The 57,671-nt window shown below is 71.0% G+C and carries 46 protein-coding genes and 1 pseudogene (1 of these 47 running past the window's edge); 16 read left to right on the top strand and 31 right to left on the bottom strand.

All coding sequences use genetic code 11. From position 1 onward, the window contains the following. From BMY89_RS22885 to BMY89_RS22875, 3 genes are all read right to left on the bottom strand, one after another. A protein-coding gene (locus BMY89_RS22885; RefSeq protein WP_092382116.1) for a sensor histidine kinase crosses the window boundary here: on the bottom strand, nucleotides 1-927 show its 5' portion. The gene continues 321 nt to the left of window position 1, outside the view; 927 of the gene's 1,248 nt are visible here — the first part of the coding sequence; the start codon lies at nucleotides 925-927; the stop codon falls past the left edge of the window. A gap of 62 nt (nucleotides 928-989) precedes the next feature. Beyond that, the gene (locus BMY89_RS22880; protein WP_092382115.1) at nucleotides 990-1,958 is read right to left on the bottom strand and encodes an aldo/keto reductase; all 969 of its coding nucleotides are present in this window, start codon (nucleotides 1,956-1,958) and stop codon (nucleotides 990-992) included. A 79-nt stretch (nucleotides 1,959-2,037) separates the two neighbouring features. After that, the gene (locus BMY89_RS22875; protein WP_139217997.1) at nucleotides 2,038-2,310 is read right to left on the bottom strand and encodes a hypothetical protein; all 273 of its coding nucleotides are present in this window, start codon (nucleotides 2,308-2,310) and stop codon (nucleotides 2,038-2,040) included. Between the two features lie 229 nt (nucleotides 2,311-2,539). Here BMY89_RS22875 and mgrA point away from each other — a divergent pair, with 229 nt between their 5' ends. Next, nucleotides 2,540-3,535 (top strand): L-glyceraldehyde 3-phosphate reductase, encoded by a 996-nt coding sequence (gene mgrA, locus BMY89_RS22870; RefSeq protein WP_092382113.1) that lies wholly within the window; start codon nucleotides 2,540-2,542, stop codon nucleotides 3,533-3,535. Between the two features lie 9 nt (nucleotides 3,536-3,544). Here the strand turns inward: mgrA and BMY89_RS22865 are convergent, their stop codons facing one another. Beyond that, entirely contained in the window at nucleotides 3,545-4,519 is a 975-nt protein-coding gene (locus tag BMY89_RS22865; RefSeq protein WP_092382112.1) for a lytic polysaccharide monooxygenase auxiliary activity family 9 protein, read from the bottom strand. Between the two features lie 139 nt (nucleotides 4,520-4,658). Here BMY89_RS22865 and BMY89_RS22860 point away from each other — a divergent pair, with 139 nt between their 5' ends. After that, nucleotides 4,659-5,660 (top strand): 2-hydroxyacid dehydrogenase, encoded by a 1,002-nt coding sequence (locus tag BMY89_RS22860; RefSeq protein WP_092382111.1) that lies wholly within the window; start codon nucleotides 4,659-4,661, stop codon nucleotides 5,658-5,660. An 89-nt stretch (nucleotides 5,661-5,749) separates the two neighbouring features. Here the strand turns inward: BMY89_RS22860 and BMY89_RS22855 are convergent, their stop codons facing one another. Next, nucleotides 5,750-6,664 (bottom strand): AraC family transcriptional regulator, encoded by a 915-nt coding sequence (locus tag BMY89_RS22855; protein WP_092382253.1) that lies wholly within the window; start codon nucleotides 6,662-6,664, stop codon nucleotides 5,750-5,752. An 82-nt stretch (nucleotides 6,665-6,746) separates the two neighbouring features. On the opposite strand from BMY89_RS22855, the gene BMY89_RS22850 reads away from it, so the two are divergent. Further along, entirely contained in the window at nucleotides 6,747-7,718 is a 972-nt protein-coding gene (locus BMY89_RS22850; protein ID WP_092382110.1) for an SDR family NAD(P)-dependent oxidoreductase, read from the top strand. Between the two features lie 51 nt (nucleotides 7,719-7,769). Here BMY89_RS22850 and BMY89_RS22845 read toward each other — a convergent pair whose 3' ends face one another. After that, the gene (locus BMY89_RS22845; protein ID WP_092382109.1) at nucleotides 7,770-9,197 is read right to left on the bottom strand and encodes an aldehyde dehydrogenase family protein; all 1,428 of its coding nucleotides are present in this window, start codon (nucleotides 9,195-9,197) and stop codon (nucleotides 7,770-7,772) included. 202 nt (nucleotides 9,198-9,399) lie between these two features. Between BMY89_RS22845 and BMY89_RS22840 the strand changes: the two genes are divergently transcribed. From BMY89_RS22840 to BMY89_RS22825, 4 genes are all read left to right on the top strand, one after another. Then, complete coding sequence (locus BMY89_RS22840; protein WP_092382108.1) at nucleotides 9,400-10,236, top strand: helix-turn-helix transcriptional regulator; 837 nt, start codon at nucleotides 9,400-9,402, stop codon at nucleotides 10,234-10,236. A gap of 154 nt (nucleotides 10,237-10,390) precedes the next feature. Next, complete coding sequence (locus BMY89_RS22835; RefSeq protein WP_092382107.1) at nucleotides 10,391-11,428, top strand: trypsin-like serine peptidase; 1,038 nt, start codon at nucleotides 10,391-10,393, stop codon at nucleotides 11,426-11,428. 120 nt (nucleotides 11,429-11,548) lie between these two features. Continuing rightward, nucleotides 11,549-11,947 (top strand): carboxypeptidase-like regulatory domain-containing protein, encoded by a 399-nt coding sequence (locus BMY89_RS22830; protein WP_092382106.1) that lies wholly within the window; start codon nucleotides 11,549-11,551, stop codon nucleotides 11,945-11,947. A gap of 104 nt (nucleotides 11,948-12,051) precedes the next feature. Next, the gene (locus BMY89_RS22825; RefSeq protein WP_092382252.1) at nucleotides 12,052-12,408 is read left to right on the top strand and encodes a GntR family transcriptional regulator; all 357 of its coding nucleotides are present in this window, start codon (nucleotides 12,052-12,054) and stop codon (nucleotides 12,406-12,408) included. An 18-nt stretch (nucleotides 12,409-12,426) separates the two neighbouring features. Here BMY89_RS22825 and BMY89_RS22820 read toward each other — a convergent pair whose 3' ends face one another. From BMY89_RS22820 to BMY89_RS22805, 4 genes are all read right to left on the bottom strand, one after another. Next, nucleotides 12,427-13,740 carry an aminotransferase class III-fold pyridoxal phosphate-dependent enzyme gene (locus BMY89_RS22820; protein WP_170147769.1) on the bottom strand — a complete coding sequence of 438 codons (1,314 nt, stop codon included), beginning with the start codon at nucleotides 13,738-13,740 and terminating at the stop codon, nucleotides 12,427-12,429. Between the two features lie 2 nt (nucleotides 13,741-13,742). Continuing rightward, nucleotides 13,743-14,708, bottom strand: a complete 966-nt coding sequence (locus tag BMY89_RS22815) for an alpha-ketoacid dehydrogenase subunit beta (protein ID WP_092382104.1) — start codon at nucleotides 14,706-14,708, stop codon at nucleotides 13,743-13,745. Then, on the bottom strand, nucleotides 14,705-15,661 hold the full coding sequence (locus tag BMY89_RS22810; RefSeq protein WP_092382103.1) for a thiamine pyrophosphate-dependent dehydrogenase E1 component subunit alpha: 957 nt from the start codon (nucleotides 15,659-15,661) through the stop codon (nucleotides 14,705-14,707). The genes BMY89_RS22815 and BMY89_RS22810 overlap by 4 nt, the downstream gene beginning before the upstream one ends. 83 nt (nucleotides 15,662-15,744) lie before the next feature. Further along, nucleotides 15,745-17,103 carry an MFS transporter gene (locus tag BMY89_RS22805; protein ID WP_092382102.1) on the bottom strand — a complete coding sequence of 453 codons (1,359 nt, stop codon included), beginning with the start codon at nucleotides 17,101-17,103 and terminating at the stop codon, nucleotides 15,745-15,747. Nucleotides 17,104-17,259: 156 nt separating this feature from the next. Here BMY89_RS22805 and BMY89_RS22800 point away from each other — a divergent pair, with 156 nt between their 5' ends. The 3 genes from BMY89_RS22800 to BMY89_RS22790 all read left to right on the top strand — a co-directional run bounded on the left by BMY89_RS22800 (nucleotide 17,260) and on the right by BMY89_RS22790 (nucleotide 20,602). Continuing rightward, nucleotides 17,260-18,024, top strand: coding sequence for a ferritin-like domain-containing protein (locus tag BMY89_RS22800; RefSeq protein ID WP_139217996.1), 765 nt, complete (start codon nucleotides 17,260-17,262; stop codon nucleotides 18,022-18,024). 179 nt (nucleotides 18,025-18,203) lie between these two features. Further along, the gene (locus tag BMY89_RS22795; RefSeq protein ID WP_092382100.1) at nucleotides 18,204-20,033 is read left to right on the top strand and encodes a RiPP maturation radical SAM C-methyltransferase; all 1,830 of its coding nucleotides are present in this window, start codon (nucleotides 18,204-18,206) and stop codon (nucleotides 20,031-20,033) included. A gap of 5 nt (nucleotides 20,034-20,038) precedes the next feature. Next, nucleotides 20,039-20,602 carry a DUF5825 family protein gene (locus tag BMY89_RS22790; protein WP_092382099.1) on the top strand — a complete coding sequence of 188 codons (564 nt, stop codon included), beginning with the start codon at nucleotides 20,039-20,041 and terminating at the stop codon, nucleotides 20,600-20,602. Here BMY89_RS22790 and BMY89_RS22785 read toward each other — a convergent pair whose 3' ends face one another. The 3 genes from BMY89_RS22785 to BMY89_RS30530 all read right to left on the bottom strand — a co-directional run bounded on the left by BMY89_RS22785 (nucleotide 20,603) and on the right by BMY89_RS30530 (nucleotide 21,939). Then, nucleotides 20,603-21,244, bottom strand: coding sequence for a helix-turn-helix transcriptional regulator (locus BMY89_RS22785; protein WP_092382098.1), 642 nt, complete (start codon nucleotides 21,242-21,244; stop codon nucleotides 20,603-20,605). It abuts the gene before it with no gap. Nucleotides 21,245-21,456: 212 nt separating this feature from the next. Next, nucleotides 21,457-21,696, bottom strand: coding sequence for a hypothetical protein (locus BMY89_RS22780; protein WP_139217995.1), 240 nt, complete (start codon nucleotides 21,694-21,696; stop codon nucleotides 21,457-21,459). An 81-nt stretch (nucleotides 21,697-21,777) separates the two neighbouring features. Continuing rightward, the gene (locus BMY89_RS30530) at nucleotides 21,778-21,939 is read right to left on the bottom strand and encodes a hypothetical protein (RefSeq protein WP_170147770.1); all 162 of its coding nucleotides are present in this window, start codon (nucleotides 21,937-21,939) and stop codon (nucleotides 21,778-21,780) included. Nucleotides 21,940-22,174: 235 nt separating this feature from the next. On the opposite strand from BMY89_RS30530, the gene BMY89_RS22775 reads away from it, so the two are divergent. Then, nucleotides 22,175-23,146, top strand: a complete 972-nt coding sequence (locus BMY89_RS22775; RefSeq protein ID WP_092382096.1) for a helix-turn-helix domain-containing protein — start codon at nucleotides 22,175-22,177, stop codon at nucleotides 23,144-23,146. Nucleotides 23,147-23,212: 66 nt separating this feature from the next. Here the strand turns inward: BMY89_RS22775 and BMY89_RS22770 are convergent, their stop codons facing one another. The 16 genes from BMY89_RS22770 to BMY89_RS22695 all read right to left on the bottom strand — a co-directional run bounded on the left by BMY89_RS22770 (nucleotide 23,213) and on the right by BMY89_RS22695 (nucleotide 51,126). Further along, nucleotides 23,213-23,641 (bottom strand): Rv0361 family membrane protein, encoded by a 429-nt coding sequence (locus BMY89_RS22770; RefSeq protein ID WP_092382095.1) that lies wholly within the window; start codon nucleotides 23,639-23,641, stop codon nucleotides 23,213-23,215. Further along, the gene (locus BMY89_RS22765; protein WP_092382094.1) at nucleotides 23,642-24,394 is read right to left on the bottom strand and encodes an SDR family NAD(P)-dependent oxidoreductase; all 753 of its coding nucleotides are present in this window, start codon (nucleotides 24,392-24,394) and stop codon (nucleotides 23,642-23,644) included. 73 nt (nucleotides 24,395-24,467) lie between these two features. Further along, nucleotides 24,468-25,481, bottom strand: coding sequence for a guanitoxin biosynthesis L-enduracididine beta-hydroxylase GntD (gntD, locus tag BMY89_RS22760; RefSeq protein WP_092382093.1), 1,014 nt, complete (start codon nucleotides 25,479-25,481; stop codon nucleotides 24,468-24,470). After that, nucleotides 25,478-25,705, bottom strand: a complete 228-nt coding sequence (locus tag BMY89_RS22755; protein WP_092382092.1) for an MbtH family protein — start codon at nucleotides 25,703-25,705, stop codon at nucleotides 25,478-25,480. The genes gntD and BMY89_RS22755 overlap by 4 nt, the downstream gene beginning before the upstream one ends. Before the next feature lies 1 nt (nucleotide 25,706). After that, the gene (locus tag BMY89_RS22750) at nucleotides 25,707-26,747 is read right to left on the bottom strand and encodes a class I SAM-dependent methyltransferase (RefSeq protein ID WP_092382091.1); all 1,041 of its coding nucleotides are present in this window, start codon (nucleotides 26,745-26,747) and stop codon (nucleotides 25,707-25,709) included. An 11-nt stretch (nucleotides 26,748-26,758) separates the two neighbouring features. Next, nucleotides 26,759-27,508: a HalD/BesD family halogenase gene (locus BMY89_RS22745; RefSeq protein WP_139217994.1), complete on the bottom strand. Its 750-nt coding sequence runs from the start codon at nucleotides 27,506-27,508 to the stop codon at nucleotides 26,759-26,761. Between the two features lie 25 nt (nucleotides 27,509-27,533). Then, nucleotides 27,534-28,367, bottom strand: a complete 834-nt coding sequence (locus tag BMY89_RS22740; protein WP_092382089.1) for an alpha/beta fold hydrolase — start codon at nucleotides 28,365-28,367, stop codon at nucleotides 27,534-27,536. A 101-nt stretch (nucleotides 28,368-28,468) separates the two neighbouring features. Beyond that, nucleotides 28,469-30,418, bottom strand: a complete 1,950-nt coding sequence (locus BMY89_RS22735) for a RiPP maturation radical SAM C-methyltransferase (RefSeq protein WP_092382088.1) — start codon at nucleotides 30,416-30,418, stop codon at nucleotides 28,469-28,471. Further along, a complete protein-coding gene (locus BMY89_RS22730) occupies nucleotides 30,406-30,948 on the bottom strand; it encodes a flavin reductase family protein (RefSeq protein WP_198414110.1) in 543 nt (180 codons plus the stop codon). The genes BMY89_RS22735 and BMY89_RS22730 overlap by 13 nt, the downstream gene beginning before the upstream one ends. Continuing rightward, complete coding sequence (locus tag BMY89_RS22725) at nucleotides 30,945-32,510, bottom strand: tryptophan halogenase family protein (RefSeq protein ID WP_198414108.1); 1,566 nt, start codon at nucleotides 32,508-32,510, stop codon at nucleotides 30,945-30,947. The genes BMY89_RS22730 and BMY89_RS22725 overlap by 4 nt, the downstream gene beginning before the upstream one ends. Further along, nucleotides 32,507-32,725, bottom strand: a complete 219-nt coding sequence (locus BMY89_RS22720; protein ID WP_092382087.1) for an MbtH family protein — start codon at nucleotides 32,723-32,725, stop codon at nucleotides 32,507-32,509. Before BMY89_RS22720 ends, BMY89_RS22725 begins: the two co-directional genes overlap by 4 nt. A 12-nt stretch (nucleotides 32,726-32,737) precedes the next feature. Then, complete coding sequence (locus BMY89_RS22715; protein WP_232521516.1) at nucleotides 32,738-33,709, bottom strand: thioesterase domain-containing protein; 972 nt, start codon at nucleotides 33,707-33,709, stop codon at nucleotides 32,738-32,740. Further along, nucleotides 33,619-43,191, bottom strand: a complete 9,573-nt coding sequence (locus BMY89_RS31075; RefSeq protein WP_092382085.1) for a non-ribosomal peptide synthetase — start codon at nucleotides 43,189-43,191, stop codon at nucleotides 33,619-33,621. The genes BMY89_RS22715 and BMY89_RS31075 overlap by 91 nt, the downstream gene beginning before the upstream one ends. A 35-nt stretch (nucleotides 43,192-43,226) precedes the next feature. Beyond that, a complete protein-coding gene (locus BMY89_RS22705; protein ID WP_092382084.1) occupies nucleotides 43,227-47,372 on the bottom strand; it encodes a non-ribosomal peptide synthetase in 4,146 nt (1,381 codons plus the stop codon). Further along, entirely contained in the window at nucleotides 47,369-49,150 is a 1,782-nt protein-coding gene (locus tag BMY89_RS22700) for a carbamoyltransferase family protein (protein ID WP_092382083.1), read from the bottom strand. The genes BMY89_RS22705 and BMY89_RS22700 overlap by 4 nt, the downstream gene beginning before the upstream one ends. Then, nucleotides 49,147-51,126 (bottom strand): amino acid adenylation domain-containing protein, encoded by a 1,980-nt coding sequence (locus BMY89_RS22695; protein ID WP_170147772.1) that lies wholly within the window; start codon nucleotides 51,124-51,126, stop codon nucleotides 49,147-49,149. The genes BMY89_RS22700 and BMY89_RS22695 overlap by 4 nt, the downstream gene beginning before the upstream one ends. A 420-nt stretch (nucleotides 51,127-51,546) precedes the next feature. On the opposite strand from BMY89_RS22695, the gene BMY89_RS22690 reads away from it, so the two are divergent. Together BMY89_RS22690 and BMY89_RS22685 are read left to right on the top strand one after the other, a co-directional pair. Continuing rightward, nucleotides 51,547-52,809, top strand: a complete 1,263-nt coding sequence (locus tag BMY89_RS22690; protein WP_092382081.1) for an MFS transporter — start codon at nucleotides 51,547-51,549, stop codon at nucleotides 52,807-52,809. A 17-nt stretch (nucleotides 52,810-52,826) separates the two neighbouring features. Continuing rightward, complete coding sequence (locus BMY89_RS22685) at nucleotides 52,827-54,104, top strand: cation:proton antiporter (RefSeq protein WP_092382080.1); 1,278 nt, start codon at nucleotides 52,827-52,829, stop codon at nucleotides 54,102-54,104. A 92-nt stretch (nucleotides 54,105-54,196) separates the two neighbouring features. Here the strand turns inward: BMY89_RS22685 and BMY89_RS22680 are convergent, their stop codons facing one another. Further along, nucleotides 54,197-54,580: a DoxX family protein gene (locus tag BMY89_RS22680; RefSeq protein ID WP_092382079.1), complete on the bottom strand. Its 384-nt coding sequence runs from the start codon at nucleotides 54,578-54,580 to the stop codon at nucleotides 54,197-54,199. Nucleotides 54,581-54,720: 140 nt separating this feature from the next. Beyond that, entirely contained in the window at nucleotides 54,721-55,140 is a 420-nt protein-coding gene (locus tag BMY89_RS22675; RefSeq protein WP_092382078.1) for a DUF6223 family protein, read from the bottom strand. Between the two features lie 220 nt (nucleotides 55,141-55,360). On the opposite strand from BMY89_RS22675, the gene BMY89_RS22670 reads away from it, so the two are divergent. The 3 genes and pseudogenes from BMY89_RS22670 to BMY89_RS30030 form a co-directional block, all read left to right on the top strand. Further along, the gene (locus BMY89_RS22670; RefSeq protein ID WP_092382077.1) at nucleotides 55,361-56,470 is read left to right on the top strand and encodes a sensor histidine kinase; all 1,110 of its coding nucleotides are present in this window, start codon (nucleotides 55,361-55,363) and stop codon (nucleotides 56,468-56,470) included. Next, nucleotides 56,467-57,129: a response regulator gene (locus BMY89_RS22665; protein WP_092382076.1), complete on the top strand. Its 663-nt coding sequence runs from the start codon at nucleotides 56,467-56,469 to the stop codon at nucleotides 57,127-57,129. The genes BMY89_RS22670 and BMY89_RS22665 overlap by 4 nt, the downstream gene beginning before the upstream one ends. Before the next feature lie 334 nt (nucleotides 57,130-57,463). Continuing rightward, nucleotides 57,464-57,671 (top strand): annotated as a pseudogene (locus BMY89_RS30030) (hypothetical protein); the annotation flags it as partial.

The raw sequence follows: 57,671 nt of genomic DNA, 5'->3' as shown, positions 1-57,671 counted from the left end.
CTGGCTGTGTACCGGCTGGCCGGTCGCCCGGGTGTCGGCGACCAGTTGGGGCAGGTCGACCAGGGTCCGCTGCGGACCGGCGGCCGAGGGTTCGTCGGTCTCCCGCAGCAGCCCGAGCACGTGGTCTAGGTCGTCCATCGCGCGCCGGCCGGTCTCCTCGATGGCGGACAGTGCCCGGCGGACGAACTCCGGATCACGGTCGAGCACCTCACGGGCGGCACCGGCCTGGAGGGTGGCGACGGTCAGCGCGTGGCCCACCGAGTCATGCAGTTCCCGGGCGAGCCGGTTGCGTTCCGCCAGCCCCGCGGCCCGGACTTCCAGCGCGGCGATCCGCTCGGCAGGCGCCGGCCCGAGCAGGGTCGGTGCCATCGACGCGGCCAGCGCACCCAGCCCGGCGACCGCGTAGCCGAGTCCGATCAGGACGAGTACACCGGCCACGCTCAGCCAGCCGGTGTCCCGCCCGTCGAGGGGGCCGAACCCGTCCTGTTCGGTGATCCCGACGTCGACGCCGGTCTGCGCGAGGATGAACCCCAGCGCCAACGGCACCGCGCTGAACAGGGCGGCCACCACCAGCCCGCCGCTGAGCAGGTGCAGCCCGATCCAGAGCGCGGCGCGCAGCCGGGTCTCCCGATCGAGCCGGCGACCGGGTACCGGCTCGGGCAGGTCGACACCGAGCAGCCCGCGTACCGCCGCGATCTCCAGCGCCCGACTGCCGCGGAGAAAGACCGGCACGACGGCGATCACGGTCGCCGGCACCAGCAGCACGAACACCAGGGGCCAGGGCACCTCGGGACTGCCGAACAACTGCGCGAAGGTCACCGCGAGCACCCCGTACGGCACGGCGAGCACCCCGCCGAGCAGCAGGAACACGCCTCGCTGCCAGGTGGTGCCGGCGATCAGCGGACGCAGCGCCGCACGCGGATTCATCGCACCATGATGCCGCCGGTGCGCCGCCCGACGACTCCCCCACCGAGGGGAGATGAGATGGTTCAGCGACCGGCGCGGGCCTTCAGCATGCGGGGCAGCGCGGCCAGTCCGGTGATCGGTCGGAACGCCCGCGCCGCGTTGACCAGTGCGGCGTACTCGTCCTCGGTCAGGTCGATCTCGGCGGCGGCGGCGTTGCGTTCCAGCTGTTCCACGGTGGACGCGCCGGGGATGGCCACCACGTTCGGGTGGCGCAGCACGTACGCCAGGGCGATCTGGCTCGGCGTGGCATCGTGGGCGGCGGCCACCTGGCGCAGCGTCTCGATCAGCGCGGTGCCGCGTTCCAGGTTCTCCGGCAGGAAGTACGGGTTGGCCCGGCGGACCGTGCCGGTCGGCGGATGGTTCGCATCGTACCGTCCGGAGAGGAACCCCTGGGCCAGTGGGCTGTACGCGATGACCAGCCGACCGGCCTGCTCCGCGTAGGGCAGCAGATCCGCCTCCGGTTTGCGGTCGAGCATGCTGTAGCGGACCTGGTTGCTCAGCACCCGCCGGCCCAACGCGGCCTCGGCCACCTGCCAGCGGCGCAGGCTGTAGTTGCTCACCCCGACCTCGCCGACCAGGCCGACGTCCTGCAACCCACGCATGCCCAGCATGGTCCGGTGGTCGTTGACCACCGGGTTGGGTTGGTGCACCTGGTAGAGGTCGATGCTGGTGACACCGAGCCGGGCCGCCGAGGCGACCGCCCGTTGCTGCACCACGGACGCGACCGGCAACACTGGGAAGATCTTGGTGGCCACGACCACCTTGTCCCGGTCGGCGGCCAGAGCCGCGCCGAGGATCCGTTCGCTGCGGCCGAAGCCGTAGAGCTCGGCAGTGTCGAAGACGGTGACGCCCAACTCGACGGCGCGCCGGACGATCTGGGCCGCCAGCCGTTCGTAGTCAGGGCCGTAACCCCACTCCCGCGAGCCGAACTGCCAGGTACCGAGGCCGATCTTGGACAGGGGTTTCGGGGTGTCGAGCCGCACGTAGCGCATGGCTCCGACCGTACCCGCAGCAGAGCGTGACAGCCGCCGATCCGCCGGGCGCGCCTGCGTGCCGGCGCGGCGACACGGGTCAGTCGGCCGGGGTGTCCGGACGTGCCGGGCGGCTCGCCCGCCTGACCCAACCAAGAAACCGGCCGTACAGCTCGAAGCCGTCCGGGTTGCCGCCGATCCGTTCGAGGTCGGCGGTCGCCTCCCACAGCAGCTCGGCCATCTCGACGGCGAAGGTCCGGCCCTTGCCGACGTACTCGGCGGCCAGGTGCAACCGGGCCACCCCGCAGGGCCAGGGGTGGGCGCATGCCGCGCAGAACCACATCGGCTTGACGGGCGCTGACGACGGCTGCACCGGCTGCCCGCAGTCTCCGGTCCGGCTGTCCGACCGGCCCGTACACCTTCCTCTTCCGATGCTGTCGAGCTGAACCGCTCGTGCTGTCAGGCACCCCCTCGACAGGCGCGGTGGCGAGCCACGGCCACTCGCCCGCCGGGATGCCAGCCGCCGCTCCGCCACGACCTCCTACGACGAGCAGGGTTCGCAGGCTGTCCGGATGTCGCGCGTCCGACCTCGGGCTAGGGTCATGATCGTGACTTACCTCGCCGACGACACGCGCTATGACCAGATGACCTATCGGCGCAGCGGAGCCAGCGGGCTGCGGCTGCCGGCGATCTCGCTCGGCCTGTGGCACAACTTCGGGCCGGACCGCCCCTTCGAGCGTCAGCGGGACATCGTCCGGCGCGCCTTCGACCTCGGCGTCACCCACTTCGACCTGGCCAACAACTACGGGCCACCGCCCGGTGCCGCCGAGGAGAACTTCGGCCGGATGCTCGCCGGCGACCTCAAGCCGTACCGGGACGAGTTGGTGATCTCCAGCAAGGCCGGCTACCTGATGTGGCCCGGCCCGTACGGCGAATGGGGTTCCCGTAAGAACCTTGTTTCCTCGTGCGACCAGTCGCTGCGTCGCCTCGGGCTGGAGTACGTCGACATCTTCTACAGCCACCGGTACGACCCGGACACGCCGCTGGAGGAGACGATGGGCGCCCTGGACGCCATCGTCCGCTCCGGCAAGGCCCTCTACGTCGGCATCTCCAACTACAACTCCGAGCAGACCCAGCGGGCCGCGGCGATCCTGCGCGACCTGGGTACGCCGTTGCTGATCAACCAGCCGGCGTACTCGATGTTCAACCGCTGGACCGAGGAGGACGGCCTGCTCGACACGCTGGAGCGGGTCGGGGCGGGGTGCATCGCGTACAGCCCGCTTGCCCAGGGTCTGCTCACCGACCGCTACCTCGACGGCATCCCGGCCGACTCCCGGGCCCGTACCAGTGTCTTTCTCTCCGAGAACGACGTGAGCGAGCAGCGACTGGCGACGATCCGCGCCCTGGCTGCGGTCGCCGAGCGACGCGGGCAGTCCCTCGCGCAGCTCGCGCTCGCCTGGGCGCTCCGCGACCGCCGAATGACCAGCCTCATCATCGGCGCCAGCAGCGTGTCCCAACTGGAGACGAACGTCGCGGCCGTGCACAACCTCGACCTGACCCCCGAGGAGCTGACCGAGATCGAGTCCCAGCTGACCTGAGGGCCTCGGTCACCACACCCGGGGGTTGGCCCGGTGGTTGCGCACCGTGCAGGCCCGGCCCGGCACCGGCCCAGTACGGGAGCCGCGGAGCCGCATGCCGAGCGACACGAGCAGCAGCAACAGGAGCGCTCCGCCGGCGACCAGGGGCCAGCGGTGGCCATCCAGGTAGGTCACCGAGGAGACCGGCACGTTGCCCGGTGCGGCCACCGAAGCGCCACCACCGATGGTCCCGGCGACCTGCGTCGGGTCCTCCCCGGCGCCGACTCCGTCGTCGGCGGCGGGCGTGGTCGCCACCGCCCCGGTGGCCGGGTCCACACCGGTGGCCGGGTCGGCTCCGGTCGTCGGGGCGACCGTGGCGGTGCCGGCCGGCTGGATCTCCACGTCGGAGCAGGAGTAGTAGGTGTCCTGGCTGTCGGAGTTCTGCCAGATCGTGTAGATGACGTGGCGGCCGGTCCGGTCGGCGGGCAGCCGCGCGGGCATCTGGTACGCCCCGTCGCGCAGTGGCGGGTCGGTCAGCCGCAGGAAGGGCAACGTATCGAGGTCCGCCCAGGTCAACTTCCCTGTCGGGGGGTGGCCGGCGCGGGTCAGGTAGAGCCGGAAGGTGCCCTCGTGCGGGATCGTGGTCCGGTACTGGAACACGAACTCCGCGCCGGCCGTCAACGGCGTCGACGGCCAGTCGGTACGCGCGAGGTCCAAGCCCCGGTACGCCGAGAGCCCGCCGCTGCACAGCTCCCCGTCGGGGATCCGCTGCCGGTCCCTCCCGTCGACCCCGAACACCCGGACGTTGTCCCACTCGCGCAGCGCCGCGCCCGCCCCGATCGCCGCCCGACAGGCCGGCGTGTCCACGTACTCCCCATCCGGGGCGCAGCCGGCGGATCGGCTGACCGGGTACGTCGGAGCGCCCTGTGCGATGGCGGGCGCCGCGCCGGCCGTCGCCGCGCCGATGCCGGCCAACGCGGCCACGATGATTCGACGTACGGTCATGGCTTTGTGACCTCCTGCGCACTGGTACGTGTGAAAGATGCCAACAGTTCGACGCGGGCCGGGTCAGGCGGATCGGCGGGCCGCAAGACCCTGCCCCGGGCCGCCGCCCGGCCGTAGCGTGGGAGGCGGAGGTGGTTTGATGCGAGTGGCGGTGTTCAGCACGAAGCCGTACGACCGGGATTTCCTCACCGTGGCCAACGCCACGGCCGGTCACGATCTGACCTTTCTGGAGGCCCGGCTCACCGCGCAGACCGCCCGGCTGGCCGAGGGGGCCGACGCCGTGTGCGCCTTCGTCAACGACGACCTGTGCGCCGAGGCGCTCGACCAACTCGCCGAGGCCGGGGTCAAGGTGGTGGCGCTGCGCTCGGCCGGGTTCAACAACGTCGACGTGGCCGCCGCCCGCAAGCTGGGCCTGACCGTCTTACGGGTGCCCGAGTACTCCCCGCACGCCGTGGCCGAGCACACCGCGGGCCTGGTCCTCGCGCTCAATCGCAAGATCCATCGCGCCTACAACCGGGTACGCGAACACAACTTCGCCCTCACCGGCCTGCTCGGTTTCGACCTGCACGGCCGTACGGTCGGCATTGTCGGCACCGGCCGGATCGGCGTCTGCGTGGCCCAGATCATGGTCGGCTTCGGGTGCCGGGTGCTGGCCAGCGACCCCTACCCGAACGACGCGGCGATCGCCGCCGGTGTCGAGTACGTGCCGCTGGAGCGGCTGCTCGCCGAGTCGCACATCGTCACCCTGCACTGCCCGCTCACTCCGGACACCTGGCACCTGATCAACGCCGAGCGGATCGCGCTGTTCCGCGAGGGCGTCATGCTGATCAACACCGGCCGGGGCGCACTGGTGGACACCCGGGCGGTGATCGAGGGGCTCAAGAGCGGCCAGATCGGTTACCTCGGCCTCGACGTCTACGAGGAGGAGGGCGAGCTGTTCTTCGAGGACCGCTCCGAGCGGGTCCTCGGCGACGACGACTTCGCCCGGCTCACCACCTTCCCCAACGTGCTGATCACCGGGCACCAGGCGTTCTTCACCGAGGACGGCCTGCACAACATCGCCGCCACCACCATCGCGAACCTCACCGCCGTGGCGCACGACGGTCCCGACGCCGTAACCGGCCCACCCCGCGTCTGCTGACTCCACCCCTCGCCGATCTTGCACTTGTGGTCGTCGAAATGTCGCGCGGGTGGCGACATGTACCGACAGAAGGTGCAAGATCGCGGGGGTTATCGGGTACGGGCGAGGTGGCGGTAGGCGCGGGGGGTGTGGCCGGTGACGCGTTTGAAGGCGACGCTGAGGGCGCTTTCGGAGCCGTAGCCGACGTGCTGCGCGATGCTGGCCAGGGTCTCGTCGCCACTGCGCAGGCGGTTGGCGGCAAGCTCGACCCGCCAGCCGGTGAGGTACTCCAGCGGGCCCCTGCCGACCAGGTCCTTGAAGCGTGCCGCCAGGGTCGAGCGGGAGACCGACGCGGCCCGGGCCAGTTCGGCCACCTGCCAACCGTGCGCCGGCTGTCGGTGCATCTCCCGCAGCGCCACGGCCACCACCGGGTCGCCGAGGCCGGCCAGCAGGCCGGTGGTCGGCGCCGGTTCGCTGGCGAGGCGGTGACGGAGGATCTGGATGAGCATGACGACAGCGAGGTGCTCGGCGACCAGCGTGGCCCCGACCCGCCGCTGTCGCAGCTCGACGTCGATCTGGTCGATGGCCCACTGCAGGGCGGCGGCCTCGGCGGTCGCGGCGGGTACGTGGATCACCGTCGGCAGGCCGTCGAGCAGCAGCTCGCGGGCGCGCTCACCGAAGCGAAACGCTCCGCCGATGGCGGCGAATTCGTCACCGACGCCGGCCCGCGCCACGCCGTCCGTCGCCGCGAGGAAGATCGGCCCCGCCGGCATCGCGGCCGCCTCGGGGTCACTGAACAGGGTGTACGGCCGAGAGTGGGTCAGCAGGTAGCAGTCGCCCGCCGCGAGCGGAATCGCCTCGACACTGCCGTCGAGGCGTAGGTAGCAGCGCCCACGCCGGACCGCGTTGAACTTGATCCCGTCCGGTGCGTCGAACCCGACCGCCCAGCTGCCGCCGGCAGTCATACTGGCGGAAACGTGGCTGGTCGTGCCGAGCAGTCGCAGCACGTCATCCAGCGGGTCCACCACGCGCCTCCTTGGACGATCACTAAAGTAGTCTGGATTGAAAACCATACAGAGTCCACAACTGTCGACCTAGGGTTGCCGTATGGATGAGACAACCAGCACCCGTCCGCGCGTGGTCACCCCGTTCGGGCCACGAACCACCGCTGCGGAGATCCTCGACGGAGTCGACCTCACCGGCCGCCGGATCATCGTCACCGGTGGCGCATCCGGCATCGGCACCGAGACCGTCCGCGCACTCGCCCACGCCGGTGCGGAGGTCACCGTCGCCGTCCGCCGCCCAGACGCGGCGGCCGACCTGGTCGAGGAGTTGGCGGGCACCGCCGGCAGTGCCCGCGCCGCCCAACTCGACCTGGCCGACCTGTCCTCGGTGGCCGCCTTCCTGGCCGGTTGGCAGGGGCCGGTGGACGCCGTCGTGGCCAATGCCGGGATCATGGCGGTTGCGAACCGGCAGCTCAACGCGCAGGGCTGGGAGTCCCAGCTGGCAACCAACCACCTCGGGCACTTCGCGCTGGTCACCGGCCTGCGGGACAACCTCTCGGCCAGCGGCTCGGCCCGGGTCGTGCTGGTCAGCTCCGGGGCCCACCTGCGTGCGCCGTTCGACTTCGCCGACCCGCACTTCGCGCAGCGGCCGTACGACCGCTGGTCGGCCTACGGCCAATCGAAGACCGCCACGGTGCTGTTCGCCACCGGTATCGCCAACCGCTGGGCCGACGAGGGCATCACCGGCAACGCGGTCAATCCCGGCTACATCCTGACCAACCTGCAACGGCATCTCGACGACGAGACGATGCGGGCCTTCGGCGTGCTTGACGAGGCCGGCAACCGCGTCCCGCTGGACTACTACAAGACACCAGCCCAGGGCGCCTCGACGTCGGTCCTGCTCGCAGCATCGCCGCTGGTGGAGGGTGTCACCGGGCGATACTTCGAGGACAACCAGGAGGCGGAGGTCGTCTCAGGGCCCCAGGAGGCCGAGGCTGGCGTCGCGCCACACGCCCTCGACTCGGCGGCCGCGGAGCGTCTCTGGACGTACTCGGAGCAGGCCGTCCCCCGCTGAGGCGAACTCCCGAGGCCGTCCGATCCCCGCGGCCAGCGGCCCGGCCGGCCGTCAGCGCTGGATGGACTTGGTCTCCAGGAACTCCTCAAGGCCCGGGCGGCCGAACTCGCGGCCGTTGCCGGACTGCTTGTAGCCGCCGAACGGGGCGTACGGGTTCCACTGGCCGCCGTTGACGTCGACCTGGCCGGCGCGCAGCCGCCTCGCCACGGCGAGGGCGTGCTCGGGCTCGCCGAAGACACCGCTGGTGAGGCCGTACGGGGTGCCGTTGGCGATCTCGACCGCTTCGTCCTCGTCGGCGTAGGTGATGATCGTCAGCACCGGGCCGAAGATCTCCTCCTGGGCGATGACCGAGGTGGGGTCGACGTCGGCGAAGACGGTGGGGCGGACATAGGCGCCCTTCTCCAGCCCTTCCGGCCGGCCGGGACCGCCGAAGACCAACTTCGCCCCGTCGGCGATGCCGCGCCGGATGTAGCCGTCGACCTTCTCCCGGTGGGCCTCGGAGGCCATCGGGCCGATCCGGGTGGCCTCGTCGGTCGGCTCGCCGACCGGGTACCGCTCGGAGGCGGCCACCACCAGCGCCACGATCTCGTCCAGCCGCGACGCCGGCACCAGCATCCGGGGCCAGGCGCCGCAGACCTGACCACCGTTCGAGAACGCCATCATCACGCCGGTCTCGACCGCCGTGGGCAGGTCCGCGTCGTCGAGGATCACGTTGGCGCCCTTGCCACCGAGTTCGAGTGCGACCCGCTTGACCGTCTCGGCGGCGACGGCGGAGATACGCCGGCCGGCCCGGGTGGAGCCGGTGAAGGAGATCATGTCGATGTCCGGGTGCGCGGAGATCGCCTCGCCGACCACCGCTCCGGTGCCGTACACCACGTTGAAGACCCCGGCCGGCAGGCCCGCCTCGGCGGTGACCTCGGCGAGGATCCGGGCGGTCAGCGGCGCGACCTCGGACGGCTTGAAGACCATCGTGTCGCCGGCGACCAGCGCGGGGGCCAGCTTCGACACGACCTGCTGCAACGGGAAGTTCCACGGCGTGATCGCGCCGACCACGCCGATCGGTTCGCGGACGACCAGCGAGGTGCCGATCTCCTCGGTCCAGGCGAAGTCATCGGCCAACGTGGCGAACGACTCGGCGACCGCGACCGGAAAGCCGACCTGGGCGGTCCGCGACATGGTCAGCGGGGAGCCCATCTCGGCGGTGATCGCGGTGGCGATCTCCTCGCCCCGGGCCAGCAGGCCCGCACCGATGCGTCGCAGCAGGGCGGCCCGCTCGGCGGGCGGGGTGGCGGCCCAACCCGGAAACGCGGCGCGGGCGGCGGCGACGGCCCGGTCCACGTCGGCGGGGCTGCCGGCGGGCACCTCGGCGACGATCTCCCCGGTCGCGGGGTTGACGACGGTGGTGGTGTCGGTGGATCCGGCCGGTACCGCCTCGCCGTTGATCCAGTGTCCGGTGGGTGTGTGCGTGTTGGTAGTCATGCAGCCGAGTCTTGACTGGTCACGACGGGCTAACCAGGTACAGCCGATCCCTGGATAACCGGGCGCCGACCTGCTGTCCTGGTCCCCGGAAACAGTCCCGGTGGGGCGGTTGTTGACCAGTTGGTGGCCGTCCGCCAGGTGACCGTCCGCGACGGCGCGGGCGGCGGGCACGGCCGGGACCAGCAAGACGGGAGGAACCGACGTGGATCGCGCTCGGCTGGCCGAGTTCCTGCGGAGCCGGCGCGAGGCGCTACAGCCGGAGGACGTCGGGTTGCCCCGCGGGCTGCGCCGGCGGCGTACCGGCGGGCTTCGCCGCGAGGAGGTCGCCGCCCTCAGCGACATGTCGACCGACTACTACAGCCGGATCGAGCAGCAGCGCGGTCCGCACCCTTCCGAGCAGATGCTCGCCTCGATCGCGCGTGGGCTGCGGCTCTCCGTGGCGGAACGGGATCACCTGTTCCGGCTCGGCGGATATCCCGTACCGCAGCGGGTCCGACGCAACGACCACATCAACCCCGGCATGATGCGCGTCTTCGACGGCCTCGGCGATGTCGCCGCCCAGGTGGTGAGCGACCTCGGTGAGACGCTGACCCAGACCCGGCTGGCCACCGCACTGCTCGGCGACGAGACCGGCTACAGCGGCCTGGCCCGTAGCCTGCACTACCGCTGGTTCGCCGATCCGGACAGTCGGCGCAGCTATCCCGAACAGGAGCATTCCCGGCACGGCCGGCTCATCGCCGCGGACCTGCACCGGGCGTACACCCGGGACGGGAGGGGCTCCCGGGCGGCGGAGATCGTCGAGGCGCTGCTGGCCAGCAGCGCCGAGTTCGCCGAGCTGTGGCGGGAGCACCCGGTGACCGGCCCGTACTGCGCGCCGAAACGCATCCAGCACCCACAGCTCGGGCTCCTCGAACTGCACTGCCAGGTCCTCGTCGACCCCGACCAGTCGCAGTTGTTGCAGGTCTTCACCGCCACCCCGGGCACCGAGAGCCACGAGAAGCTCCAACTCCTCGCGGTGCTCGCCGGTCAGCGGCTCTGACCAGAAGCTCCGACGGGCCCGCACGCCAACGCGTTACGTGATCTGTCCGAAACCGAACGTAGCGGTGTCCAGGGAAAGACAGAGACGAGTCTGGATCTACCAGATCGATATAGCTTCCCCATCGACAGCGTCATCGCTCGATGAGGAGGACTACGTGGCTCCCACACCGCCCATCTCCACCCGACTGCGGATCATGTTCGTGGTCGGGCTGACCACCGCGCTGGTATCAACCGCCGCCGCACCGGCCACCGCCGCACCGGCCACCGACGCCCGGGCCGGCGGGCACGGCGCCGTCGCCGACTCCGGCGCCGTACCGGCCTCCGTCGCACCCACCGCACTGAGCGCCACCAGCGACGCCAAGGGCGCCGGCAGCCTCGGCCGCGCCGGAACCGGCAGGGCCGGCCCGGGCGGCACCCGCTTCGACGTCGGTGGCCGCGCCCTGGCACCGGATGCCGAGCCCTCGGTCGGTATCCAGAGCGTCATCGGCACCGACAACCGGGTGCGCGTCGACCCGACCACCGTCTTCCCCGCTCGGGCGATCGTCCAGGTCGTCCGGACCACCGGCGGCTCCACCTGGGGCTGCACCGGCTGGCTGTACGGGCCGAGCATCGTGGCCACCGCCGGGCACTGCGTACACCCCGGTGGCGGCGCCAACGGCGGCGGCGGCAACGGCTTCTACCCGCGCGGTGACTTCCAGATCATCCCGGGCCGCAACGGGGCGTCGACGCCGTACGGCACCTGCACCGCGACCCAACTGCTCTCGGTGACCGGCTGGACCCAGAGCGGCAACGAGACGAACGACTACGGGGCGATCCGGCTCAACTGCACCGCCGGCAACACCACCGGCTGGTTCGGCCTCTGGTGGCAGAGCGCCACGCTCAACGGCACCGCCACCACGGTGAGCGGCTACCCGTGCGACAAGACCTTCGGTCAGCAGTGGCGGCACGCCGGGCAGACCGTCCAGGCCACCCATGCCCAGCAGGTGTTCTACCAGAACGACACCTTCGGCTGCCAGAGCGGCAGCCCGGTCTACCAGACCCGGGCGACCGGCAGCTCCTTCTGCTCCGGACAGTGCGTGATGGCGATCCACGCGTACGGGCTGCACGGCTCCGCCCCACACTCCACCAACAACCACGGCACCCGCATCACGGAGTCCGTCTTCAACAACCTGATCACCTGGCGAGACAGCTGAGTTGAGCAGCCCGTGGGGTGGGTGCGAACAGCGCCCACCCCACGTCGCCCACCCCACGGAACCGAAGGCCACCACGACACGTCCCAGTAACTGTCCGTCACCACACATGAGGGAGCAGTTATGAGCAAGGGACGTCTCGGCGTACTCGCCCTGCTGATCGCCGCGCCGTTGCTGATCGGGGCCAGCCTTCTGGTGATCGGCGGCGACCGGCCGGTCTCGGACGACGGGCCGGCACCGCCACCGTCGAGCACCGATTCGATGGGCACCGTGACCGGCGCCGCCACCACCGCCGCCGGCGACCCGGTCCGTGGTGCCTCGGTACGGGTCAGCTCGCTGGACGAGCCGGCGCCGGCGATCCCCGAGATCGGTGTGCTCACCGGAGACACCGGGCGGTACGAGTGGCGGCTCCCACCGGGCCGGTACGAGATCGTGGTCAGCACCAGCGAGCGGGACAGCGCCCCACAGACCGCGACCGTGGCCGCCGGTGTGGTCACCCAACTCGACTTCACCCTGCCCTGAGCGTCGCCCCGCCCCAGGCCGGCCGGTATGCCGGCACGCCCCTTCCCGATCAGGACATGCCGGCCCGTACCCGTGGCGACGGCCCGGTAGGCGATGATCGCCAGGTGATCGCCATCGACGCTGACTCCCCCGTACCGCCGTTCGAGCAGCTACGCGCCCAGCTCGCCCGGCAGATCCAGGACCGGACGCTGGCGGTCGGTACCCGACTGCCGACCATCCGCCAACTCGCCGCCGAGTTGGGCCTCGCCGTCAACACCGTCGCCCGGGCGTACCGGGAGTTGGAGGAGGCCGGGCTGATCGAGACCCGTGGACGGGCGGGCTCGTTCGTGACCGCGGCCGGCGGCCAGGGCCGCGAGCAGGCCCGCCGGGCCGCCGCCGAGTACGCCGCCGTCATCGCCAGCACCGGCATCGACCGCGACGAGGCGATCCGGATCATCGAGGCGGCCCTGGCCAACCAGTGATCGAGGAGGCGGTAGCCGCTACGGCTGGTACGCCGCCACGGCCTTGGCGAACCGCTCCACCAGCTCCCGACAGTCGTCGGTGGAGATCGTCAGGTGCGGCAGCAGCGGCAGCACGCCGATCGAGTAGCTGGTGAGCAGCCCGTGCTCGCGGCACACCCCACGCAGGGCGCTGACGTCCCGCAGGGACCAGAGTTCGCCGTCGGAGTCGCGCAGCTCGACGCCGAGCATCATCCCCGCACCCCGGACCGTCCCGATGCGCGGATCCGACTTCGACGCGGTGGCCAGCATCTCGATCAGCTCGGCGCTGCGTCGACGCACCCCGGGCAGGAAGTCGTCCGCGGTGAGGATGTCGAGCACCGCCAGGCCCGACGCCGCCCCGACCGGGTGGCCGTCGGTGGTCGAGCCGTTGGGAAAGCCCAGCCGTACCGGCGGGTCGGCGAGGGTCTCGTAGATGTCGCTCGCCACGACCAGCGCGGCGAGCGGAAAGTAGCCGGCGCTGAGGCCCTTACCGAGGACCAGCATGTCGGGGACCTCGGTGAGCCGCTCGACGTAGGTCATCGCACCGACCCGGCCCGCGCCGGTGGTCACCTCGTCGGCGATCGAGTGGATGCCCCGGCGTCGACACTCGACGATCAGCGTCTCCAGGTAGTGCGTCGGAGCGGGCCGGAACGAGGTGCCGGAGACCGGTTCGAACATCACCGCGGTCACCCGCTCGGCGCCGACCGCGTCGATGGCCTCGATGACCGGGCGTACGCATTCGCCCGTGCACGCGGCCGGGTCGCAGGTCTCCGGCGGTGGGGTGGAGACGTGCACCACGTGCGCGTCGACCGGGGCGGAGTAGTCGTGCAGGATCGGTTCGTCGGTCAACGCCGTGGCCAGCGGCCCGGTCCCGTGGTACGCCTCGTGCAGGGCGATGACGGTATGCCGATCCGTCTCACCGGTCATCCGCCGGTAGAACCGGGACAACATGGCCGCCGACTCGGTCATCTGGCTGCCGGTGTTGCCGAAGCGCACGTGTCGCAGTGGCGCCGGTAGGACCGCCACCAGCGCGGCGGCGTAGTCGACGGTGACCTGTGGTGGATGCTCGTAGCGCATGACGGTGCCGGAGGGCAGCACGTCGAGTTGCCGGGCCATCGCCTGCTTCACCGGCTCACACGAATAGCCCAGCGTGACGTTCCACATCGAGGAGCGGGCGTCCAGGTAGCGACGTCCGGCGGCATCCACCAGGTGGCTGCCGGAGCCGCCGACCAGGAACAGGTCGGGCCCGTTCTCCCGCAGGTGCGGTCCCATCGGCGTGAGGCCGTGCCATACCGCGTACTCGCTGTTCGTCATGGTCATCTCCGCTGGGTGAGTGGGGCCGGGGTGTCGATCACCGCGCGGACGATGCGCTCCGCGTCGGGCAGCAGGCCGTCGAGCAGCGCCGCGCTCACCGGCGCGGGAACGGGGGCACCGGTGAGCAGCTCGACGTGCTCGGGGCGGACCGCGCCCGTACGGACCAGGTGGTAGGCCAGGTCGGTCAGCACGGACCCGGACCGGGACTGCTCGTCGACCAGGATCACCGGCCGGTCGGGTACCACCATCGCGGCGACTCCGTCCCGGTCCAGCGGCGCGGCGGTACGCAGGTCGACCACCCGTGCCTGGATGCCGTGCTCCGCCAACCGACGCGCGGCCAGCAGGCTCTCGATGACCGTGTTGCCGATCGCGACCAGCGTCAGGTCCGTACCGGGACGGGCCAGCCCGGCGACGCCGAACGGCAGCGCGGCGGCCGACGGCTCGGGCTCCGGCAGCTCGGCCCAGGTCGGGGCGAACAGCCGCGGTGACTCCAGCACGACGACCGGGTCGGGGTGACCCAGTGCGGTCCTCAGCAGCCCGCCCACGGCGTTGGGCGAGCCGGGTACGGCGACGACGAGACCGGGGATCTGGCTCAGCAGGCCGTACGGCACGTGCTCGTGCTGCGCGCCGAGGTGTTCACCGCCCCGGGTCAGTCCCCGGATCACCAGCGGCACGGAGAACTGGCCGTCACTCATGTAGCGCCAGGTGGCGACCTGGTTGACCAGCTGGTCGAAGGCGCTGAACAGGAACGCCACCCGGTTGACGCTGAACAGCACCCGCCGGCCCACCAGCGCCATCCCCAGGGCCATGCCCAGCATCGCGTTCTCCGCGATCGGCATCCGCACCATCCGGTCGGCGCCGTACTGCGCGACCAGGTCCTCCTGCTGGTAGGTGCTGAAGTGGCTCAGTGTCGGCTGCTCGGTGAACGCCTCGCGGATCGCCTCACCGGCGGGGTGGCGGCGGCTCACCGGCCCGCCCCGATCAGGTCAGCGGTGACGCTCACCCCGGTCGTCGCGGTCGCCGGGTCCGGCTCGCCCGCGGCCAGCGCCGCCAGCAGCAGCGCGTCGATCTCGGCGGCGACCTCGGCGTGCAGGCTGGTCAGGTCGGTCGGGATCCGCCCGGCGGCGACGGTCAACGGGTCGCGCGCCGCCCACCGTCGACGTTCCTGCTCCGGCCGGTACGGCGGCGGCGGATGTTCACCGAGCTGGGCGTGGAAGTCGCGCAGGTACGTGCGGGCGACGATGACCTGCGGTCCCGCGCCGGCCCGGCAGGCCGCCAACGCGTCCGTGGCCGCGTCGCGTACCGCCTCGACGTCGTTGCCGTCGACCTGCACGTGCGGCAGGTTCAGTCCGCCGACGAGTTCGGTGGGGCTCAGGTGGCGCACCCACTCGCTGGCCGTCTGGTCCTGCCAGCCGTTGTCCTCGCAGACCACGAGCAGCGGGAGCCGCTGCGCGGCGGCGATGCTCAGGGTCTCGTACGCACCGCCGGCACCGAGCGCACCGTCACCGCAGAAGACCAGCGCGGCGTGCCCGGCACCGTCGAGTCGGGCGGCCATCGCGGCGCCGGCCGCGACGGGGAGTTGGGCGGCGACGATGGACGTCGAGCCGAGCAGCCGGTTCGCCCGGTCGGCGAGATGCATCGAGCCGGACTTGCCGCCGCACAGGCCGCCGCGGCGGCCGAGGATCTCGCGCATCACCCGCTCGGGCGAGCAGCCGGCGGCGAGGGCGTGACCGTGACAGCGGTAGAAGCTGACCACCCACTCGGCGGGATGCCGGGCGCCCAGGACACCGACGGCGACCGCCTCCTGGCCGGTGTACGGGTGGATCGTGCCGGGCACCAGGCCCTGATCCGCGCAGCGCAGCAGGCTTTCCTCGAAGAGTCGGATGGTGAGCATGTCGCGGTAGGCGGACAACAGGTCCATGGCGCTTCCCGTCGTTGGCTTCTCGGCGAGTGCGGTCCCGGGCGGAGATCGCAGATACGCGGGGCGCCGTACGTGATGCCGATTCAACTTTCGGGTCGGCGGGGTACCGCGTCAACGGCTGCTCCCGAGGATGGCGCGATGCTGCCAACCTGGTCGCCGCCGTCGGGCCCGCCGATTGGCGAGTTGGTGCCATGTTCCGGGGTCGGCATCGCCATGCCGGTGCCGCGCAGACTGCTCACGCAGCCGCCGAGCAGCGCGGCGGAGGCGAAGAGGACCAGGGTCGGCACCAGGCCCCACCACTGGGCCAGTGCCCCGCCGAGCAGCGCGCCGACCGGGATCGCGAGGGTGGTCGCGGCCCGCCCGAGTGCGATCACGCGACCCAGTTGGTGGGTTGGTACGAGCGACTGCTGGAGGGTGGTGGTCGCGATGAACCAGATGGTGGCGCAGAAGGAGAAGATCGCCTCGTAGACCACCAGCGTGACGAAGGGTGGCGCGACGACGGCCGCCGGGATCAGGAACAGCGCGGCACCGGCCAGCGGGGCGAACACCGGCACGACCCGCGCCATCCCGATCGTCCGGATGACCCGGCTGGCCACCGCGACGGCCAGCATCGACACGACGCTGCTGACCACGTAGGTGATCCCGATGAGGCCGGGTGAGAGGTGCAGGTGCTGGTAGGCGAAGACGAGGTAGAGGGCGCCGAGGGCCGATCCGCCGAAGTTGAGCGCCGCCGCTGTCACCGCCACCCGCACCAGGACGGGGCGTTGCCGCATCGCCGCCACCCCCTCGCGCAGCTGGTCGAGCATCCTGCCCGTCGGACCGGCGGTGGTGGCGGCGGGACCGGTGCCGGCGACGGCGCGCAGCCGGGCGTACGCGAGCACACCGAGCAGCCGGGTCACCGCGTCCACGCCGATGGCGGTGGCGGCTCCCGCCACCTGCACCAGCCAGCCCGCGAGGGCGGGACCGGCCACCTGCCCCACCGATCGCGCCCCGGCCATCGCCGAGTTCGCCTCGACCAGCCGCTGCGGCGGCACCAGGGTCGGCACGGCGGCCTGCAGGCCGATCGTGACGAGGGCGCCGAGTCCGCCGGCGACGACCGCGACCACGGCGAGCAACGGGATCGTGAGCAGGTCGAGTACGGCGGCGACCGGCACCGTCGAGACCACCGCCGCGTAGCCGAGGCTCGCACCGACGAGCAGGCGGCGTGGCGTACGGGCACGGTCGACGAGTACGCCGAGCACCGGCGAGGCGAGGGCGTGGGTGCCGAACTCGATCGCGAACAACGCGCTGGCGACCAGCGGTGACGCCCCCAGGGTCAGGATCGCCAGCGTGGGCAGCGCCAAGGCGGTGATCTCCGTGCCGACGACACCGATCCCGTGCGCCGCGACCAGCGGTCCCAGCCCTTCGATCCGGCGCCGCAGCCGTCCCAGTCCCGCAGTCATCAGCGCAGGGTATGCGCCGGTGCTGGCACGTCTGTGCCAGCACCGACGGACGTCTTGACCATGGTGGATGGCACCGTTTACCGTGGCCCAAGCTCCGGGCGGAGAAGTGGCAGACGTGGTGCTGAGATCCCTTCTCCTCCAGTAGTGGAGCTGGTCATGGCACTCATTCGTCACGATGAACTCGACAGCGACGCCGTCGCTTACCGTGTCTTCGGTGTGACCCGGGACAAGAAGGCCTGGCGGGCGGCCGACATCATCGGCGACGGACTGCGCCGCAAGGACTGGGACCGCACCGAGATCGCCTGGCGAGCCGCCTCCCGCGGGTACTACGCCGAGCAGGCCGGGCTGGTCGCCGCCGCCACGCTGGCGGCGCACACCGAGGACGCGCCGTTCCGCTTCAGCCTGGCCCTGGCCACGGCCGACGAGGCGCGGCACGCCGACGCCTTCTACCAGTACGCCCGCGCGATCGGCGGCGACGTCGAGCCGGACGCGCAGGAGACGATGGAGCCGCTGGACGAGATGCTGTTGAGCCTGCCGCACATGGGCCGGGCGCTCGTCCACACCATCCTCGAAGGACTCGCGGCCGACGAGTTCATTCTCTTCGGCGAGATCTTCGCCGGTGATCCGCTCGGCCGGCTGTACGAGGCGGTGCGGACCGACGAGATCCAGCACATCGCCATCGGGCTCAACTACCTCTCCCGGGTTTCCGCCACCCCGGCCGGTGCCGAACTCTGGCGCGAACACGGCCAGCAGTGGCACGACCTGGGCTTCGATGTCACGGCGCTGGACAGCATCGCGAAGTCCTGTGGCCGTCTGACCGGCCGCGACCCCGAAAAGGTGCGGGCCTGGTTCGTCCGGCGGCACCGGGCCCGACTGCGGGCCGCCGGTCTGTCGTTCCTGGAGGGAGGTGAGGGCAAATGAAGATCAAGAAGGTGGCGATCAAGAAGGTCACGCACGGCTCGTGCAAGTACCACGTCGTGCTCAAGCAGCAGGGCAAGTGACCCGGTGGTCCGGGCGGGACTACCCCCGCCCGGACCAGCGGCCCCTCGCGGTGCCCACCAGCTTTCTCCTCACCCGCGCCGGATCCCGGAGACGAGACGATGACCATCTGCCTCGCGGCCATGCCGTGGCAGTCCCTGGACTGCCCGTCGCTGCCCATCGGACTACTCAAGGCCGTCACCGTCGCCACCGGCCGGCCGGAGCCGCTGACCTATCACGGTGGCATCCGGTGGGCCGAGTACCTGCTCGACGCCACCGACGGCGAGCTGGGGCCACCGGAGTACACCGAGGTCGCCGAGGAGGGGCTGTTCCACGGGCTCGGTGACTGGGTGTTCGCCGGTGTGCTGCACGACGACGACTCCTTCGGTGTCACGCAGCTGCGCCGGTACGCCGACGAGCGCGGTCTGGACATCGACCGGGTCACCCGGATGCGCGCACACGCCGCCGACTTCGTCGAGGTCGCGGCCCGGGAGATCCTCGCCACCGAGCCGACCCTCATCGGGTTCACCACGACCTTCATGCAGAACGCGCCGAGCCTCGCCACGGCCCGGCGGATCAAGGAACTGGACCCGCGGGTACCCATCGTCTTCGGTGGCGGCAACTGCGACGGGGCGATGGGGTCCGCCCTGCACGAGAACTTCCCATTCGTCGACTACGTCGTACGCGGCGAGGGCGAGATCGCCTTTCCCGCCCTGCTCGACGCGCTGGACGGCCGGACCGACCTCGCCGCCGTACCGGGGCTGTCCTGGCGTGACGCGCAGGGGCGGCACGACAACCGGCAGGGCACGCTGGTCCCGCCGGCACTGATGCCGGTGCCGGACTACGACGACTGGTTCCTGCTCATCGCCGAGTCACCGGTCGGCGAGTACGTGGAGCCGAAGCTGGTGTTGGAGAGCGCCCGGGGCTGCTGGTGGGGCGAGAAGCACCACTGCACCTTCTGCGGTCTCAACGGAACCGGGATGCAGTTCCGCGCCAAGGCGCCGGAGACGGTCATCGCGGAGCTGACCTCGCTGGTACGCCGCCACCAGACGCTGGACGCCATCATGGTCGACAACATCATCGACAACCGCTACTTCCGGGACCTGCTGCCGAGCGTGGCCGCGCTCGACTGGGACCTGCGGATCCACTACGAGGTCAAGTCCAACCTGCGCCCGGACGAGATCGCCGTGCTACGGCAGGCCGGGGTCACCCACGTGCAGCCGGGCATCGAGTCGCTGGTCAGTCCGGTCCTCAAGTTGATGGACAAGGGTGTCACCGGGGTACGCAACGTGCGGACCCTGCGTGACTGCGAGGCCGCCGCGCTGACCGTCTCCTGGAACTGGCTCTACGGCTTCCCCACCGAGTCCACCACCGACTACGACGCGGTCCTGCGACAACTGCCGGCGCTGGTCCATCTGCAACCGCCGGCCAGCGCGGCCCGGATCCTGCTGGAACGATTCAGCCCGTACTTCGAGAACCCGCTGCTCGGGTTTCCCAACCGCCAGCCCGCGAAGCTGTACGAGCATGTCTACGCGCTCGGTCAGGACCGCCTGACGGACATGGTGTATCTGTTCGACACCGACCCGGCCGGGCTCTCCGACGCCGACGCCGAGGGGCTGCACAAGCTCATCGAGGTCTGGATCGACGCGTACCCCTCCAGTTCGCTGCAGATCCTGCGCGCCGACGACGAGGAGATCGTGATCGAGGATCGACGGGTCGGCTGGCCGGATCAGGACCACCGGATCACCGGAGCCGGGTTCGTCGCCGCGTACCGCGAGCTGGAGAACGGGCGCACCGCCAAGGCCCTGGCCGCCCGGGTCGCCGAGTGGGGACTCACCGCGGACCAGGTTGTCGACTGGTTGGGCAAGCTCGCCGGCGACGGACTCGTCTTCACCGAACAGGGTCACTGGATCACCCTGGCGACCCCCACCGAACCGCTGAAGGTGAGCTGATCACGATGACGACGGCGACGAGCGCGGTCATTTCCTTCGACGCGCTGCGCGACGACCCGGCGGCCTACCGCCTGCACGCCGTGGAGCTGCCCGAACCGCTGCGGTTCGGGCAGTCCCCCGCGCAGGACCTCGACCTGTTGCGGATGCTCCGCGCGGTGACCAGCCACGCGGTGCGGCTGCGGTGGACGCTGCGCGGCCAACCGTCGTTCCCGCTGCACACCTACTCGCACCTGCTGCCGCCGTGCCTGGGGGTGGAGTTCGACGACGTCGCCCACACCGTGGCCTGGGCACGGGACTACCGCTACGGATCGTTCTACTACCGTCGAGGGCCGGGCCTGGTCACGATCAAGGATGTCCGGCCCGGCCAGCCCGCGTCCCGGATGGTCATAGAGGACGGTGCCGATCGGTTCGAGCGGCTCGCCGAGTCGGTGGACGGCCGTCCGGAGGCCGTCGATGCCGAGCTGGTCGCGGACGCGGTCGAGGCGGGTCTGGCCGTCGAAGCCGCCGGCCGGACGCTGGTCCTGCCGTTCCGGATGCGGCACTGGCCGGTGCCCTACCTGGCGGTCTGATCAGATCCAGCCACGCCGGGCGGCATGGACACCGGCCTGGAAGCGGGTGCTGGCGTCGAGTCGGTGCATCATGTCGGACACCCGCCGGGCGAAGGTGCGCCGGCTCATGTGCAGCATCACCGCCGCCTGGTCGTCGGTCAGGCCATCGCTGAGCGCGCGCATCAGCTCCTCACCTTCGTCGATCCGGGCGGTCGTCCGAGCGGCCTGCGCACGTTGCAGTGCGGTGTCCCACATCAGGCCGAACACCGTCGCCAGTGAGTCACCCATCACGACGCTGCGGACCCGGGACAGTCGACCGGTGCCCGGGTGCGTCGGATCCTGGTTGGGCAGGTAGACCACCGCCCGATCCCGCACGACGAGGAAGTGCGGCAGGTCAAGCGGAGTGGGCAGCGCGATCCCGTCCCGGGCGAGAGTCGCCACCGGGTCGGTCAACGGCTCCCTGCCGGGCGTGAAGAGGACGCGGACCTTCACGTTACGGGCACGGAGTGCGCCGAAGACCGCCGACGGTAGGGGGATCGGACCTGAGGCCGGCGCGATGACGAGGAGTTCGGCCCGGGTCAGGTCGGTCAGCTCGGCGCTGAGCAGGACGCTGCTGATGTCGGCGCCGAGTACCCGCCGGTCCTGGTAGGCAGCCCGCTGCACGAGGTTTCTGTCAGTGATGGTGGATCGGACGGGTATAGAGCTAGGGCTATCGTATATCACCTTTTTTGCCCATCGATCATGGCACGCGTCACCGACCAGCCATTCCCAGTGGCCGGGACGAGCCCTGCTGTGCAATTCACCAGACTACGGAGAGCCAGGAATCTGCTCTCGAACGCAAAAGGCGAGCCCCGGGCAGCGCCCGGCCATGCTGATCACACATCCCACTGCTGGATGATTTCCCAACCGTCGAGCCGGGCGGCTGCCCGGCCGCAGAGATCAGCAAGATTCAGTTCAGCCGACCGTAGGTCACGGATAGCAACATAGGCCCCTATCCACATGAATCCCGCTCGCTCTATAACCTTGACGTGTTCGACACGATCACCATCCACCCGGAGGCCGAGGATCAGGTCCCTGAGCCGCTCGGGCGTCAACGGTGTCCGCGCCGTCGTCACCGGAATTAGCGTTACGGCTGACAGCTGCACGTTTCCATCCAATGTGTCGATTAGATCCCCCCGCCCAACACACCCCCGTGCTCAGCGCAGCGAACGTGCAGCCTGCCCCTCGAACATGCCCCACGAGTACCCGCCCGCCGGGTCCTTGGTCTCCCCTACGGGCACCTTTGGGCCGATCACGGAAGCGGAACCACCGACCACCAGCACCAGGGCGACAATAGCGATCTTGGCGCGAGGAGACATACAGCCACCTACCTTCCCTAAACAGGCAATCCATCCAACAGGTTTCGATCATCCGTGTTGACGGAAGTCAGTCTCTGCGGAAACGCCGAGAGTGGTCAACAAGATCAACCTGACGGGATCGCGCCAGGCGGGATCCCGTCACGGTGGCCGGATCTTGCCAGTCATGTTTGCCATCTGACAATCTCTGTCGGGCGCACTGCCGGTAGGGCACAGAGCACTTAGTAGGAGGGGCAGAGTGTTCAGCACCCTAGGTATATCGACGACGGCCGAGGCCGTGTACATGACCATGTTGCGTCACTCGACCTGGGGAGTCGCCGAGATAGCGGAGTCGTTGGGGGTGTCCGCTCGGGAGGTGCACGACGCCCTCGATGAGCTGATCGAACTCGCGCTGGTCCGCGAGTCGTCCGTCAACCCCGGGAACCTCAGACCGACCAGCCCCAAGGTCGGCCTCGCGGCGCTGCTCGCCCGCGCCAAGGCGGACATCGCGCAGCAGCAGTACGAGATCGAGGCGACCCAGGCCGCCATCGACGCGCTGTCCGAGGCTCACCAGGTCGACCACCAGGACCAGCTGATCCAGATCGTCCAGCTCGACGGCGTACGGCAGCGCCTGGAGCAGCTGGCCCGGCTGACGCAGGTGGAGTGTCTGTCGTTCAACCCCGGCGGCGCTCACCGGCCGGACGCCATGGCCGCCAGCAAGCCCGTCAACCAGGAGGCACTGGAGCGGGGGGTGTCCATCAAGTCGATCTACCAGGAGAGCTTCCGCAACGACCCGGACACGCTCGCGTACGCCCGCTGGTTCAACAGCCTGGGCGGCGAGACCCGCTGCGTGCCGGTCGTCCTGTTCCAGATGGTCATCGTGGATCGAAGCATCGCGCTGCTTCCGGTCGACCCCACCGACGCGCGCAAGGGCGCCATCGAGATCCACAACCCGGGGATCACCGCCGCGCTCAGCAGCCTGTTCGACCACGCCTGGTCCACGGCCACGCCACTGGGGCACGCCGCGACGACGGACGAGAACGGGCTCGAACCGGCCGAACGCCAGCTGCTCCAGCTGCTCGGCGACGGCTACACCGACGACGCCACCGCACGCAAGCTCGGTCTGTCGGTACGCACCGTCCAACGGATGATGTCCGACCTGACCACCCGACTCGGGGCGGAGAGTCGCTTCCAGGCCGGCGCCAACGCCGTGCGGCAACGCTGGCTCTGATCCGGCCCGCGCCCCTGCCCCGGGCGTCCCGCGACGCGGCGCTCCGGGGCGAGGGGCGCGGCAGGGTCACACCGATGCCCCACAGATCAGCCAGTCGCCGTCCTGACGCAACAGCGGCACCATCCGGGCCTGCGTCGTGCCGTCGGCATAGGTGACGCTGACCCCCACCGTGCCGGTGGTCTTCCACGGCAGGCCGTTGACCCGCAGCTCGCCGGTCATCTCGTGCGAACTCGGCGGCCGCGTCTCGACGGCCGACACGAACGCCTCCCGGGACTGGCCATCGCGCACGTCGGAGCAGAGCACCCCGTACGCGTCGTCGAAGCGCCGCTCCTCCAGCGCGCGGTAGTAGTCGTCGACCACCTCTTTGGCCACCCCGCCGCTGCGCGCCGTCAGAAAGACGGCCGAGCCCGCTCCGGCGAGCACCAGCAGCACCACCACCCCGACCACCACCAGCAACACCGTCTTCCTCGTCTGCTCAGACTCCTGCTTGCGCACTTACGCCACCGCCTCGATCGTCGTACCGGTACCGAACACGGCGGTGGTCGCGCCGGCGGTCTCCGCGCCGTCGATGACCAACTCCTGGCCGGTGAGAAAGCTCGCCTCGGTGGAGGCGAGGTAGTGGAAGGCCGCGGCGATCTCCTCCGGCGCGGCGTGCCGCCCGGCCGGGATCTTCGCGTTGACCTCGTCCAACATGGCCGGTGTGTACTCGGTCAGTTGCATCGGCGTCAACACCGCACCCGGGCTGACGCAGGCCACCCGGATCCAGGGGCTCAACTCCAGGGCGAAGGTGCGGCACAGCGCCACGATGCCGGCCTTGGTCGCGTTGTAGTCGGCGTAGAACGGATAGCCCCGCGTACCGTTCACCGACGCGGTGGCCAGCAGGACGCCGGCCCGTTGCCGCACCATCACCTCGGCGGCCGCCTGCCACAGCCCGAGCACGCCCAGCAGGTTGACGTCGATGACGCGACGCGCGTCCGCCTCGGTCAACTCCAGGACGCCGTGCCGGACGCTGATGCCGGCGTTGGCGATCACCACGTCGATCGGGCCGGCGTCGGCCACCTGCGTCACCGCGCTGCGTACCGCCGACCAGTCCGCGACGTCGGTCTCGATCCAGCGCACCGCCGGGTTCGGCGGATCGGCGGGGGCCCGCACGTCGAGGTTGTACACCCGGTCGCCGCCGCCGGCGAACCGTTGCGCTGTCGCCCAGCCGATGCCACTGGAGGCGCCGGAGATGATTACCGTCCGCATCGAACTCTCCCGTCCCTTGGATGTAGTGGTGGGCGCGTCGGCGCGCCCACCACCGAGGTACCTCGTCGTCCGGTCAGACCAGCACCCGGCTACCCGCCGGCGACCCGCTTCCGGCCCGCAGGTTGCGGCTGACCGTGAGCTTCTTGAGCCACCGGTCGGTCCCGTCGTAGCGGGCCCGGAACGACTTACGGCCGTGTACCGCCTGGTAGTTGTCCACGACGAGCAGCGTCCCGCGCTCCACCACCACGTCGTGCTGATGGGCGAGCAACTGCCCGTGCAGGGCGTCCAGGGCGTGCTGGGCGACCGGGTCGTCGCCCACGCACCGCATGAACGGAAGGTCGATCCGCAGGTACGGTCGGGCCGGATCGCCGAACAGCACCGCGACCGGCTCCGGGGCGTCGCGCATCCGCTCGACCAGCTTCAGTGCCGGGTGATCCGGCTGGCGCAGGGTGAGCTGACGGATGTGCTCGTCGTCGGGCAGGATGTGGTAGCGCCGTTGGCCGAGCACCGCGACGTCGGCCGGGTCCAACGCCAACTCCCGGACCGACGCCACCGTGGTGGCGACCTTGTCCTCGTTACGCACCCCGAACAGCAGCAGGTAATCGCAGCGACTCGGGTGGAACGCGTCCTCGGTGTGGAACTCCAGCAACGCCTCGCTGCCGTGGCCGTTCTGCCGGCCCTCGTCGCCGGCGATCGGCACGATGTTCTGGATGAGCCGCCCACCCTGGAGCGTCGCCCAGGTGAAGGGGTCCCCCAACGCCATGCCGCACAACGCCATGAACACCTCGACCTCGGTGACGTGGGTGCCACGCTGCTCGGCGTCCCAGTGCGTCGGCGTCGGCCCGACCAGCCGGTCGTCCACCGGAAAGCCGAGAACCGAGCAGGCCGCCGCCGGCTCGCTGTGCCGGAAGTCGTCAAGGAACTCCCACAGGCCCGCCGGCAGGTGCCGCACCGCGAACCTGTTCCGGTCGTAGAAGTCGGGCTGCCTGGGGTCCACACCGGGTGCCGACCGTACCTTCTCGACGATCGAGGTCAGCGCCGCGAGGTCGGCGTCGCTGAGTTCGTAGCGGGGCCAGTCGGTGGTCACTGGAGCGCTCCGGAGTCCGCAGCCATCGCCCGGGCGAGGCTCGCGGGCCGCATGTCGGTCCAGGTGGCCTCGATGAAGGCCAGGCAGGCGTCCCGGTCCGCCGGACCGTGCGCGACCGTCCAGCCGGCCGGCACGGGATTCGATTCAGGCCACAGGGAGTACTGCGACTCGTCGTTGACCAACACCAGGTAGGTGCCGTCCTGGCGGTCGAACGGATTGGTCATCTCAGGCGCTCCTGGTGGCCGACGGGACCAGTTCGAAGAGGATCCCGGACGGCGGCGCGGCCACGTGGCGCTCGCGGACCAGATCCCAGCCGGCCGCACCGAACGCCTCCAACCACTCCTCCCGGCTGGGGATGTAGACGCCCATCAGGGCGTGGATCATCTCGAATCCGAGGGTGAAGATCGTGGTCGTCTCCGGGCTGGCCGGTCCCGGCGTGCGGACCACGTCGCAGAGCAGCAGCCGCTTGACGTTCGGGAAGGCGCGACGCAGGTTGGCCAGCCCGTCGACGCAGCGCTGCATCGGCCAGAAGTCATGGCCCATGAAGACGCAGGTCACCACCTCCACGTCGGCGAAGACCGCGGTGGGCTCCAGGGTCAGCACGTCGCCCTGCACGATGTGTACCCGGCCGTCCAGTCCCGCGTCCGCCACCGACTTCTCGGCCAGGTCCACCGCGCCCCGGGCGATGTCGACACCGACCGCCGTCACCGCCGGGTCCCGCTCGGCGATCCGGATGAGGCGCTGCCCCGATCCGCAGCCGAGGTCGGCGATCGCGCCGAAGTCGAGACCGGTGATGATCTCGTCGAAGAGCGGTTCCACCTCGCTGTCGCCGATCAGGCGGGATCCGATCGCCACCGCGCGCATGTCCCGGTGGTAGAAGTCGCCCACCCGCTGCTCGGGCGCCGCGACGTCGGGCGCGATGGAGAACAGCTCCCCGCAGCCCTTGACCAGCCAGTAGAAGTAGCCACGCGCGGCGTAGACGTCGGCGAAGCCCGGCCCGACCGTGTAGCGGTCCCCGTCGGCCTCGACGACCTTCGCCCACACCAGGGTCTCAAACAGTCGGCGGACGATGCCATGGTCCAGGCGACTGCCGGCGGCCGTGGCGACGTCGGTGCTGCCCTCGGTGTGCAGCAGGTCGAGCAGGCCGAGCTGGTGGCTGGCGGAGATCGCCGAGGTCACCACGTAGGACGAGAAGAGGCCGGCGGCCGCCCCGACCGTGTACGACGGAGCCGCTTCCGGACGCGGCACGAAAACTGTGTCGGTCATTGTGTTCTCCTTTAGCGAATCTGGGGCGCCGCCGGAGCCGAATCGGCCCACAACGCGTCCATTGTCTCGTGCGAAATGCGCCGCTCCAGGTCCGTGGTGGCGGCGTAACCCATATTGATGATCGTGCGCACCCCGCCGGTAATCGGGTAGACCCTGTGCAACGTCGTGTCGGTGCGCATCAGATAGAGGTCACCGGGTACGAACGAGGCCGAGTAGGTCGGACCGGCGAGCAGCGCCCGGTGGATTTCCGGATTTTCCTTGTTCCATTTCGTCCCCGGCACGCACTGCACGAAGCCGCCGTGCTCGACCTCGGGGCACTCGATGATCCAGACCAGGGCGAAGGCGTAGTCGTCCCAGTGCCAGCCGTGCGTGTCGCCGACCTTCTCCAGCCGGGTGATCACGTACTGCTCCGGCTCGTACGGGCAGGGCAGCACCGCCTCGCCGGCCACCTCGGAGAGCAGTGCGAGCAGGGTCTCCGAGCTGTACACCGCCGGGATGACCGTGCTGTGCCGCACCACCTCGTCCCGTCGTACGTTCCGCATCCGACGGAGCGTGTTGCCGGTCGCCGCGAAGCGCAGGTCCCGGCGAACCCCCGCGCCGCCCACCAACTCCAGCACCTCCTTGGCGACGGCGGCCTTCAACTCCTCCGGGACGATGAAGGACAGTTTCGCGAAGCCGTACGTCGCGAGCCGCTCACGCGCCTCGGCCAGCTGCGTCGAGCTCACCTCGTGCGTCTTGAGACTCGCGAGGGGATCTGTCACAGAAGCTTCCACAGTTACCTCCCATTCACTGCTGATAGGCCGTATCGGCCATTGACCGAAAGAAATTGATGAGCAGGGCGTTGACGGCGTCCGGCCGCTCCAGATAACCGAAGTGCCCACATCGCTCGATCTCCTCGAACCGGGCACCGGGAATCGCGTCGGCCACCTCCCTGCCCAGGTGCGGCGGCGTCACCAGGTCGTCCGCGAAGCCGATTACCAGACAGCCGTCCGGCGGCGGTGTGAGCGCCCGGTACGCGTCGAGCCGGTCGGCCATCCGTTCCAGCTCCGTCTGGGCCCCGGCCACCTCGAGCGACGGTGGGAAGAACTCCATCAGGCTCAGCCAGGAGCGGGCCTGCGTCTCGTCGTTGAGCGTGTGCGGGGACAGGCTCTGGATCAGTCGCCACACGGCGTGCAACTGCGGCGGAAGCTTCGCCTCGCCCAGCGCGATCGCCGCCTCCGCGGTGGCGAGCGCACCCCGGAAGGTGTCGGTCCGGCCCCGGGTCGCCATCAGCACCGACTGGTGCACCAGGTCGGGGCGGGCGACCATCACCTCCTGCACCACGTGCGCACCCATCGACGTGCCGACGAGCCGGGCCCGGCCGCCGCAGATGCGCTCGACCAGGGCGACGACATCGCCGACCAGGTCGTCGATCGTCGGCTTGGCCACACCCGGCGGCAACGGCGCGATCCCCCGGTTGTCGAACGTGATGACCCGGTACCCGGCCGCCACCAGCGCCGGCACCTGGTGCAGCTGCCAGGCGCTGCCCGGACTGCCGGTCCCCATCACCAGGACGACCGGCTCACCCGTGCCACGCTCGGCATAATTGATCTTCGTGCCGTTGGCCACGACGAGCGGCATGACAGGCTCCTTCGATCGTGCGGTCGGCCCAGGCGGTCACCCGGTCCGGGCGGTCGGTCCAGGCGGTCGGTGCCCGCGCTGTGTGGGCCCAGCCGGTCGGTCTAGGCCACGGGTACGGACAGGTCCTGAATGTCCAGTTGCGGGCGGGTCGGCGACAGCGACAGCGATCTCGTCCCCCCGACCACCGTGCGGCGGGGGCGGGGCATCGGGTCGACGTCGCTGTCGGAGACGCAGACACTCATCACCCGGTGCCCCTCGAAGAAGAGCAGTCCGCGTTCCCGCAGTCCGGCCAGCCGGCTGTCGAGCACGTCCGCGAGCCGCGGCAGCTCGGCGGCCAGCTTGTCCACCCGTACCGGCTTGTCGAGGTGCAGCAGCAACTCGGTGTCGAGCTCGTCGAGCACGTAGCTGCGCTGCTGGCCGGACCGGCTGTCGCGGATGGTGGTGACCCCGTCGGCGCGGGTGAGGGTCAGCGACGGTCCGCTGCCGGTCGCCCAGGCCGAGTTCCACTGCCCGACGCGGTCCCGCAACGGGCGCAGCCAGGTCGCCGCCGAGATCATGTAGTCGGAGACCTTCTGGTCGGCGAAGTAGTAGGCCACATCGCGCAGCCCGTCGCGGTCGAAGGGGTACGTCAGCCGGTAGTGGTCGACCGGCTCAAGGTCGAGCCCGTACTCGGTCGCGTTGTTGAAGTAGGGGCTGAACCGGTCGAACCGCACCGGGAAGCAGCCCTGCGGCGGCGGCAGATGAGACAGCAGCGGCAGATCGTCGACGTACTGCCGGTACGTCTGCTCCGCCTCGCCGGGGAAGCCGATCAGCAGGTTCCACACCGGGCTGATCCCGAGCCGCAGGCAGTTCTTCAGGAACTGGATGTTCTGGAACGACGACGTGCCCTTGCGCATCAGCTTGAGGGTCGGCGTCGCCAACGCCTCGATGCCCGGTTGGATCTCGTTGACCCCGGCGCGTTCGAGCACCGTCATGTCCTCGATGTCCAGGCCGACCTTCACCTCGTAGAAGACCGAGATGCCCTCGGGCGGGTCGAGCTTCGGGAACACCTCGGTGAGGTAGTCCATCGGCATGATGTTGTCCGTGCAGCAGTACTTCTTCGCCCAGGGCGCGTGACTGAACAGCCAGTCGAACTGCTTGAGCGCGTTCTCGGGGCGCATCGCCCGGTAGGCCATGGTCTGGCCGTTGAGGCCGCAGAAGGTGCAGTGCGCCCGCTCCCCCCACCAGCAACCACGGGACGTCTCGAAGAAGAGCATCGGCTCCGCCGCCGCCGCCGGCAGCCGCACCATCTGGTCGAACGACTCCCGGAACTCGGAGTAGTCCGGGTCGAAGTAGTCGTCGATGTCGGCGTTCGGGCCGATGCCCTTGCGGTAGCGGCTCTCCATCTGGTTTCGCCGGGTGACGACGCCCTTGATCTGGTGCGCCCGGTCGAGGTCGTCGTCGAGCACGCTGCGCAGGAACTCGGGGAAGGTGACCAGCGCGGGACCGGAGAACACGAAGTCGAGCTGCGGGCAGTTCTGCGCCAACGCGGCGCCCATCGGCGCCTCGCAGTTGGCGCCCCCGATGAGGGTGGTCACCGCGGGATTGCGGTCCTTGACGATCCGGGCCACCGCGAGGCTGGGCAGGTTCTGGGTGAACATCGAGCTGAAGCCGAGCAGGTCCGCCTCGCCGAGGCGATACTTGTCGATCATGCTCAGCAGGAAGTCCCGCAGGCCCTCCCGGCGACGCAGCACCGTACGCCGCAGGTCGGCCTTTGCCGGGCCGGTGAAGTAGCGGCTGAAGTACTCGTCGGCGTTGTCCGGCAGCTCCGGGAAGGCGAGCTGCCGGAACATCCAGTCCCCGACACCGGCGACGTGGAAGTCCATGTCCCCGGCTATGGCGTCGTACTCCGGCGCGCCGAAGTAGCGGACGAAGTCATGGTTGATGTAACACACCCGGACGTCGAAGTCCTCGGGAAAGTCGCGGCGCACCAGCGCGGAGAGCTGGCTGAGCGCGAACGACGGTCGACGCCGGTCGGCGAAGGGCATGTTGACGAGAACTAGCTGGCGCACGTGGACCCTTCCACGATCGAGGACTGCCACATCGAGTACTGGCGCAGCCCGTACAGCAGGGGCGTGTCGGCGGTGTACTGAACGTCGGTGACCTGACCCACCACCAGCGCGTGGTCACCGACGACGCGGACGTCGGTCAGCGCGCAGGCGGCAAACCCGCAGGCGTCGTCCACCAGCCACGGCAGCCGATCGTCGCCCCGGGGCTGCCAACGCACCCGATGGAACCGGTCCGGGGCGCCGGCGGCGAAGGTCTCCGCTGCCGCCTGTCCCCGTGCGTGCAGCAGGTTGACCGCGAAGATCCCCCGATCCTCGATGGCGGCCAGCGTCCGGCTGCCCACCCGGAGGCTGACCAGCAGGGTCGGCGGCTCCAACGTGACGCTCATCAGCGAGGAACAGGTGAGCCCCCACGGTCCACCCTGGCCGTCGACGCTGGTCACCACGGCAACCCCGGTCGGGAAGCCGCTCATGAACGTCCGACAGCCCTCGGCGAGCGACCGCTCCGGCGAGGGGTGCATCGGCACGACGGTCATGACCGCCCCTGGGCGGTGGGCGGTTGGATGGTGCTCAGGTACTCGTACGCGTTGGGCAGGGTGTTGACCAGCCGTTCGGCGTCAGCCCGGATCGCCGCCAACTCGGCCGACGCGCGCGTCGGGTCGATGTGCGCCAGGGCCGGTCGGGCGCTCTTCGGCGCCCACCCCATGCCGAGCAGAACGGTGATCCACGAGTAGACCTCGAAGCCGTGGTAGTAGGGGTAGATCGTGCTCTCGTCGAGCACCCGCACGGCGGCGGTCTCCAGTCGCTCGGCCAACCCGTCCGGGATCTTGCGCACCTTGGTCTCGCGCCAGTACGCGGTGTCCTGCCGGGGCGAGGCGACGTAGTGCAGGACCAGGAACTCCTTGACCCCGTCGATCACCCTGGCGACCTTCTCGTTGTAGCCACGGATCAGCACCGGGTCCCAGGTGTTGTCCGGGAAGTGCTTCACCAGCTGCTCGATGGCGTGCTGGATGAAGAAGATGCCGGTGGACTCCAGCGGCTCGACGAAGCCGCTGGACAGGCCGACGGCCACGCAGTTGTTGACCCAGGAACGCTCGTTGCGGCCGATCCGCATCCGGATGTGGTTGGCCGCCAGGTCGTCCTGCCCGGGTGCGGCGAACTCGCGCAGCGTGCGCTCGGCCTCGTCCGGGTCGCAGAACTCGTCCGAGTAGACATAGCCGGTGCCGATCCGGCCGTACAGCGGGATGGTCCAGATCCAGCCCGCCTCCTTCGCCGTCGCCTTGGTGTAGGGGTCGATCCCCTGGCGCTCCATGTCCCGCGGCACCCGCAGCGCCACCGCCCGGTTGTTCGGCAGCACGTCGGTGAAGGAGATGAACCGCTCCTGGAGCGTCTGGTTGATCAGAAGTCCCCGGAAACCGGTGCAGTCGACGAAGAGGTCCCCGGTCACATCGCCCTGGTCGCGGGTGGTGACGTGGGTGAGCCAGCCCCGCTCGTCCTGCCCGACACCCACCACGTCGGCGACCACGTGCCGCACGCCCAGTTCGACGCCGAGCTTGGTCAGGTAGCGCGCCATCAACGCGGCGTCGAAGTGGTAGGCGTAGGGGAACTGGGCTCGCTGCTCGTCCAGGGTGGACCGGCCGAGCGCGCCGTCCAGGCTCGTGGTGAACAGGCTGCCGTCGAGCATCCGCGGCGATCGCTGCGCCTCGCACAGGTACGGGGTGATGAAGGAGCCCCGGTCGAAGCTCTCGGTCGCGTCGCCGAGCGCCAGGTTCCACTCCGCCATGGTGAACCCGTCGGAGGTACGGAGCCGCTCGAACGGGTGGTAGAAGTGGCTGCCGTCGCCGCGCCAGTTGTCGTACTTGATGGCCAGCTTGTAGGAGCCGCTGCACTGCGGCATCCAGTCGCGCTCGTCGAGACCGAGGTAGTCGAAGAAGTGCCGGATGGTGCTGAACGTCGCCTCGCCGACGCCGATGGTGCCGACCGCCGCCGACTCGACGAGAGTCACCGAGATCCGGTCCTGGAAGGCGGTCTTGAGGTAGGTGGCGGTCATCCAGCCGGCGGTGCCGCCGCCGACGATGACAACGTCGCGGATCATCATGCCTTCACTCCCTGGATCGCTTCCCGAGCCGTACGCACGCTGCGCGGCCGCATGTCCTTCCACACCCGGTCGATGTGGTCGAGGCACTCCTGACGGGTGCCGTCAGTGCCCTCGTCCTGCCAGCCCGGCGGGTTGGGCCGGTCCGACCACCACACCGAGTACTGCTCCTCGTGGTTGACCACGACCTTGAAGCGGACCTCGTCCGGCTGTCTCATCGCTCGTTCCTCTCATGCCGTGGGGATCTCGTGGTCGCGGGCGTTCCGCAACCGGTCGGCCAGCACCGGCCCGATGGCGTCCAGGGCCGGGGCTTGGGTCATCCGGTTGTGCTCGCAGTCGACCCGCACCACGTCGACCCGGCCGACGACGTAGCCCTGCCACACCGAGGCGGGGTCGAGACGGTCGTCCCAGGTCTGCGTCGCCACGAACAACTGCAGGTCGCCGTGGAACAGCCGGGGGGTGAACGCGTCCATCAGGCGGGCGTTGTTCAGCACGACCCCGGTCAGTGCCTCGACGGTCTTGCCGTCGAGGACGTCGTCGCCGCCCGGATCCGGTTCGGCCTCGCCACCGTGCGGGTCGGTCACGTCGTCGGGTCCGGTGCGCGGCTCCGGCAGGCCGAGGGCGTCGAAGAGCAGCGCGCGGGCCTCCGCCGCGTTCTCGACCCGCTCGTCCTCCACCTCCATCGCCGGGTAGCTGTCGATCAGAGCGAGCACCGCGACCCGTTCGCCCTCCTGCTGTAGCGCGGTGGCCATGGCGTGGGCGACCAGGCCACCGAAGGACCAGCCGAGCAGGTGGTAGGGGCCGTGCGGCTGGACCCGACGGATCTCGGTGAGGTAGTCGGCGGCCATCTCCTCGACGCTGCCGGCCAGCACGCCACCGCCGTCGGCGCCGCGCGCCTGCAGGCCGTAGATCGGGCGGTCGATCCCCGGCTGCCGGAGCAGGCCCGAATAACACCAGCTCAGTCCGCCGACCGGGTGCACGCAGAACAGCGGTGCCGCGTCACCGTGGACGCGCATCGGCATGAGCACGTCGAACGGGTCGGACGCCACACCGGATTCGATGGCACCGGCGAGGGTGGCGACGGTCGGGTTCTCGAACAACGCCCGGATCGTCAACTCCACACCGAGCACCGAACGCACCCGCGACACCAACCGCGCGGCCAGCAGGGAATGCCCGCCCAGATCGAAGAAGCCGTCGTCCACCCCGACCCGCTCGATGCCCAGAACCTCGGCGAACAAGCCGCACAACACCGACTCCCGAGGACCGACCGGCCCCCGACCGGCCCCCGACCGGCCCCACCCACGCCCAGCTCCGGAACCGGCAACGCCGCCCGATCCAACTTCCCGTTCGCCGTCAACGGCAACGACTCCAGCACCACCAACGCCGACGGCACCATGAAGCCGGGCAGCCGCTGCCCCGCCAACGCCCGCAGCACCTCCACGTCCACCCGCCCACCAGCGCTCGGGCAGACATAGCCCACCAACCGCTGATCCCCCGGACGGTCCTCGCGCACCACCACCGCGACCTGGCCCACCTCGGGCCCCGACCCCAGCACCGCCTCGATCTCACCGAGCTCCACCCGGAACCCGCGCACCTTCACCTGGTCGTCGACCCGACCGACGAAGCTCAGATTGCCGTCCAACTGCCACCGCACCACGTCACCCGTGCGGTACATCCGCGTACCGGCCGGCCCGAAGGGGTCGGCGACGAACCGCGACGCCGTCAATCCCGCTCGGCCCCAGTAGCCACGGCCCAGGCCCGCGCCCGCCACATACAGTTCGCCGGCCGCGCCCGGCGCCACCAGACCCAGCCCCTCATCCAGCACATACAGCCGCGAATTGAGGATCGGCTTGCCGATCAGCGGCACGTCCCCGTCGGAGACCCGGTACGAGGCGGTGTCATTCGAGCATTCGGTCTGGCCGTAGAAGTTGTAGCTGGCGGTGTCGGGCGTGGCCCGCATGGCGTTCCACAGCGTCTCGGTGACGGCCTCGCCACCGACCATCAGCACGGTCGGGTGGTGCCGGCCGTCGGCGAACATCCCGGCCGCGACGAGCTGCTGCATGAACGACGGCGTCAGGTCGACGAAGCCGATGCGCTGCCGGTCGATGTAGTCGACGAAGGCCTCCGCGTCCCGGCGGACGAAGTCGTTGATGACGTGCAGCTCGTGGCCGTCGAGCATCCACAGCAGGGAGTCCCACGAGGTGTCGAAGGTCAGCGGCGCGGTGAAGCCGATCCGTAGCCGCCCGCCGCCGGCGGCGGCCACCTCGGGACGGAAGAACGTGTTGCGGTGGCTCCAGTAGAGGTTGACCATGCCGCGGTGTTCGATGACCACCGCCTTGGGGCGCCCGGTCGACCCCGAGGTGTAGATGACGTAGGCCGGGTTCTCCGGCCGCAGGGGCTGGATGCGCTCCGGGTCGTCAAGGTCCGCGTCGGAGAGTGCGTCCAGTTCGGACCGCAGCGCGTCGTGGTCGAGCTGGACCACGGGGGTGGTCAGCGGCGGCAGCGCGGCCAGGCCGTCGGCGGTGCCGAGGACGACCACCGGAGCGGCGTCGGCCAGCATGAAGGCCAGCCGGTCCGCCGGATGCTCCAGGTCCAGTGGCAGGTAGGCACCACCGGCCTTGAGCACCGCGAACAGGGCCACCACCATGTCGGCCGAGCGGGGCACGGCCAGGGCGACCACCCGTTCCGGGCCGACTCCCCGGTCGACCAGCAGCCGGGCCAGCCGGTTGGCCCGCCCGTTCAGCTCCGCGAAGGTCATGCGCTGGTCGTCACAGACCACCGCCACCTCGTCGGGGGTACCCGCGACCTGCTCGGCGAGCAGGTCGGTGAGCCGGACCGCCGGCGCCGGCCAGCTCGGACCCATCCAGCCCTCGGTGACCGCCTGGCGTTCGTCGGCTGACATCACCTCCAACGTGCTGACCGGGGCGTGCGGGTCGGCGACCCCGGCGGCCAGCAGCCGCACCAGGCGCTCGGCCAGCGCCACGACCGACGGCTCGTCGAACAGGTCCGTCGAGTACTCCAGGTATCCCCGCAGGCCCGCCGGGGAGCCGTCCGGTGCGTAATCCTCGAACACGTCCAGGGTCAGGTCGTACTCGGAGACGCCGTGCCGGACCGCCTCGTGGCTGACCCGCAGATCGGCGAACTCGAACGCGGCCGAGGCATTGTTCTGGAAGGCCAGCAGCACCTGGAACAGCGGGAACCGGGCCAGGGAGCGGGTCGGGCTGACCGCCTCCACCACCCGCTCGAACGGGACGTCCTGGTTGTCGTAGGCGGCCAGGTCGGTGTCGCGTACCCGGGCGAGCAGCTCGGCGAAGGTCGGGTCGCCGCTGACGTCGGTACGCAGCACCAACGTGTTGACGAAGTAGCCGACCATCGCCTCCAGCGCCGGATCGCCACGGCCCGCCGACGGCGTGCCGATCGGGATGTCGGCACCGGCTCCCATCCGGGACAGCAGGGCCACGAGTCCCGCCTGCACCACCATGAACAGGCTCAGCCGCTGGTCGCGGGCCAGACTCAGCAACGCGCCGTGCTGGTCGGCGTCCAGGCGCAGGGCGACGGTGTCCCCCGCGTAGCTGGCCACCGGAGGGCGGGGCCGGTCGGTGGGCAGGGGCAGCTCCTCGGGCGAGCCCGCCAGCTTCGTCCGCCAGTAGTCCAGCTGGCGGTTGATCTCGCTGTCGCGGTCCCCGTCGTCGCCGAGGATCTCCCGCTGCCAGATGGCGTAGTCGGCGTACTGGATGGGCAGCGGTTGCCACTGCGGTGCCTGACCCCGGCGGCGAGCCGAGTAGGCGTCGGCCAGGTCGCGACTCAGCGGCGCGAGCGACGCTCCGTCGACCGCGATGTGGTGCATGACCAGCAGCAGGACGTGGAGTTCCGGATCGAGTCGGAACAGGTACGCCCGCAGCGGGATCTGCGCCGACAGGTCGAAGCCACGGGAGGTCGCCTCGGACAGGGCGTCGGCGAGGTCCTCCTCGGTGGTCTCCAGCACCGGCATCGGCGGCCGGGTCGGCGGCAACACCGTCTGGAACGGCACGCCGCCCTGTTCGCCGATGACGGTCCGCAGCGGCTCGTGCCGGCCGGCCAGGTCACCGACGGCCGCGGCGAGCGCCTCGACGTCGAGAGCTCCCCCCAGGCGCAGTGCGATGGGGGTGTTCCGCGCGCCGGTGTCCTCGCCGTCCATCCGGTCGAGGAACCACAGGCGTTGCTGGCCGAAGGAGAGCGGGACGCTCTCGCCGCGCGGCACCGCCCGCACGGCGGGCCGGGCGGTCAGCGTCGGGTCGATGGCTTTCGCGAGGGTGGCGACGGTCGGGTTCTCGAACAACGCCCGGATCGTCAACTCCACACCGAGCACCGAACGCACCCGCGACACCAACCGCGTCGCGAGCAGAGAGTGCCCGCCCAGCTCGAAGAAGCCGTCGTCCACCCCGACCCGGTCCACGCCGAGGACCTCGGCGAACAGCCCGCACAACACCGACTCCCGAGGGCCGACCGGCGCTCGACCGCTCTCACCCGGGCCCAGTGCCGGGGCCGGCAACGCCGCCCGGTCCAACTTCCCGTTCGCCGTCAACGGCAACGACTCCAGCACCACCAACGCCGACGGCACCATGAAGCCGGGCAGCCGCTGCGCCGCCAACGCCCGCAGCACCTCCACGTCGACCGACGTGCCGTCCGCCGCACAGACGTAGCCGACCAACCGCTGGTCGCCGGGCCGGTCCTCGCGCACCACCACCGCGACCTGGCCGACTGCGGGCCCCGCCGCCAACACGGCCTCGATCTCACCGAGCTCCACCCGGAACCCGCGCACCTTCACCTGGTCGTCGGCCCGGCCCACGAAACCCAGGCCGCCGTCCGCCCGCCACCGCACCACGTCACCCGTGCGGTACATGCGCGAGCCGGCCGGCCCGTACGGGTCGGCGACGAACCGCGCCGCGGTCAGGCCCGCCCGCCCCCGATAGCCCCGCGCCAGCCCCGGACCGGCCACGTACAGCTCACCGGCCGCACCCGGCGCGACCAGTCCCAGACCCTCGTCCAGCACATAGACACGAGCTCCGTCGATGGGACGACCGATATCACCGCGTACGGCCCGCAGCTCCGGCGGGTCGGCCGAGTCGTGTACCCGCGAGCTGACGTCGATGGTCGCCTCGGTCGGCCCGTAGGCGTTGACCAGTCGCCGGCCCGTCGACCAGTGGGCGACGACCTCGGGTGGGCAGCTCTCGCCACCGGTCACGATCGTGGTCAGCCGCGGCAGTTCCCGCTGCGGAACGGTGGCCAGCACCGACGGGGGGATGTGCGCGTGGCTGATCCGGTTCTCGGCGAGGTACGCGTACAGCTCCTCGCCCGCGAAGGTGGTCGGTGCCACGACGAGACAACCGCCGGCGAGCAGTGCCATCGACACCTCCGCCACCATCACGTCGAAGCTCGGCGACACCAGCTGCGACACCCGGGCGCCCGGCCGGGCGTCGTGGCGGGCGATCTGGTTGGCCAACAGCCCGGCGATGCCGGCGTGCGTCACCTGCACGCCCTTCGGGGTGCCGGAGGATCCGGAGGTGTAGATGACGTACGCCGGGTTCGCGACCCGCAGCGGGCCCAGCCGGTCTGCGTCGGACAGGTTGGCCGGGGACAACCCGGTCAGGTCGACGTCGTCCAGGACGATCGTCTCGGCGTCCCCCGTCCCGGGTAGCCCGGCCAGCCCGGCCCGGGTGGTCAGTACCGTGGCGGGCGCGGCGTCGCCGAGCAGGAAGGCCAGTCGTTCGGCGGGGTAGGTGAGGTCCACCGGCAGGTAGGCTCCGCCGGCCTTGGCCACCGCGACGATGCCGACGATCAGGTCGATCGACCGGGGCAGCGCCAGCGCCACCGTCCGTTCCGGCCCCACTCCCCGGGCGACCAGGACCCGGGCCAGCCGGTTGGCCCGCTCGTTGAGTTCCGTGTAGCGCAGCGTCCTGCCGTCCGCCTCGACGGCGGGCGCCGACGGGGTGGCCGCGACCTGCGCCTCGAACAGGGCGGCGAGGGTGGCGGCGGGCCGCTCGCCCGGACCACCCGCCCAGGTGGTGAGCAGGTCGTGCCGCTCCCGCGCGGCCAGGATCTCCACCCGGCCGACCGGCGTCGTCGGATCCGCCACCAGGTTGCCGACCAGCCGGACGAGCCGGTCGGCGAGCAGCGTGGCGGTGTCGCGGTCGAACAGGTCGGTGGCGAAGTAGACCTCGCCGGTGAGCTGGTCACCGGCGAGCTGCATCATCAGCGCCAGGTCGAACTGAAGCGACGAGAGCGTCAGGTCCTGCGTCCGGGCCTGCACGTCGGCGAGGTCGGTGGGGTCGTCCTCGGCTCCCGCGAGGGTGAACATCACCTGGAACAGCGGCGACATGCTCTGGTCCCGTACCGGATTGAGCCGCTCCACCACGTGGTCGAAGGGCACCTCGGCGTGGCTGAGCGCGCCGAGCACGGTGCCCCGCACCCGGTCCAGCAGCTCGGCGAAGGTCGGACCGTGCGGTGCGTCGCCGAGGTCGGTGCGGATGACGACGCTGTTGACCAGGAAGCCGACGACGTCGGCCAGCTCGGGATGGTCCCGGCCGCTGACCGGGGTACCCACGGCGATGTCGCGCTGGCCGCTCAGCCGCGCGAGCAGCACCTGGAACGCGGCCAGCAGCACCATGAACGGCGTGACGCCCCGCGCGGCGGACAGCTCGCGCAGCCGGTGCACCACCTCCGCCGGGATCCTCAGGCAGACCCGGTCGGCGGCGAAGCTGGCCGTCGCGGGGCGGGGACGGTCGGCCGGCAGGCGGAGCACCGGAAGGTCGGCGAGCTGCCGCTGCCAGTACCCGAGCGCCTCGTCGTACCGGCCGCTCTCCCGCCGCTGCCGCTGCCACCAGGCGAAGTCGGCGTAGTGCAGGGAGACGGGGTCGAGCGTGGGCGTGGTGCCCGCGCGACGGGCCCGGTAGCACTCGGTCACCTCGCGCCACACGACCTGGTGGGACCAGCCGTCGTAGGCGATGTGGTGCAGCACCACCAGCAGCACGTGTTCGGCGTCGCCGACCCGCAGCAGGCTGCCGCGCAGCACCGGGCCGGTGGCGAGATCGAAGGGCCGGGCCCACTCGTCGTGCAGGATCCGGGTGACCAGGTCGTCGGCGAGGCCGGTGACCGCGACGACGGGCAGCGCGACCGGCTGCGGCGGGTCGACGACCTGCACCGGGCCGTCGTCGGTGGCGACGTAACGGGTACGCAGGATCTCGTGCCGGGCGACCACGTCGCCCAAAGCACCGGCGAGGGCGTCGACGTCGAGCGCCCCGTACAGCCGCACCGCGACGGGCATGTTGTAGGCCGGTGACTCCGGTGCGTACTGCCAGAGGAAGTAGAGCCGCTCCTGGGCGTACGACAGCGGCATCCCGTCGGCCTGGCGTGGCACCCGCGCCGGTGCCTGCTCGTCGACGCGCACGGTGCCGGCGAGCTTGACCGCCATCGAGGCGACGGTCGGCGCGTCGAAGACCGCCTGGACCGGCAGCTCGATACCGAGCGCCTGACGCAGGCCGAAGACGACCCGGGTGGCCAGCAGCGAGTGCCCGCCGGCCTCGAAGAAGTCGTCGTGCACGCCGATCTCGTCGGCACGGCCCAGCACCTGCCGCCACACCTGCGCCACCGCGCGCTCGGTGTCGTCGCGTGGGGCGACCCGCGCCACGGTGCCGTCCTCGGGCGTGACGGCCGGTAGCTGGGCCTTGTCGACCTTCCCGCTCAGGGTGCGGGGCAGCCGGTCGATCGGTACGAACGCCGAGACCCGCAGCTGGGCCGGCAGCCGTTCGTCCAGATAGGCCCGCAGGTCGGCACCGGACGGCGAGGTGCCGGGCGCGGCCACCACGTACGCGACGAGCCGGTGGTGGGACACCCCGTCGCGGACCGCCAGCACACACGCCTCACTGACCGCGTCGTGCCCGCGGAGCACCGCCTCGATCTCGCCCGGCTCGACCCGGTGGCCACGGATCTGCACCTGGTCGTCGCTGCGGCCGATGAACTCGATGGCACCGTCGGCGAGCCACCGCCCCCGGTCCCCGGTCCGGTAGAGCCGGCTGCCACCGTCACTGCCGTACGGGTCGGGCAGGAACCGGTCGGCCGTCAGCCCCGGTAGGTTCAGGTAGCCACGGGTCACCCCGTGTCCGCCGACGTAGAGGTCGCCGATCACCCCCACCGGCACCGGACGCAGGCGCTCGTCGAGCACGTGCACGGCGGTGTTCGCCACCGGGGAACCCACCGGGACGATGCCGGAGGCGGTCGTGACCCCGGGTCGGGCCGCGAACATGGTGCTGTCGATCGAGGTCTCGGTCGCTCCCCAGGCGTTGACGACGCGCACGCCCGGCGGCAGGACCTCCAGCGCCGCCGCGTAGTCGCTGACCGCGAAGCTGTCCGCACCGACCATCAGCAGCTTGATCTCGGGCAGCGACCGACCGCTCTCGGCCAGCTGCGCGGTGATCGCGGTCAGCACGGCGGGCACGGTGTCGAAGGCGTCGACGCGCTCCGCGGCGAGCGCGTCCACCAGGGCCCGTGGGTCGCGGGCGAGGGATCGGTGGCCGAGCACCAGGCAACTGCCGAAGGTGACGCTGCGTACCAGATCACCGACGAAGACGTCGAAAGCCGCGCTGGCGATGGTCATCCAGCGGCGCAGCGATCTCGGTTCCCAGGGTGTCCAGGCCGCCCGCAGGTTCGCCATCCCGCCCCGGGTGACCATCACGCCCTTCGGCGTACCGGTCGAGCCGGAGGTGTGGATGACGTAGGCGAGCGCGGACGGGGGCGCCGTGCGGGGCGGCCGGCCGCTCGGCACCCCGTCGAGGGTGGCCGGGTCGTCGAGCCGGACCACCTGCCACGGACCGGCCGGCAGGTCGGGGGCGGTGCCGGCGTCGCAGAGCAGCACCCGGGGTGCGGCGTCGTCGAGCAGCACGGCGATCCGGGCGCGGGGCTGCTCCGGGTCCACCGGCACGAACGCGGCGTCGGCCTTGAGCACGGCCAGCGGGGCGACGACCGTGTCATGACCGCGTCCGACACAGATCGCGACCCGGTCGTCGATGCCCACCCCGTACCCGCGAAGCAGGTTCGCGATGCGGTTCGCGCGCTCCTCGACGGTGGCGAAGTCGAGCGTCCGCCCGTCCCAGACCAGTGCGGGCGCGTCCGGGGTCGCCTCGGCGTACTGCTCGAAGTGCTGCTCGACGGAGACCTGCGGCGAGTAGCTCAGCCGGGTGCTGTTCCAGTCCCGGACCATCCGGCGCTCGTGGCTGGTCGACAGGCGGTAGTCGCCGATCGGCCGGTCCGGCTGGGCGGCGATGCCGGCGAGCAGTTGTTCCAGGTGCTCCACGATCCGCTCGGCGGTGTCGCGGTCGTAGAGGTCCACGCTGTACTCCAGCTCACCGGTCAGGCCGTCCGGGCCGTCGCGCAGACCGAGCGTCAGGTCGACCTGCGCGCCCTGCGCCGCCCCGGTGTACGGCTCGACGTCGACGTCGCCCAGGTCCCAGGCGTCGTTCGCGGCGGCAGCGTCACCGTCGGTGGTGAACATGACCTGGAACAGCGGGGTGGCGCTCGCGTCCCGCGCCGGGTTGATCCGCTCGACCACCTGGTCGAACGGCACGTCCTGGTGAGCCAGGCCGTCGAGCACGACGGTGCGAACCCGGGTGAGCAGATCGACGAAGGTGGGATCGCCCGACAGGTCGGTTCGCAGCACGACGGTGTTGGCGAAGAATCCGACCAGCCCGGCGACGACGTCGGAGTCCCGTCCGGCGACCGGCGTACCGACGGCGATGTCGTGCTGGCCGGAGAGCCGGGACAGCAGCACCTGGAAGGCGGCGAGCAGGACGACGAACGGGGTGCAGCCGCTGGTCCGGCCGATCTCCCGCAGTCCGGTGGCGACCGGGGCCGGCAGCCGTACCGACACCCGGTCGCCGGTGAACGTCGGCGTCATCGGTCGGGGGCGGGCGACCGGCAGGTCCAGCACGGGCACCTGTGCCAGGCGGTCCTGCCAGTGGCGCAGGCCCTGCTCGTACCCGCCGTCGGCCTGCTGGCGACGCTGCCACCAGGCGACGTCGGCGTACTGCACGGGCAGCGGCGGCAGCTGCGCCGCCGCCGCGGCGCCACCGCGGTAGACCGCGGACAGCTCCCGCCACATGATCGGCAGGGACCAGCCGTCGCAGGCGATGTGGTGCATCACCAGCAGCAGCACGTGTTCACCGGGAGCACACCGGTACAGCGTCGCGCGCAGCACCGGGCCGCCCGCCAGGTCGAACGGCCGCAACGTCTCGGCGTCCACCAGCTCACGCAGTGCCGCCGCCGACCGGTGACCGTCCGGTACGTCCACCACCGGCAACGGGACCGGGGCCGCCGGGTCGACCACCTGCTCGGGGCCGGCCGCGCCGTCGACGTAGCGGGTTCGCAGCACCTCGTGCCGCGCCACCAGCGCCGACAGCGCCTCGCCGAGCGCCACCACGTCGACCGGGCCGTGCAGGCGCACCGCCACCGGCGCGTGGTACGCCGCCGAGTTCGGTGCCAGCCGCCACAGGAAGTAGAGCCGCTCCTGGGCGAACGACAGCGGCACGGCTCCGTCCCGGGGTGCCTGGACGATCCCGGCGGGACGCGCGTCGCCCTGGCGCAGCCGCTCCAGCAGCAGCCGACGCCGCTCCGGGGAGAGCTGGGCGAGCCGCTCGGCGAGGGTGTCAGACATGGGAGTCCCTTCGAACAGGGCCGTCGGTGGCTGTCTTAGGAGTTGGCGAGCAGCGCGCGGACGTCCTCGTCGGACATCGACTCGACGTCGCCGAGCGCTTCGGCGAGGAGGTTCCCCTGCTCGCCGAGCGCCTCGTTGATGGCCTTCGCCAGGTCCTCGACGTACGGCGCCTCGAGAATGCGGCGCAGTTCGAGGTCCACCCCGAACGTGGTGCGGATGCGGAACGCGACCTGCACGGCCTGTAGGGAGTGCCCGCCGAGGGCGAAGAAGTTGTCGCCGACGCCGACGCGCTCGATGCCGAGAATGTCGGCCCAGACGGCGGCCACCTCCCGCTCCACCGCGTCGCGGGGCGCGACGTGGTCGCCCGAGGCGCTCGGCCGGTCGGGGTCGGGTTCCGGCAACGCCGCCCGGTCGATCTTCCCGTTCGGGTTCAGCGGCAGCGATCCCATCACCACGAACGAGGCCGGGACCATGTACTCCGGCAACCGCTCGGTCATGAAGTCGCGCAATTGCGCCGCCGTCACCGACGCCTCCGCCACCGGCTCCACGTACCCGACCAGGCGTACCGGACCACCGCCGGGCCGCCACGCCACCACCACACCCGACGCCACCGCCGGGTGCGCCACCAGCACGGACTCCACCTCGCCGAGCTCGACCCGGAAGCCCCGGACCTTCACCTGATGATCGACGCGGCCGACGAACTCCAGCGAGCCGTCCGAGCGCCAGGACACCACGTCACCGGTCCGGTACAGCCGCGCACCCGGCACATCGGAGAAGCCGTCCGGCACGAATCGGTCGGCGGTCAGCCCCGGACGGTTCCAGTAGCCCCAGGCGACACCGGGGCCGCCCAGCAACAGCTCACCGGGGACACCCACCCCCACCAGGCAACCCCGCTCGTCCACCACGTACGTCGTGGTGTTCGTGATGGCCGAACCGATCGCGCCCGTACTGGCGGGCACGGCGGGCAGCGGGTTGCAGGTCGAGATGCTGGTGACCTCGGTCGGTCCGTAGATGTTGTTGATCTGGGCGCCGCCCGCGGCGACCGCCGCGCCGACCGAGCCCAGGTTGATCCGCTCGCCGCCGACGTAGACCTGTCGCAGCGTGCTGAAGGCGTCCGGGATCTCGTTGACGGTGGAGTTGAACAGCGCCGTGACGATCGCGACGGCGGTGACCTGCTCCCGGCGCAGCAGCTCGACGAAGCGCGGCGGCGAGAGCGCCACGTCGGTCGGTACGACCACCACCCGGCCGCCGTTGAGCAACGGCCCCCACACCTCGAACAGCAGCGGGTCGAAGGAGGCGTTGGAGACCTGCCCGACGACCCGCAGCTCCTCGGGCTGGACGTAGTCGGTGTCGCAGACCAGGCGGATGATGCCGCGGTGCGGCACCACGGCGCCCTTGGGGGTACCGGTCGACCCGGAGGTGTAGATGAGCGAGGCCGCGTCCTCACCGAGGGTGCCGGGGGCGGGAAGGGCGGGCTGGTCCGTCGGCCGGGGCGCGACGTCGGTGATGTCGACGGCCTCCCGGCCGGTCAGCGGAAGCTGGTCGAGCAGATCCCGATGCCCCACCACCACCCGCACATCCGTATCCGCCAACATGAACTCCAACCGCTGCACCGGATAATCCGGATCCAACGGCAGATACGCACCACCAGCCCGCAACACCCCCAACATCCCCACCACAAGATCCACCGACCGCCGACAACTCAAACCCACCAACGACCCGCGACCAACCCCCAACCCCACCAACCGCACCGCCAACGCATCCGCCCGAGCCACCAACGACCCGTACGACACCGACACATCCCCATCCACCACCGCCACCGCACCCGGCGACAACCCCGCCCACCGCGCCACCAACGCGTCGACCGGCTGATCGGCGGGGTAGGCGCGGGCCTGGCCGGCCCACCCCAGGAGCAGGCGTTCCTCCTGCGCCGGCAGGGCCGACACCGACGTCACCGCGACGTCGGGGTCAGCGAGCAGCCGGTCCAGCAGGACCAGCCACTGCGCGGCGAAGCGGTCCACGGTGGACGCGTCGAACAGGTCGGTCGCGTACTCGACCTCCACACCCATGTCGGGGCCGCCCGTGTCGACCACCGACAGGGTGAGGTCGAACTTGGCGGTGCCGGTGTCCACCGAGTCCAGCTCGGCGACGACACCACCGGACTCCCACCGCCCCCGCGCGTGCTGGTTCATGCCGAAGGCGACCTGGGCGAGCGGAGCGCGTCCCTGGTCGCGTTCCGGGTCGAGGGCGTCCACCAGCGACTCGAACGGGATCTGCTGGTGTGCCTGTGCGGCGGCCGAGACCCCACGTACCCGGGCGACCAGTTCGGCGAAGGTGGGTGCGCCGCTCAGGTCGGCTCGCAGCACGACGGTGTTGACGAAGAAGCCGACCAGGTTGTCGAGCTCGGGCAGCGGGCGGCCGGCGGCCGGAGTCGCCACCACCACGTCGGTCCGCCCCGACCAGCGGCGGACCAGCAGCAGGTACGCCGAGACAAGCAGGTCGAAGACGGTGACCGAGCGGCCCTTCGCGGTGGCCCGCAACGCGGACACCGTCGAGGCGGGCAGCCGGTGGCGCAGCGTACGGCCGGCATGGCTGGCCACCGCCGGGCGGCGACGGTCGGCGGGCAGCGCCAACAGGGTCGGCGCGCCGGCCAGCCGCTCCCGCCACCAGGCGACCCCGTCGGCGATCACCTCCGGGGTGAGGACGCTGCGCTGCCATGCCGCGTAGTCGGCGTAGGACAGCCCGGTGGCGGGCCGGTCGACGGGCTGGCCGGTCGGGTAGCCGGCGAAGATCTCGGCGAGGAGGATGTCCAGTGACCAGCCGTCGCAGGCGGCATGGTGGATCGAGACCCAGAACAGCCACTCCCGGTCCGCGACGCGGACCAGTCCGGCCCGCAGCAGCGGAGCGGTCGCCAGGTCGAACGGCCGGCAGACACCAGCCCGGACCAGTCGCCGCCCCGCCGGCTCGCCCGCTGCTCGGGCGTCCTCGACGGTCCAGTCGATCTCGACGGTGTCAGCGAGGCGGGCGACCGGACGACCGTTGACGGTCTCCAGCCTCGTCCGCAGCACGGCATGTGCGTCGACCACCGCCTGGGTGGCGGCGCGCAGGCGCTGTTCCTCGACGCGGCCGGTCAGCCGCACCAGCACCGGGACGTTGTAGAGAGCCGAGCCCTGACGCCAGCGGTCCAGGTACCAGAGCCGTTCCTGCCCGAACGACACGACGGGGTCCTCGCCGTCACGTGCGGTCAGGGCGGGCAGCGTGACGGCCGGCTCACCGGCGTCGACCAGGGCGGCGAAATCGGACAGCACCGGATGGTCGAAGAGCTGGTCCACCGTGAGGGCCACGCCGCGTTCGGCCGTCACCCTCGCGATGACCTTGGCGGCCAGCAGGGAGTGGCCGCCAAGGGCGAAGAAGTTGTCGTCGGCGCCGACCCGGTCCAGTTGGAGAATGTCGGCCCAGATGGTGGCGACCAGCCGTTCGGCGGCGGTGGCGGGCTCCACCGACGCGCCCGCCGACACCGGTTCGGCGTCCGTTTCGACCGGTGCACCCGCGCCCGGCAACTCGCCGGTACCCGCCACCAGGTCCGCCAGGATGTCGTCGAGGCGACGCAGGTGGGTGGCGATGCTCACCGCCGCGTACCGGTCCTCGTCGTGCTCGCAGCGCACCACCAGCCGGCCGTCGTGCGCCGTGATCTCCAACGTGGCGTCGCACCACACGATCTCGTGCCCGAGATCGGTGACGTCCCGAGAGCCGAGTCCACCGCCGAGGGCACCGAGCGGGACCACCGCGATCCGTACCTCACCGTCGCTCGCCGGACGGGCTGCCGGCAGTGCCGTCGCGGCGCGTTCGACCATCCGCCGCAGCGGCAGTCCCGGTTCGACCGGGCAGCGCACCGCCCGCAGCGCGGCGCCGTGCTCGGCGTCCACGACGATCACGCCGACCACGACCGTCGTCGCGGATGTGCTGCCCCGGTCGCCGGCTACCAGGGCCTGCACCGCGGCGGCCAGGACCGCCGCCGGCGTGGTGCCGCCCTCGCGGGCGAGGGCAGTGAGGTCCGCCTCGGTGACGTCGAGTTGCCGCGAGACCTCTGCCCGACGGAACGACAGGCCGGGCAGCACCTCGTCGTCGGCGGCGAGGGTCGTCGCGACACGCTGAGCCGCCGGGCTGACCTCGACGGTCACCGCCGCTCCTCCCCGGCCTTCGCTGGCGTGACGACGTATCCACCGATGACCAGGCGGTCCAGGCCGCCCCGCAGCAGGGTGTCGACGGCGATCTCCGGGGTCCGGACGATCGGCTGCCCGCGCAGGTTGAAGGAGGTGTTGAGCAGGACCGGGATGCCGGTACGGTCCGCGAACGCGGTCAGCAGCTCCCACAGCAGCGGGTTGCCCTCCCGGGTGACGACCTGCACCCGGGCGGTGCCGTCGAAGTGGGTGACCGCGCCCAGCGAGGCCCGGTGCTCCGACCGGGTCCGGGTGGTGAAGAGCATGTGCCGGAACCGCTCCTCGTCGCCCGGCTCGATCTCGAAGTACGTCGACGCGGCCTCGACGGTGACCACCGGCGCGAAGGGACGGAAGTCCTCCCGGCGCTTGATCAGCGCGTTGATGTGGTCGCGCATCCGCTCGTCGCGCGGGTCGGCGAGGATGCTGCGGTTACCGAGGGCGCGCGGCCCGAACTCCATCGCGCCCTGGAACCACGAGACGACCTCGCCGGCCTCCAGCGCCTCGGCCGTCTCGGCGAGCAGGCGCGCCCGCTCCGGCACGTGTCGTACGACGGCGTCGGTCCGACCGCCGATGGCGGCGCCGATCTCCTCGTCGGTGAACGAGGTACCCCAGTACGGCATCGACATCGCCGGGAAGCGGGTGGCCGGGTCCTGCTGGGCCTGCGCGTAGAGGGCGGCCCCGACGGCGGATCCGTCGTCTCCCGCGCCCGGCGGGATGAAGATGCGGTCGAACAGCCGGCTGCGGGCGATCACGCCGTTGGCAGAGCAGTTGAGGGCGACGCCACCGGCGTAGCAGAGGTCCCGCAGCCCGGTCTCGCGGCGGAAGTGCCGCAACACGTGCACCAGGCACAGCTCGACGACGGCCTGCAGGGCGGCGGCCACGTCGCGGTGACGCTGCTCGATCGGGGTGCCCGGCGTTCGGGGCGGACCGAACCGCTCGGCGAGCATCGCCAACACTCCACGGTGCGTCTCACGCTCGCGCAGGTTGCGGTCGGCGGCCAGCCCGGCCACGGTGAACGTGCCGCCGTCGAGCAGCTTGACCAGCTGCGACATCTGGGCGAAGTGCGCCCGACGGTCGCCGAACGCGGCCAGGCCCATCACCTTGTACTCGTCCATCAGGATGTCGAAGCCGAGGTACATGGTGAAGACGCCGTAGAGCGTGCCGATGGAGTGCAGCGCCGGGATGCGGTGCAGGACCTCCAGCTTGCCGCCGGTGCCCGCGGCGACGGTCAGGCTCTCGGTCTCCCCCATCCCGTCGGCCACCAGGACCAACGCGTCGTCGTACCCGCTGGGGTAGTAGGCGCTCGCCGCGTGGGCCAGATGGTGCGGCACCGGGACCAGCTTCCCGGCCCAGTCCACGTCGGGGAACTCCTGCCGCAGCCAGGTCAACTGCACGTCGGGGTCGTAGACCTCGGCGTAGCGGGACGCCAGGTACGGGTCGGACAGGTCCAGCTCCGCGGCCCGGTGGGCGAACCCGTGCGCCACGACGTCGATCTCGTCCGCGGTGATGGCGGCCCGCCGCAGGGCGTCGCGGATCGCGTGTACCGGGAAGCTGCCGGTCGCCTTCTGCGCGGTGTACCGCTCCTCCGCCGCCGCGGCCCGCACGACACCGTCGACCACCAGTGCCGCCGCGGAGTCCAGGCCCTGCACGATCCGGTACTCGCGCTCGCTGAGGTCCGGCAGCTCACGGCGTTTGAAATCGACGCTGTTGTGCAGTCCGCTGATGCCCAGAACCTTCATGACGTCTCCTCGGAGCCGGCCCGACGGTGGATGTGTGCCTGTGCCGCCTCCCGCAACGCCCGCCGATCGACCTTCTGGCTGGGGGTGAGGGGCAGCTCGGGTAGCGCGACGATCCGTTGCGGCAGCAGCGCGGTGGGCAGCGACGTCGCCAGGTGCTCGCGGAGCACCCGATCGGTGGCGGCCGGACCGTCCGTCGCGGACCGCACGTACAGGACGAGCCGCTGGTCGTCCGCTGCCGCGGCCACCACGACCGCCGCCGCCTGCGCCACCGACGGATGACGCTCGGCGTACGTCTCGATCTCCTCAAGCTCGATCCGGTGTCCCCGGATCTTGACCTGGTTGTCGGCGCGCCCGTGGTAGGACAGCGTGCCGTCGGACCGCCAGGCGCACAGGTCCCCGGTGCGGTACTCGCCGTCCCGGAAGGCCGCGGCGGTGCGCTCGGCGTCGCCGAGGTAGCCGACGGCGAGCTGCGGGCCGCCGACGTGGAGTTCGCCGATCTGCCCGACCGGCAACGGCCGCCCGTCGGGCCCTCGCACCGCCGCGACGCTCCCCGGTAGTGGTGCGCCGATCGGCACCGGGTCGGGTACCAGCTGGCCGAGCCGGTGGGCGGTGCACCAGATGGTGGCCTCGGTCGGGCCGTAGACGTTCCACACGGCGGCGCCGGTCTGCACCAGGCGACCGGCCAGGTCGGCGGTGACGGCCTCGCCACCGCAGAGCAGGGTCACCCCGGTGAGGTCCGGCGACAGGTGCGGCAGGATCAGGCGCCACCCCGAGGGCGTCGCCTGGATCAGGTCGGGCCGGCCGGCCGACAGGTGTGCGCCCAACCGAGCCGGGTCGCGGCGCAGCGCGTCGTCGACCAGCAGCAACCGGCCGCCGGTGGCCAGCGGCAGGAAGAGTTCGAGCAGGGAGATGTCGAAGGTCAGTGCCGTCGTGCCGGCAATCGTCGGCGTGCGGAGTTCCAGCAGGTCGGCGAAGCTGGCGACGCAGTGCGCGAGCGCGGCGTGCGACACACCGACCACCTTCGGGCGGCCCGTCGACCCGGACGTCGACATCGCGTACGCCAGGTCCCCGCCGACCGGCGCGTCCCCGCCGGCGGTCGGTACGTCACCGCTGGCGGCCGGCGGGTCGGCCGGGGCCGGGTCCGCGTCGGGCGGCGCGACGACCCGACAGCCGCGCCGGGTCACCGTGGTCTCGTCTGCGACGACGGCGAACCGCGCGTCAGCGGCGTCGAGCAGGCTGTCCAGCCGGGCACGTGGATGGGTCGGATCGACGGGCAGGAAGGCGGCCCGCAACGACCAGACGGCCAGCAGCGTGACCACCAGCTCGGCCCGGCGGGGCAACCCGACCGCGACGATGTCCCCGGGACGCACCCCCGATGCCCGCAGGGTGTCCGCGTACCGGTCGGCCAGCGCGACGAGGGTGGCGTAGCTGACGCTCCGCCGGGCGTCCTCGATCGCGGTCGCCTCCGGCCGGGAGATCGCCTGGGCGCGGATGAGCGTGGGCACGGTGTCGGCCGATTCACCGCCGGGGCGGTGGGCGGACGCGACGATCCGGGCGTCCTCCTCGCCGTGCAGGTCGATCGCGCCGATCGGAGCGTCGGTGGTCACCGCGAGCACCCGGTCGACGCGGCTGGTCAGCAGTGCCGCGTCCGCCGACGGCGCGATGTGTTCTCCGGTGACCAGGATGTACGGCCCGTCGCCCAGGTGGACCTCGACGGCGGTGGGGCGCCCGTCGGTCGAGCCGGCGCCGAGGCGGTCCAGTTGCTTCCCGACGGTCGCGCCGAGCACGGACCGGGGGGCTCGCCACGGCAACGAGACCGGCACCGTCCGCCCGGTCACCGGGTCGGTCAGCTCGCCGGTGACGGTCGCCGCGGAACCGGCGTGGGCGAGCACCAGCAGGCTGGCCGCCACCGCCTCGACATTGACCGGAACACTCGGACCGGTGGCGGCCTGTTCGGCCTCCAACGATCGGGTCATCGCGGACTCCCTAATACCGACGGGGCAGGAGGAAAGCAATTCATCGCGCCGCCGTTCACCCCAATTCATGCCGGTCGGGTGATCCTCGAATTACTGTCCGTGTCCGGCAATTGGATCGGATCCAGCCGGTTACGTGGCAGCACGCTAGGAGCGACCGAATCAAGGTGTCAACGGCCGGAGTCGGGCCAGCATCAATCGGACATGCCGCCGGAGATTGGGTCAGATACACCGGGCGTGACGTCATCTTCGGGCCGGTTTTGCCTAGTTCCGGAGCAGGGCCGCCGCCCCACTGCGCGGAGCCACGCTGGCAGAACTGTGCCAAGTGGAAACGGAGACATCCCTTCGACTCGTCTTTTGTGTGACCCTGGGGGCAGTCTTTAGCCGCACCTGCGCCGGCACCCCTTAAACAAGGAGAAGGACATGTCACGGATCCTCGCCACGCGACGGATGCGGCTTTACGTATTGGCGGACACGGCGTCCAACCTCGGCGACTTCGCGTTGTTTCTCGCGATGGCGATCTGGGTGAAGACGATAAGTGGCAGCACCTCGGCGGCGGCCCTGGTGATGTTCTCGTTCGCCGCCGGCAGTCTGCTGCTGCCCGCTGCGGGTCTGCTCACCGACCGGGTACGCCGACGCCCCCTGCTCATCGGCGCGAACCTCGCCCTCGCCACGGTCGTCCTGCTGCTGCTCCTGGTCGGCGGCGCACACCACGTCTGGCTCGTGTACGCGGTGATGTTCGTCTACGGCGCGCTGGGCAGTGTGACCGGGCCCGCCCAGCTGGCACTGCTGCCGTCCCTCGTACCGAAGGAGTCGCTGGGCGACGCCAACGGGCTCATCCAGTCGGTCCGCGGCCTGCTCCGGGTCTTCGCACCCGTCATCGGCGCGGGCCTGTTCGCCTGGCTCGGTCCGCAGGCGGTCATCGTCATCGACGCCGCGCTGTTCGTCCTGGCCGCCCTGGCACTGCTGGCGATCAAGCTCGACGAACCGGTGCCCGTCCCCTCCGACGAGCACTGGTGGACCGAGATCACCGCCGGCCTGCGCTTCATCGGCCGGACCGTGACGCTGCGCCAGCTCGTCATCTCCTGCGGACTGGCGATGCTGGTGCTGGGCTTCTTCGAGTCGATCGGGCTGGCGGTGGTCACCTCGGGCCTCGGTTACGCACCGACGTTCCTCGGCGTGCTCGGCGTGGCCCAGGCGATCGGCACCATCGCCGGCGGGATCTCCGCGGGCGCGGTGCTGCGCAGGACCAGTGAGGGCATGACCGTCATCATCGGCCTGGCGCTGGTCGCCATCTCCAGCATGTTGCTGATGATCCAGGTGACCGCTCTGGTGATCGCCGCGATGGCCCTGCTCGGCCTCTGCATCCCGTGGCTGGTCGTCGGTGCCACCACCGCGTTGCAGCGCCGCACGCCGGAGAATCTGCTCGGCCGCGCGTCCGCGGCCTTCGAGTTCGCGGTGACCGTGCCACAAACCATGTCGATCGCCGTCGGCGCGGCCCTGATCTCCCTGCTGGACTACCGGCTGCTGCTGGGCATCGTGACCACCGCCGTCACTGTTGCCGCCGTCTACCTGGCCACCCGTCCCGGCCAGCGCCCAGGCTCCGCCGAGCAGCCCGCCGAGCAGCCGGCCGACGTGCTGGTGCCGGCGGGCGGGGCCGTCGCGGCACCGACGCCGGACCGCTAGCCCAGGAGACGTACCCAGTGGCTTCGCACCAGGTTCCGACGCTGCTCCTCGCCTTGGCGCTGATCTCGCTGCTCGCCTTCGCGGCCGGCGCGGTGGCCCGACGTCTCCGGCAGCCTCCCGTCATCGGTGAGGTGGTCCTGGGCATCCTGCTCGGCCCGACGCTACTCAGCGGCACCATCTCGGACGCGCTCTTCCCGGAGGACATCCGGCCGTTCCTGAGCGCCCTGGCGACCATCGGCGTCGTCCTGTTCATGTACACCGTCGGGACGGAGCTGAACGCCGGCCTGCTCCGTGGCCGCCGGGTGGTCGCCGGCACCGTCGCGGCCGGCTCCATCGCCGTGCCGTTCGGCCTCGGGGCCCTGCTGGCATTGCACCTGTACGCGAGCCACCCGACCGAAAGCAAGATCGGATTCGTGCTGTTCATGGGCGCCGCCATGTCGGTGACCGCGTTCCCGGTGCTGGCCCGCATCCTCATCGACCGTGGGCTGAGCCGCACCTGGCTCGGCAGCGTGGCGTTGGCCTGCGCCGCCATCGACGACGTACTCGCCTGGACGCTGCTCGCCGTGGTGGTCGCGGTCGCGGGTGCCGGCGGTGGCTCCCTGTCGACGCTGCTGTTCCTGCCCTACCTGCTGCTGATGTTCGCGGTCGTCCGGCCGCTGCTGCGACGGCTGCTCGATGATCGTGCCACGGGGGGCCAGCCTCGGCCGGTAGCCCTGGTCATCACACTGGTGGGGCTGTTGACGTCGGCGGCCGTCACCGACTGGATCGGGCTGCACTTCATCTTCGGCGCCTTCCTGTTCGGCGTGGTCATGCCCCGATCCGCGACCACACCGGAGCACGGCATCACCGCACAGGTGAGCGACCGGATATCGCACCTCAACGGCCTGCTGCTACTACCGATCTTCTTCGTCGTCGCCGGGCTGAAGGTCAATCTGTCCACCATGGACGTCGACGACCTCGTCGAACTGGCCCTCATCCTGACCGTCGCGGTGGGCGGCAAGTTCGTCGGCGCGTTCACCGCCGCCCGCCTCGGCGGGGTACCCGCCCGGCCGGCGAGCGCGCTCGCCGTCCTGATGAACACCCGCGGCCTGACCGAACTGATCATCCTCGCCGTCGGCCTGGAACTCGGCATGCTCGACAGCCAGCTCTACTCCTCGATGGTCGTGATGGCCCTGGTCACCACCGCGATGGCCGGCCCTCTCCTGCAACTCCTCTACCCGGTTCCCGGCGGCGGCGACACCTCGACGCAGCGGTACGCGCAGGGCCTCGAGCCGGTCGGCCGCTCCGCCCGCTAGCGTCGACGGTGTCGCCTGCCTGCCGCAGGCGCCGGCTCGTGGGACTGGCTTCGTTCGGCGTCGCAACGTTCCGCCGGGCGGCACCTTCTCGGTCAGGCGGTGAAGGACTCGGGGCCGAATCGGCCCCAGGCGACGAATGCCGCGAGAGCGAGATAGATCGCGTTCAGTGTCGCGAACCTGGGTGAGCCGAGCCGGAGATGCGTGATCATCGCGCCGACCATCAACAGAACCCAGCAGGCGGCGGTCACCGGCACCAGAACCGGTGCGACGTCGACCACGGCGGGCAAGATCAGGCCAACCGCCGCCAGGAGCTCGAGGATCCCGAGGGTCTTCACGAAGCCGCCACTGAAGTGTCCGACCCACTCCCCACCACGAATCTCCCTCAGCCTTTCCCTGGGTACGAACGTCTTGCTGATGCCGCCAGCCAGAGCGACCACGGCGAGGAGCCCGGCGGCGATCCACAGTGCGAGGTTCATGAAGTCTCCTTCGTTACAACGATTCGGTCACCAGGACACCGCCTGACCGATCGTTGTGACAGCGCGTGCGACAGATCACTCCATCCGCACGGCTCGGTGGCGGGCTGGCCACGGTCGCAGCGGAGCGGGTGCCGCCGTACTCAGCCGACCGGGCCGCTGCGGCGCGAGCGGGCCAGAGCCAGCCAGCCAAGGACCGTGGCGATCAGCCCGGCCACCAGGGCCATGAAGCCACCGACAATGCCGTAACCGGTGCCGGGACCACCCTCGGCGGCGGCAATCACCAGGCCACCGGCGCCCGTGGCGGCCAGCCCCGCGACCATGGCCACCACGGCGCTCCTGCGCCCGTTGCCGTTGCCGACCCGACCGGCAGAGCGGGCCAGAGCCAGCCCTCCGACGACCACGCCGGCCAACGCCACGAGTACGGCCACGGCCCCCACGAGCCGCCCGGCGGTCAGGGTGGACGCGTCGACGCCGGCCGGCTCGGCGGTGACCTGCGCGGCTGCGGGTGCGAACCCGAGCAGGGCCACGCCGGCAGAGGTGGACAGGCGACAGAGGGACATGGTCTTCTCCTCATCTTCCTTCGACTGGATGTCGGCTGAATCCTGTCCGTCGCACCCACCACCTGTCGTCCTGCTGACGCGGACACTTCACGCTGCCGCGACCAGCGCACCCGGCTGCCGCACATGTCGCAGAAGCCGGGGGAAGTACCGCGTCTGCGGTAGCCGTCCGGTCATCCCCGCGCAGGAGTCGCCCGGGCCGACATCCGATTAGGGTGCCGGCATGAACAGGGGACGGGTCGTGGACTGGGCGGTCGCCGCCGGCGTGGCGGCGATCCTCCTGTTCACCGGGCTGTCCGGGCAGCACCCCGCCACCAGCGGAGATCTGCTCGGCTACCCGCTGCTGGCGGTCGGCGGCCTGGCGCTGGCCGCCCGCCGCCAGGCGCCGGTGCCCGTCCTGGCCGTCACCGGGCTGTGCGCGGTGGGTTACCAGGCGGTCGGGTTCGACGTACCGGCCGTCGCGTACCTGTTCGCGGTGTACGCGGCCGTGCGGGCGGGACACCGCACTGTCACCGTGGCCGCGAGCGTGATCATGCTGGCTGCTCTCCCCCTCGCCGCCGCGGTCTCCGGCCGGCACGACGTGGGTGAGGCGTTCGCGCAGGCCCGAGGTGCCCTCGAACTGGCCTGGCTGATCGCCGCCGGTGCGGCGGGTGAAGCGCTGCGACAGGCCGAGCGCCGGGCGGAGGAGGCCGAGCGCACCCGCGAGGAGACGGCGCGGCGCCGCGCCTACGAGGAGCGGCTGCACATCGCGCGGGAGCTGCACGATTCGCTCACCCACCAGATCTCCGTCATCAAGGTGCAGGCCGAAGTCGCCGTCCACCTGGGCCGTAAGCGAGGTGAACAGGTGCCGGCGGCCCTGCTGGCGATCCGGGAGGCCGGTCGCGATGCGGCCCGAGAACTGCGAGCGACGCTGGAAGCGCTACGCGACGACGACGAGCACCCGCCGCACGGGCTCGACCACGTTCCCGAACTGGTGCAACGGGCCAGGACCACCGGACTGGACGCGACGCTGACGATCGAGGGACAGCGGACAGACCTGCCCTCCACGGTGGACCGGACGGCCTACCGGATCGTCCAGGAGTCGCTGACCAACATCACCCGTCACGCCGCCGCGGCTACCGCGTCGGTCCGGATCGCCTACCGTCCCGACGTCCTCGCCATCCAGGTCGACGACGACGGTAGGGCCGGGCCGGACAGCGCTGCGGCACCCGGCGTCGGGCTGCTCGGGATGCGCGAACGAGTCACCGCCCTCGGCGGCCACCTTCGCGCGGAGCCGCGCAGCGAGGGCGGCTTCACCGTCCGAGCCGAGCTTCCGGTGGATCAGAGATCATGATCCGTGTGCTGCTGGTCGACGACCAGCCACTCATCCGCAGCGGATTCCGTGCGCTGCTCGATGTCGAGGACGACATCGAGGTGGTGGCCGAAGCCGCCGACGGCAGCGAGGGCCTGGCCTTGGCCAGGGAACACCTGCCCGACATCGCGCTGATCGACATCCGGATGCCCGTCGTCGACGGCATCGAGGCGACCCGGCGCATCGCCGCGGACCCGACCCTGGCCCGGGTGCACGTCGTCATCCTGACCAACTACGGCTTGGACGAATACGTCCTCGACGCGCTGCGCGCCGGTGCGGCCGGATTCCTCGTCAAGGACATCCAGCCGGAGGACTTCCTCCATGCCATCCGCGTCGCCGCGCGAGGCGACGCCCTGCTCGCACCGTCGATCACCCGCAAGCTGATCAATCGGTACGTCACCCAGCCGCTGCACCCGAACGCCCACACGGTGCTGAAACTGCTGACCAACCGCGAACGCGAGGCCGTCACGCTGGTGGCGCAGGGCCTGTCCAACGATCAGATCGCCGGCCGCATGATGATCAGCCCGATGACCGCGAAGACCCACATCAACCGCGCCATGACCAAGCTCCACGTACGCGACCGCGCCCAACTCGTCGTCCTCGCCTACGAATCCGGCCTGGTGGCTCCGCACAACTCCTGACACCACGGTCCGCGCGTCGGCGGTAGCCCTCGAATGCAGCTTGCGCAATGGAATCGGCAGGTCGACAAGGGTCGAAATATGTCGATGGCGGTCGATGTTGCCGAGGTGGGTTCGAGCGTGTTGAAATGGCTCATATCGCCGCAGCGTCGGGGGCAACCGCGCTGAGCACGGCTCGCACGGGAGCACCGCAGCGCCAGCAGCGCGCCACCCTTGGCAGACGCTCGCGCGCCGCAGTACCGGGCCACCTCCACGACGACGGACCACCCTCCCCGGGCAGACGTCCGTCCGATGCGCTCGGCCAACACCAGCACCGGCGACGAGGTGAAAGGCGATCATGAATACCCGGCAACACATCACCAGGTGGTCCCGAAACCCCTTCGTGTGGATGGAGGTGGCCCTGCTCGCCGTATCCATCGGCACGGTCGCCCTGGTCACCTCGACCACCACCACGACAGAACCAGCAGACCTCCACCAGCAGATCCTGACCCAGATGCGCACCACCCTCGAACAGTCGGACCCAGAGCAGCACAACCACGCCGGGC

The organism is Micromonospora phaseoli, assembly GCF_900109115.1.
GTDB lineage: Bacteria > Actinomycetota > Actinomycetes > Mycobacteriales > Micromonosporaceae > Micromonospora > Micromonospora phaseoli.
This window is presented reverse-complemented; position numbering and strand designations above follow the sequence as displayed.

Bases quoted from the DNA above. Each gene is read 5' to 3' on its own strand.
- BMY89_RS22880 (WP_092382115.1), bottom strand. From the start codon at position 1,958: ATGCGCTACGTGCGGCTCGACACCCCGAAACCCCTGTCCAAGATCGGC.
- mgrA (WP_092382113.1), top strand. From the start codon at position 2,540: ATGATCGTGACTTACCTCGCCGACGACACGCGCTATGACCAGATGACC.
- BMY89_RS22865 (WP_092382112.1), bottom strand. From the start codon at position 4,519: ATGACCGTACGTCGAATCATCGTGGCCGCGTTGGCCGGCATCGGCGCG.
- BMY89_RS22860 (WP_092382111.1), top strand. From the start codon at position 4,659: ATGCGAGTGGCGGTGTTCAGCACGAAGCCGTACGACCGGGATTTCCTC.
- BMY89_RS22850 (WP_092382110.1), top strand. From the start codon at position 6,747: ATGGATGAGACAACCAGCACCCGTCCGCGCGTGGTCACCCCGTTCGGG.
- BMY89_RS22845 (WP_092382109.1), bottom strand. From the start codon at position 9,197: ATGACTACCAACACGCACACACCCACCGGACACTGGATCAACGGCGAG.
- BMY89_RS22830 (WP_092382106.1), top strand. From the start codon at position 11,549: ATGAGCAAGGGACGTCTCGGCGTACTCGCCCTGCTGATCGCCGCGCCG.
- BMY89_RS22820 (WP_170147769.1), bottom strand. From the start codon at position 13,740: ATGACGAACAGCGAGTACGCGGTATGGCACGGCCTCACGCCGATGGGA.
- BMY89_RS22810 (WP_092382103.1), bottom strand. From the start codon at position 15,661: ATGGACCTGTTGTCCGCCTACCGCGACATGCTCACCATCCGACTCTTC.
- BMY89_RS22805 (WP_092382102.1), bottom strand. From the start codon at position 17,103: ATGACTGCGGGACTGGGACGGCTGCGGCGCCGGATCGAAGGGCTGGGA.
- BMY89_RS22800 (WP_139217996.1), top strand. From the start codon at position 17,260: ATGGCACTCATTCGTCACGATGAACTCGACAGCGACGCCGTCGCTTAC.
- BMY89_RS22795 (WP_092382100.1), top strand. From the start codon at position 18,204: ATGACCATCTGCCTCGCGGCCATGCCGTGGCAGTCCCTGGACTGCCCG.
- BMY89_RS22790 (WP_092382099.1), top strand. From the start codon at position 20,039: ATGACGACGGCGACGAGCGCGGTCATTTCCTTCGACGCGCTGCGCGAC.
- BMY89_RS30530 (WP_170147770.1), bottom strand. From the start codon at position 21,939: ATGTCTCCTCGCGCCAAGATCGCTATTGTCGCCCTGGTGCTGGTGGTC.
- BMY89_RS22765 (WP_092382094.1), bottom strand. From the start codon at position 24,394: ATGCGGACGGTAATCATCTCCGGCGCCTCCAGTGGCATCGGCTGGGCG.
- BMY89_RS22755 (WP_092382092.1), bottom strand. From the start codon at position 25,705: ATGACCAATCCGTTCGACCGCCAGGACGGCACCTACCTGGTGTTGGTC.
- BMY89_RS22750 (WP_092382091.1), bottom strand. From the start codon at position 26,747: ATGACCGACACAGTTTTCGTGCCGCGTCCGGAAGCGGCTCCGTCGTAC.
- BMY89_RS22740 (WP_092382089.1), bottom strand. From the start codon at position 28,367: ATGCCGCTCGTCGTGGCCAACGGCACGAAGATCAATTATGCCGAGCGT.
- BMY89_RS22730 (WP_198414110.1), bottom strand. From the start codon at position 30,948: ATGACCGTCGTGCCGATGCACCCCTCGCCGGAGCGGTCGCTCGCCGAG.
- BMY89_RS22725 (WP_198414108.1), bottom strand. From the start codon at position 32,510: ATGATGATCCGCGACGTTGTCATCGTCGGCGGCGGCACCGCCGGCTGG.
- BMY89_RS22720 (WP_092382087.1), bottom strand. From the start codon at position 32,725: ATGAGACAGCCGGACGAGGTCCGCTTCAAGGTCGTGGTCAACCACGAG.
- BMY89_RS31075 (WP_092382085.1), bottom strand. From the start codon at position 43,191: ATGTCTGACACCCTCGCCGAGCGGCTCGCCCAGCTCTCCCCGGAGCGG.
- BMY89_RS22700 (WP_092382083.1), bottom strand. From the start codon at position 49,150: ATGAAGGTTCTGGGCATCAGCGGACTGCACAACAGCGTCGATTTCAAA.
- BMY89_RS22695 (WP_170147772.1), bottom strand. From the start codon at position 51,126: ATGACCCGATCGTTGGAGGCCGAACAGGCCGCCACCGGTCCGAGTGTT.
- BMY89_RS22690 (WP_092382081.1), top strand. From the start codon at position 51,547: ATGTCACGGATCCTCGCCACGCGACGGATGCGGCTTTACGTATTGGCG.
- BMY89_RS22680 (WP_092382079.1), bottom strand. From the start codon at position 54,580: ATGAACCTCGCACTGTGGATCGCCGCCGGGCTCCTCGCCGTGGTCGCT.
- BMY89_RS22675 (WP_092382078.1), bottom strand. From the start codon at position 55,140: ATGTCCCTCTGTCGCCTGTCCACCTCTGCCGGCGTGGCCCTGCTCGGG.
- BMY89_RS22670 (WP_092382077.1), top strand. From the start codon at position 55,361: ATGAACAGGGGACGGGTCGTGGACTGGGCGGTCGCCGCCGGCGTGGCG.
- BMY89_RS22665 (WP_092382076.1), top strand. From the start codon at position 56,467: ATGATCCGTGTGCTGCTGGTCGACGACCAGCCACTCATCCGCAGCGGA.